The organism is Ramlibacter lithotrophicus (assembly GCF_012184415.1).
In the GTDB taxonomy this organism is placed as follows: Bacteria; Pseudomonadota; Gammaproteobacteria; order Burkholderiales; family Burkholderiaceae_C; genus Ramlibacter; species Ramlibacter lithotrophicus.
On the sequence record NZ_VTOX01000006.1, the window covers coordinates 220,597 to 275,173 of the forward strand.

Annotated in this window: 56 protein-coding genes, 1 tRNA gene and 1 pseudogene (1 of these 58 cut by a window edge); 37 read left to right on the top strand and 21 right to left on the bottom strand. The window is 65.8% G+C overall.

Going from position 1 to position 54,577, the window contains the following annotated elements; genetic code table 11:
- Together RAMLITH_RS17185 and RAMLITH_RS17190 are read right to left on the bottom strand one after the other, a co-directional pair.
- Window positions 1–183 carry the 5' portion of a S41 family peptidase gene (locus tag RAMLITH_RS17185; protein WP_168108659.1) on the bottom strand. Its footprint begins 1,128 nt before the window's first position, so the window shows 183 of its 1,311 coding nt (coding positions 1–183); it begins with the start codon at window positions 181–183; its stop codon lies off the left edge, out of view.
- 4 nt (window positions 184–187) lie between these two features.
- A complete protein-coding gene (locus tag RAMLITH_RS17190; protein ID WP_168108660.1) occupies window positions 188–1,048 on the bottom strand; it encodes an alpha/beta hydrolase in 861 nt (286 codons plus the stop codon).
- A gap of 110 nt (window positions 1,049–1,158) precedes the next feature.
- Here RAMLITH_RS17190 and RAMLITH_RS17195 point away from each other — a divergent pair, with 110 nt between their 5' ends.
- From RAMLITH_RS17195 to RAMLITH_RS17205, 3 genes are all read left to right on the top strand, one after another.
- On the top strand, window positions 1,159–2,517 hold the full coding sequence (locus tag RAMLITH_RS17195) for an NAD(P)H-dependent oxidoreductase (RefSeq protein ID WP_168108661.1): 1,359 nt from the start codon (window positions 1,159–1,161) through the stop codon (window positions 2,515–2,517).
- Between the two features lie 103 nt (window positions 2,518–2,620).
- A tRNA-Ala gene (locus tag RAMLITH_RS17200) sits at window positions 2,621–2,696 on the top strand.
- A gap of 16 nt (window positions 2,697–2,712) precedes the next feature.
- Window positions 2,713–4,845, top strand: coding sequence for a site-specific integrase (locus RAMLITH_RS17205; RefSeq protein ID WP_168108662.1), 2,133 nt, complete (start codon window positions 2,713–2,715; stop codon window positions 4,843–4,845).
- Window positions 4,846–4,883: 38 nt separating this feature from the next.
- Here RAMLITH_RS17205 and RAMLITH_RS25830 read toward each other — a convergent pair whose 3' ends face one another.
- Genes RAMLITH_RS25830 through RAMLITH_RS25840 form a run of 3 tightly spaced genes read right to left on the bottom strand, consistent with a single transcriptional unit; the run spans window position 4,884 to window position 5,687 of the window.
- Window positions 4,884–5,243: a hypothetical protein gene (locus RAMLITH_RS25830; protein WP_238344240.1), complete on the bottom strand. Its 360-nt coding sequence runs from the start codon at window positions 5,241–5,243 to the stop codon at window positions 4,884–4,886.
- Window positions 5,243–5,497: an FTR1 family protein gene (locus RAMLITH_RS25835; RefSeq protein ID WP_238344268.1), complete on the bottom strand. Its 255-nt coding sequence runs from the start codon at window positions 5,495–5,497 to the stop codon at window positions 5,243–5,245. Before RAMLITH_RS25835 ends, RAMLITH_RS25830 begins: the two co-directional genes overlap by 1 nt.
- Window positions 5,391–5,687 carry an FTR1 family protein gene (locus RAMLITH_RS25840; RefSeq protein WP_337786171.1) on the bottom strand — a complete coding sequence of 99 codons (297 nt, stop codon included), beginning with the start codon at window positions 5,685–5,687 and terminating at the stop codon, window positions 5,391–5,393. The genes RAMLITH_RS25835 and RAMLITH_RS25840 overlap by 107 nt, the downstream gene beginning before the upstream one ends.
- 348 nt (window positions 5,688–6,035) lie before the next feature.
- Between RAMLITH_RS25840 and RAMLITH_RS17215 the strand changes: the two genes are divergently transcribed.
- Window positions 6,036–6,449 (top strand): hypothetical protein, encoded by a 414-nt coding sequence (locus RAMLITH_RS17215; RefSeq protein WP_168108663.1) that lies wholly within the window; start codon window positions 6,036–6,038, stop codon window positions 6,447–6,449.
- 426 nt (window positions 6,450–6,875) lie between these two features.
- Here the strand turns inward: RAMLITH_RS17215 and RAMLITH_RS17220 are convergent.
- A pseudogene (locus RAMLITH_RS17220) lies at window positions 6,876–7,064 on the bottom strand (ferritin-like domain-containing protein); the annotation flags it as partial.
- Between the two features lie 670 nt (window positions 7,065–7,734).
- Here RAMLITH_RS17220 and RAMLITH_RS17225 point away from each other — a divergent pair.
- The 9 genes from RAMLITH_RS17225 (at window position 7,735) to RAMLITH_RS17265 (ending at window position 15,229) form a co-directional block, all read left to right on the top strand.
- A complete protein-coding gene (locus tag RAMLITH_RS17225; RefSeq protein ID WP_168108664.1) occupies window positions 7,735–8,079 on the top strand; it encodes a hypothetical protein in 345 nt (114 codons plus the stop codon).
- Between the two features lie 9 nt (window positions 8,080–8,088).
- The gene (locus RAMLITH_RS17230) at window positions 8,089–9,498 is read left to right on the top strand and encodes a TolC family protein (RefSeq protein ID WP_168108665.1); all 1,410 of its coding nucleotides are present in this window, start codon (window positions 8,089–8,091) and stop codon (window positions 9,496–9,498) included.
- 2 nt (window positions 9,499–9,500) lie between these two features.
- Window positions 9,501–10,883, top strand: coding sequence for a multicopper oxidase family protein (locus tag RAMLITH_RS17235; RefSeq protein WP_168108666.1), 1,383 nt, complete (start codon window positions 9,501–9,503; stop codon window positions 10,881–10,883).
- Between the two features lie 14 nt (window positions 10,884–10,897).
- Complete coding sequence (locus RAMLITH_RS17240) at window positions 10,898–11,416, top strand: cupredoxin domain-containing protein (protein ID WP_168108667.1); 519 nt, start codon at window positions 10,898–10,900, stop codon at window positions 11,414–11,416.
- Window positions 11,413–11,907, top strand: a complete 495-nt coding sequence (locus RAMLITH_RS17245) for a DUF411 domain-containing protein (RefSeq protein ID WP_168108668.1) — start codon at window positions 11,413–11,415, stop codon at window positions 11,905–11,907. The genes RAMLITH_RS17240 and RAMLITH_RS17245 overlap by 4 nt, the downstream gene beginning before the upstream one ends.
- Complete coding sequence (locus RAMLITH_RS25845) at window positions 11,904–12,263, top strand: copper-binding protein (protein ID WP_337786172.1); 360 nt, start codon at window positions 11,904–11,906, stop codon at window positions 12,261–12,263. The genes RAMLITH_RS17245 and RAMLITH_RS25845 overlap by 4 nt, the downstream gene beginning before the upstream one ends.
- A 110-nt stretch (window positions 12,264–12,373) precedes the next feature.
- Window positions 12,374–13,054, top strand: coding sequence for a heavy metal response regulator transcription factor (locus tag RAMLITH_RS17255; protein WP_168108669.1), 681 nt, complete (start codon window positions 12,374–12,376; stop codon window positions 13,052–13,054).
- A 318-nt stretch (window positions 13,055–13,372) separates the two neighbouring features.
- Window positions 13,373–13,708 (top strand): four-helix bundle copper-binding protein, encoded by a 336-nt coding sequence (locus RAMLITH_RS17260; protein WP_168108670.1) that lies wholly within the window; start codon window positions 13,373–13,375, stop codon window positions 13,706–13,708.
- 21 nt (window positions 13,709–13,729) lie between these two features.
- Window positions 13,730–15,229, top strand: coding sequence for a calcium-binding protein (locus RAMLITH_RS17265; RefSeq protein WP_168108671.1), 1,500 nt, complete (start codon window positions 13,730–13,732; stop codon window positions 15,227–15,229).
- A 298-nt stretch (window positions 15,230–15,527) separates the two neighbouring features.
- On the opposite strand, the gene RAMLITH_RS17270 is transcribed toward RAMLITH_RS17265, so the two are convergent.
- Together RAMLITH_RS17270 and RAMLITH_RS17275 are read right to left on the bottom strand one after the other, a co-directional pair.
- Window positions 15,528–16,469: a hypothetical protein gene (locus RAMLITH_RS17270; protein ID WP_168108672.1), complete on the bottom strand. Its 942-nt coding sequence runs from the start codon at window positions 16,467–16,469 to the stop codon at window positions 15,528–15,530.
- On the bottom strand, window positions 16,432–17,292 hold the full coding sequence (locus RAMLITH_RS17275) for a DUF6502 family protein (protein WP_168108673.1): 861 nt from the start codon (window positions 17,290–17,292) through the stop codon (window positions 16,432–16,434). The genes RAMLITH_RS17270 and RAMLITH_RS17275 overlap by 38 nt, the downstream gene beginning before the upstream one ends.
- A 281-nt stretch (window positions 17,293–17,573) precedes the next feature.
- Between RAMLITH_RS17275 and RAMLITH_RS17280 the strand changes: the two genes are divergently transcribed.
- The 6 genes from RAMLITH_RS17280 (at window position 17,574) to RAMLITH_RS17305 (ending at window position 24,702) form a co-directional block, all read left to right on the top strand.
- Entirely contained in the window at window positions 17,574–17,972 is a 399-nt protein-coding gene (locus RAMLITH_RS17280; protein ID WP_168108674.1) for a hypothetical protein, read from the top strand.
- 266 nt (window positions 17,973–18,238) lie between these two features.
- A complete protein-coding gene (locus tag RAMLITH_RS17285; RefSeq protein WP_168108675.1) occupies window positions 18,239–18,583 on the top strand; it encodes a hypothetical protein in 345 nt (114 codons plus the stop codon).
- A gap of 133 nt (window positions 18,584–18,716) precedes the next feature.
- Window positions 18,717–19,922 (top strand): TolC family protein, encoded by a 1,206-nt coding sequence (locus tag RAMLITH_RS17290; protein ID WP_168108676.1) that lies wholly within the window; start codon window positions 18,717–18,719, stop codon window positions 19,920–19,922.
- Between the two features lie 13 nt (window positions 19,923–19,935).
- A complete protein-coding gene (locus tag RAMLITH_RS17295; protein WP_168108677.1) occupies window positions 19,936–20,472 on the top strand; it encodes a hypothetical protein in 537 nt (178 codons plus the stop codon).
- Entirely contained in the window at window positions 20,469–21,569 is a 1,101-nt protein-coding gene (locus RAMLITH_RS17300) for an efflux RND transporter periplasmic adaptor subunit (RefSeq protein ID WP_168108678.1), read from the top strand. The genes RAMLITH_RS17295 and RAMLITH_RS17300 overlap by 4 nt, the downstream gene beginning before the upstream one ends.
- Window positions 21,570–21,582: 13 nt before the next feature.
- The gene (locus RAMLITH_RS17305; protein WP_168108679.1) at window positions 21,583–24,702 is read left to right on the top strand and encodes an efflux RND transporter permease subunit; all 3,120 of its coding nucleotides are present in this window, start codon (window positions 21,583–21,585) and stop codon (window positions 24,700–24,702) included.
- Window positions 24,703–24,865: 163 nt separating this feature from the next.
- Here the strand turns inward: RAMLITH_RS17305 and RAMLITH_RS17310 are convergent, their stop codons facing one another.
- Window positions 24,866–25,276, bottom strand: coding sequence for a MerR family transcriptional regulator (locus RAMLITH_RS17310; protein WP_202883284.1), 411 nt, complete (start codon window positions 25,274–25,276; stop codon window positions 24,866–24,868).
- 44 nt (window positions 25,277–25,320) lie between these two features.
- Here RAMLITH_RS17310 and RAMLITH_RS17315 point away from each other — a divergent pair, with 44 nt between their 5' ends.
- From RAMLITH_RS17315 to RAMLITH_RS25850, 3 genes are read left to right on the top strand one after another with little or no spacing between them, the layout of a single operon-like run.
- A complete protein-coding gene (locus tag RAMLITH_RS17315) occupies window positions 25,321–25,689 on the top strand; it encodes a mercuric transporter MerT family protein (RefSeq protein ID WP_168108680.1) in 369 nt (122 codons plus the stop codon).
- Between the two features lie 4 nt (window positions 25,690–25,693).
- Entirely contained in the window at window positions 25,694–25,975 is a 282-nt protein-coding gene (gene merP / locus RAMLITH_RS17320; RefSeq protein ID WP_168108681.1) for a mercury resistance system periplasmic binding protein MerP, read from the top strand.
- Window position 25,976: 1 nt separating this feature from the next.
- Complete coding sequence (locus tag RAMLITH_RS25850; protein WP_168108682.1) at window positions 25,977–26,195, top strand: GDCCVxC domain-containing (seleno)protein; 219 nt, start codon at window positions 25,977–25,979, stop codon at window positions 26,193–26,195.
- A gap of 20 nt (window positions 26,196–26,215) precedes the next feature.
- Here RAMLITH_RS25850 and RAMLITH_RS17330 read toward each other — a convergent pair whose 3' ends face one another.
- Window positions 26,216–27,637, bottom strand: a complete 1,422-nt coding sequence (locus RAMLITH_RS17330) for a heavy metal sensor histidine kinase (protein ID WP_238344242.1) — start codon at window positions 27,635–27,637, stop codon at window positions 26,216–26,218.
- Window positions 27,638–27,840: 203 nt separating this feature from the next.
- Here RAMLITH_RS17330 and copK point away from each other — a divergent pair, with 203 nt between their 5' ends.
- From copK to RAMLITH_RS17365, 7 genes are all read left to right on the top strand, one after another.
- The gene (gene copK / locus RAMLITH_RS17335) at window positions 27,841–28,122 is read left to right on the top strand and encodes a periplasmic Cu(I)/Cu(II)-binding protein CopK (protein WP_168108683.1); all 282 of its coding nucleotides are present in this window, start codon (window positions 27,841–27,843) and stop codon (window positions 28,120–28,122) included.
- Between the two features lie 266 nt (window positions 28,123–28,388).
- Window positions 28,389–28,706, top strand: coding sequence for a DUF4148 domain-containing protein (locus RAMLITH_RS17340; RefSeq protein WP_168108684.1), 318 nt, complete (start codon window positions 28,389–28,391; stop codon window positions 28,704–28,706).
- A gap of 59 nt (window positions 28,707–28,765) precedes the next feature.
- Entirely contained in the window at window positions 28,766–29,296 is a 531-nt protein-coding gene (locus tag RAMLITH_RS17345) for a hypothetical protein (protein ID WP_168108685.1), read from the top strand.
- A 22-nt stretch (window positions 29,297–29,318) separates the two neighbouring features.
- Complete coding sequence (locus RAMLITH_RS17350; RefSeq protein ID WP_337786173.1) at window positions 29,319–30,572, top strand: TolC family protein; 1,254 nt, start codon at window positions 29,319–29,321, stop codon at window positions 30,570–30,572.
- On the top strand, window positions 30,569–32,209 hold the full coding sequence (locus tag RAMLITH_RS17355) for an efflux RND transporter periplasmic adaptor subunit (RefSeq protein WP_168108686.1): 1,641 nt from the start codon (window positions 30,569–30,571) through the stop codon (window positions 32,207–32,209). The genes RAMLITH_RS17350 and RAMLITH_RS17355 overlap by 4 nt, the downstream gene beginning before the upstream one ends.
- 12 nt (window positions 32,210–32,221) lie before the next feature.
- A complete protein-coding gene (locus RAMLITH_RS17360) occupies window positions 32,222–35,410 on the top strand; it encodes an efflux RND transporter permease subunit (RefSeq protein WP_168108687.1) in 3,189 nt (1,062 codons plus the stop codon).
- A 30-nt stretch (window positions 35,411–35,440) separates the two neighbouring features.
- The gene (locus RAMLITH_RS17365; protein ID WP_168108688.1) at window positions 35,441–35,647 is read left to right on the top strand and encodes a hypothetical protein; all 207 of its coding nucleotides are present in this window, start codon (window positions 35,441–35,443) and stop codon (window positions 35,645–35,647) included.
- Window positions 35,648–36,012: 365 nt separating this feature from the next.
- Here RAMLITH_RS17365 and RAMLITH_RS17370 read toward each other — a convergent pair whose 3' ends face one another.
- Window positions 36,013–37,557, bottom strand: coding sequence for a bifunctional (p)ppGpp synthetase/guanosine-3',5'-bis(diphosphate) 3'-pyrophosphohydrolase (locus RAMLITH_RS17370; protein WP_168108689.1), 1,545 nt, complete (start codon window positions 37,555–37,557; stop codon window positions 36,013–36,015).
- Window positions 37,558–38,180: 623 nt separating this feature from the next.
- Between RAMLITH_RS17370 and RAMLITH_RS17375 the strand changes: the two genes are divergently transcribed.
- The 3 genes from RAMLITH_RS17375 (at window position 38,181) to RAMLITH_RS17385 (ending at window position 40,943) form a co-directional block, all read left to right on the top strand.
- The gene (locus tag RAMLITH_RS17375) at window positions 38,181–40,115 is read left to right on the top strand and encodes a DUF3141 domain-containing protein (RefSeq protein WP_168108690.1); all 1,935 of its coding nucleotides are present in this window, start codon (window positions 38,181–38,183) and stop codon (window positions 40,113–40,115) included.
- A gap of 169 nt (window positions 40,116–40,284) precedes the next feature.
- Window positions 40,285–40,569 carry a CopK family periplasmic copper-binding protein gene (locus tag RAMLITH_RS17380; protein WP_168108691.1) on the top strand — a complete coding sequence of 95 codons (285 nt, stop codon included), beginning with the start codon at window positions 40,285–40,287 and terminating at the stop codon, window positions 40,567–40,569.
- Between the two features lie 80 nt (window positions 40,570–40,649).
- Complete coding sequence (locus RAMLITH_RS17385) at window positions 40,650–40,943, top strand: hypothetical protein (protein WP_168108692.1); 294 nt, start codon at window positions 40,650–40,652, stop codon at window positions 40,941–40,943.
- Window positions 40,944–41,037: 94 nt separating this feature from the next.
- Here RAMLITH_RS17385 and RAMLITH_RS17390 read toward each other — a convergent pair whose 3' ends face one another.
- The 3 genes from RAMLITH_RS17390 to RAMLITH_RS17400 all read right to left on the bottom strand — a co-directional run bounded on the left by RAMLITH_RS17390 (window position 41,038) and on the right by RAMLITH_RS17400 (window position 42,522).
- Window positions 41,038–41,367 (bottom strand): copper-binding protein, encoded by a 330-nt coding sequence (locus RAMLITH_RS17390; protein WP_181017794.1) that lies wholly within the window; start codon window positions 41,365–41,367, stop codon window positions 41,038–41,040.
- A gap of 34 nt (window positions 41,368–41,401) precedes the next feature.
- Window positions 41,402–41,929 carry a cupredoxin domain-containing protein gene (locus RAMLITH_RS17395; protein ID WP_168108694.1) on the bottom strand — a complete coding sequence of 176 codons (528 nt, stop codon included), beginning with the start codon at window positions 41,927–41,929 and terminating at the stop codon, window positions 41,402–41,404.
- 305 nt (window positions 41,930–42,234) lie between these two features.
- Entirely contained in the window at window positions 42,235–42,522 is a 288-nt protein-coding gene (locus RAMLITH_RS17400; RefSeq protein WP_168108695.1) for a hypothetical protein, read from the bottom strand.
- Window positions 42,523–42,910: 388 nt separating this feature from the next.
- On the opposite strand from RAMLITH_RS17400, the gene RAMLITH_RS17405 reads away from it, so the two are divergent.
- The 3 genes from RAMLITH_RS17405 to RAMLITH_RS17415 are packed head-to-tail and all read left to right on the top strand — an operon-like array spanning window position 42,911 to window position 44,568.
- Complete coding sequence (locus RAMLITH_RS17405; protein ID WP_168108696.1) at window positions 42,911–43,441, top strand: DsbE family thiol:disulfide interchange protein; 531 nt, start codon at window positions 42,911–42,913, stop codon at window positions 43,439–43,441.
- A gap of 3 nt (window positions 43,442–43,444) precedes the next feature.
- Window positions 43,445–43,906: a disulfide bond formation protein B gene (locus RAMLITH_RS17410; RefSeq protein WP_181956414.1), complete on the top strand. Its 462-nt coding sequence runs from the start codon at window positions 43,445–43,447 to the stop codon at window positions 43,904–43,906.
- On the top strand, window positions 43,903–44,568 hold the full coding sequence (locus RAMLITH_RS17415) for a DsbA family protein (RefSeq protein WP_168108697.1): 666 nt from the start codon (window positions 43,903–43,905) through the stop codon (window positions 44,566–44,568). The genes RAMLITH_RS17410 and RAMLITH_RS17415 overlap by 4 nt, the downstream gene beginning before the upstream one ends.
- Before the next feature lie 339 nt (window positions 44,569–44,907).
- Here RAMLITH_RS17415 and dsbD read toward each other — a convergent pair whose 3' ends face one another.
- The 5 genes from dsbD to RAMLITH_RS17440 form a co-directional block, all read right to left on the bottom strand.
- Window positions 44,908–46,845 (bottom strand): protein-disulfide reductase DsbD, encoded by a 1,938-nt coding sequence (dsbD, locus tag RAMLITH_RS17420; RefSeq protein ID WP_168108698.1) that lies wholly within the window; start codon window positions 46,843–46,845, stop codon window positions 44,908–44,910.
- Window positions 46,846–46,854: 9 nt separating this feature from the next.
- On the bottom strand, window positions 46,855–48,441 hold the full coding sequence (locus RAMLITH_RS17425) for a multicopper oxidase family protein (protein ID WP_168108699.1): 1,587 nt from the start codon (window positions 48,439–48,441) through the stop codon (window positions 46,855–46,857).
- A gap of 148 nt (window positions 48,442–48,589) precedes the next feature.
- A complete protein-coding gene (locus tag RAMLITH_RS17430) occupies window positions 48,590–49,492 on the bottom strand; it encodes a F510_1955 family glycosylhydrolase (protein WP_168108700.1) in 903 nt (300 codons plus the stop codon).
- 38 nt (window positions 49,493–49,530) lie between these two features.
- The gene (locus RAMLITH_RS17435; RefSeq protein WP_337786174.1) at window positions 49,531–50,157 is read right to left on the bottom strand and encodes an SCO family protein; all 627 of its coding nucleotides are present in this window, start codon (window positions 50,155–50,157) and stop codon (window positions 49,531–49,533) included.
- A 389-nt stretch (window positions 50,158–50,546) separates the two neighbouring features.
- The gene (locus RAMLITH_RS17440) at window positions 50,547–51,017 is read right to left on the bottom strand and encodes a hypothetical protein (RefSeq protein WP_168108701.1); all 471 of its coding nucleotides are present in this window, start codon (window positions 51,015–51,017) and stop codon (window positions 50,547–50,549) included.
- Between the two features lie 478 nt (window positions 51,018–51,495).
- Between RAMLITH_RS17440 and RAMLITH_RS17445 the strand changes: the two genes are divergently transcribed.
- Window positions 51,496–51,855, top strand: coding sequence for a DUF4148 domain-containing protein (locus RAMLITH_RS17445; RefSeq protein ID WP_168108702.1), 360 nt, complete (start codon window positions 51,496–51,498; stop codon window positions 51,853–51,855).
- A 169-nt stretch (window positions 51,856–52,024) separates the two neighbouring features.
- Here RAMLITH_RS17445 and RAMLITH_RS17450 read toward each other — a convergent pair whose 3' ends face one another.
- Window positions 52,025–52,291 carry a hypothetical protein gene (locus RAMLITH_RS17450; RefSeq protein ID WP_168108703.1) on the bottom strand — a complete coding sequence of 89 codons (267 nt, stop codon included), beginning with the start codon at window positions 52,289–52,291 and terminating at the stop codon, window positions 52,025–52,027.
- Between the two features lie 336 nt (window positions 52,292–52,627).
- Between RAMLITH_RS17450 and RAMLITH_RS17455 the strand changes: the two genes are divergently transcribed.
- On the top strand, window positions 52,628–52,909 hold the full coding sequence (locus RAMLITH_RS17455; protein ID WP_168108704.1) for a CopK family periplasmic copper-binding protein: 282 nt from the start codon (window positions 52,628–52,630) through the stop codon (window positions 52,907–52,909).
- A gap of 207 nt (window positions 52,910–53,116) precedes the next feature.
- On the opposite strand, the gene RAMLITH_RS17460 is transcribed toward RAMLITH_RS17455, so the two are convergent.
- Window positions 53,117–54,196, bottom strand: a complete 1,080-nt coding sequence (locus RAMLITH_RS17460) for a porin (RefSeq protein ID WP_337786175.1) — start codon at window positions 54,194–54,196, stop codon at window positions 53,117–53,119.
- Window positions 54,197–54,577 lie beyond the last annotated feature (381 nt).

Consider the following 54,577-nt stretch of genomic DNA (forward strand, 5'->3'; position numbering starts at 1 on the left):
CCGTTCGTCGGGCACCGGCATGTCGGCGTACCAGTAGTACTGCTCCTGCATGAAGTCGCGCAGGCTCTGGCGCTGGTTGGCGACGGTGCAGGCCTCGGCCGTCGGCGGCGGCGCCGTATCGCCTCCGCCGCCGCCGCAGGCCTGCAACAACGCGGCCAGGAGCAGGATCGCAAGCCGCTTCATCGGCTCACTCACTTCGCAGCAGCTCCAGCGCGAGCTGCTGCAGGCGGTGGCCCGGTTCGACCAGCGCCTCCAGCACGCTGAAGTGGTTGAGGCCCGGCAGTTCCTCGCACACCGGCACCACGCGTTCGCCCCACGCGTCGCGGATCAGCCGGTTCTGGCGCGCGAACTCCTCGCTCTCGGCGCCGCCGCAGACCGTGGCGAGCGTGCCCTGCGCCGGCGGCGGCAGCAGCGCGGGGCTTGCCAGCCGCACGTGCTCGGGGGTGAGCTGCAGATCCGGTTGCAGGAACGGCGTGTGCATGATCGGCTCCAGGTCGAACAGGCCCGAGATCGACAGCGCCCGCCGCACCAGCGCCGGCGGCAGGTCGCGTGCATGCGCCTGCCAGTCGCACGCCAGCAGCATCGCGGCCAGGTGGCCGCCGGCCGAATGGCCCACGACGGTGATGCGCCCCGGGTCGCCGCCGAACTTGTGGATGTTGCGCCAGGTCCAGGCCAGCGCGTGCACCATCTGCAGCACGATCTGCGGCACGGTGACGGCGGGGCACAGCGCGTAATTCGGGATGACGACACACGCGCCTTCGCGCGTGAACGGCGGCGCCACGAAAGCGTGGTCGCGCTTGTCCAGGCTGCGCCAGTAGCCGCCGTGGATGAACACCAGCACCGGGGCGCCCGACTGCTGCGCCGCCGGGAAGATGTCCAGGTGCTCGTTGGGCCCGCCGCCATAGCGCACGTCGAGCTCGCGCTGCTCGCTGCGCATGGCGTCGGCCGACCAGGCGGCCCAGCGCCTGAAATGCTCCGCATGCTCGGGCACCAGTGCTCGGTTGTTGTACATGCGGTCAAGCCATTGCGGCTCGTGCTGGCTGCTCATGAATAAGCTCCTGGAATGGCCTTATCTTGGCACACGGTCCGGGGCGGCGGGGCCGCGCGACGCGGTTTAAGGTATGTTTCCGGCTCACCCAGCCAACAGGACGAAGCACCATGAGCCTCCATTCGAAACTCCAGCAGCGTGCCGCGCAAGGCAAGCCCGTGCGCGTCGGCCTGATCGGCGCCGGCAAGTTCGGCTCGATGTACCTGGCGCAGGTCCCGCGCACGCCGGGCGTGCATCTCGTGGGCATCGCCGACCTGGCTCCCGATGCCGCACGGACCAACCTGGCGCGCGTTGGATGGAAGGCCGAGCAATCGGCGGCCCGTTCGCTGGACGCCGCCATCACGGAAGGCACGACCCACGTCGGCGAGGACTGGCAGGCGCTGGTTCGGCATCCGGCGATCGACGTCATCGTGGAGTGCACCGGCCATCCGATTGCGGCCGTCGACCACTGCCTGGAGGCATTCGCGAACGGCAAGCACGTGGTCAACGTCACGGTGGAGGCCGACGCGTTCTGCGGTCCGCTGCTGGCGCGCAAGGCGGCCCAGGCCGGCGTCGTCTATTCGCTGGCCTTCGGTGACCAGCCGGCGCTGATCTGCGACCTGGTCGACTGGGCGCGCACCTGCGGCTTTCCGGTGGTGGCGGCCGGACGCGGCCACAAGTGGCTGCCGCATTTCAGCGAGTCGACGCCCGACACGGTGTGGAACAACTGGGGGCTGACGCCGGAGCAGGCCAGGCGCGGCGGCCTCAACCCGAAGATGTTCAACAGCTTCCTGGACGGCTCCAAACCGTCGATCGAGAGCACGGCGGTCGCCAACGCCACCGGCCTCGAGGTGCCGAGCAACGGCCTGCTTTACCCGCCGGCCAGCATCGAGGACATCCCGTACGTGACGCGCCCCGTGAGCGAAGGCGGCGTGCTGGAGCGCAAGGGCATGGTCGAAGTGATCTCCTCGCTGGAGGCCGACGGCCGCGCCATCCCCTACGAGATCCGCATGGGCGTATGGGTGACCGTCGAGGGCGAGACCGAATACATCCGCAACTGCTTCGAGGAATACAAGGCGCACACCGACCCGAGCGGGCGCTACTTCACGCTGTACAAGCGCTGGCACCTGATCGGCCTGGAAGTGGGCGTCTCGGTGGCCAGCGTGGCCCTGCGCGGCGAGGCGACGGGCGTCGCCACCTGCTGGAACGCCGACGTCGTGGCGACCGCCAAGCGCGACCTGCAGCCCGGCGAGGTGCTCGACGGCGAAGGCGGCTACACCGTGTGGGGCAAGTTGCTGCCGGCCGCCACGTCGCTGAAGATGGGCGGCGTGCCGCTGGGCCTGGCGCACGACGTGAAGCTGGTGCGTCCGGTGAAGAAAGGCCAGAGCCTGACGTGGGCCGACGTGGCGATGGACACGAGCACGCGGGCGTGGAAGGTCCGCAACGAGATGGAGACCCTGTTCGGCGAGCCGTCGCGCAAGGCGGCGTGACCCGCTCAACGGTGGCCACGCCGCACGCGGCGCGGTTTTTTGGCGGAAATCGGAGCGCCGCCGCGGCGGTGCGGCAGACTTGGGCTAAAATAGCGAACTTCGTGGGGGGGTAGCTCAGCTGGGAGAGCGCCGCGTTCGCAATGCGGAGGTCGGGAGTTCGATCCTCCTCCTCTCCACCACAATGCTCCTAAGGCCTTGTTCTACAAGGCCTTTTTTCTTTTCCGGCTGCCACTTCGACGAGATGTCCAACTTTTCGTCCAAGTCGCACCAGAAATGTATCCAGAACAGGCCCCTTGTTGGACATTGCCCGCCCAACTGAGCGCCGGCGGCGAGCCAGCAGCCTCCACTTACCCTGGGGCGCCCGGCAGCGTCCCGCCCCCCTCGCTGCCCACGACGAGCGCCGGCGGGCCCGCCGAACTCACGCAAGCACTGCGCTGGCGCCCCCGCCCCGGCGCCGCTCACCTGTCCCGAGGCGCCAACGGCGTCTACTACGTGCGCCTGGTGATTCCTGAGCGCGTGCGCGCGCTGCGCCCGGACCTTCCGCGAGAGGTGAAACGCTCAACAAAAACGAGTCAAAGAGCCCTCGCTATTCCCAAAGCGCGAAAAATGCTCGCAGAATTGGTAACCAGCTTGAACACGAAAAACGACATGCTGGCACCCTCCACTTCCTCCATTAGCTCCCGCAATCAGGGGTTCCTCATCGAGTTCGCCGATGGCGCGCTGCGTACAGAGCTCTATCCGGGGGCGGACGATCGAACGCTGAACCTGTTCGGGCGCTTGGTGCCCCTGGTGATGCTGCATTTGCAGCAGGGGCCGCAATCGTTGACGCTGCATCCTGCCGCAGCCGCAGCCGCAGCCGCAGCCGCAGCCGCGGCCGAAGCCGCAACCATCGTGCAGCGCCACGACGACGCCCCGGCTGAGACCTCTTCGTTCGCCGATGCCGCTCGCGCCCCGGTTTTCGTGAGCCGTACCACGGCGACGGCGGCCGAGACACTCTCGGTCGGGGCAAACGAGCCGACCGCTTCGCAGGGCGCTCAGGACAAAGCGCTCGATGCAGTGCCGCGGCCGCAGTGGCTGTCAGAGGCCATTGAAAACTGGAGGACCACCTCGGGGGTGCGCTTTTCGGCTCAGACCTGGCTGGACGCCTATGCGCCGACTTTCCGTATCTTCCGTGAGCTGCTGGGAACTGCTCGCCGCGACATAGGCGCGGCGCCATCACAGTTGGACATTCGCCTGACCGACCTCCAGCGCGCCCATATGGAGCTGTTGCACGATCTTCTGAAAAAGTATCCGGCGCGACAGGGCAAGCGCAACGATGGCCTCGAGGCGCCGGAAGTTCTGAAGCGCGCCGCAGAAGGCCGACAGCGCCCGCAAGGCCCGGGGAATGTCGCGAAGAAGCTGCGCCAGCTGTGGCCTTTCATTCAGTTCGCGAAGCAGAAAGCCTGGATCAGCGCTGATTTGCTCGATGAGTTCTCGCTGACGTTGAAGGCTGCCGAGGCGCGCGCGACCAAGTGCAAAAGCGCTGGTCCTAAGAAAGGGGCGGTCGCTCTGAGCGTCGAGGAGCTTTGCAGAACCTACGAGTCCGAAGCCTGGCTTGAAGGGGCGCTGAAGGCTCCGTGGAAATACTGGGTGGATCCCATGCGCCTGTACACCGGCGCGCGCGTCAGCGAAATCAGCCAGCTCTACACCAACGACATCGTCGAGGTAGACGGCATCCCGTGCATTTCCTTCGTGAACGACACTGCGCCGGATAACGAGGACGACGAGGCCGCCGGGTCGGTGAGCAAGGCCGCCACGCCGGACGAATTCAGGCGGCTGAAAAATCGCGCCTCCCGTCGGATCATCCCCGTGCACCCGCAGTTGATCCAGCTTGGGTTTCTCGAGTGGGTCAGAGAACGGCAGGAGCTCGCCGGACGCACCCCTTGCCTGCTGTTCTTCGGCCTGACCTGGGAGCCGAAGTCGGGCTACGGGCGCAAGCCATCGCGCCACACACTCTTGCTGCTCAAGGCGGCACGCGTGTGGCAAAAACGTAGGAAAGTTGGACACAGCTTGAGGTCGAACTGTTCGCAGGCGCTCGAGAACGTGGGCATGCCGACTGACATGGTGCAGCGTTACGTCGGCCATTCGACAGGCACCGAACTCCAGACTTCCTACGGCGAAGCGGATCAGGGCCCTGCCTTTCCCATGAAGCGGGCGCTGGAGTACCTCGAGAAAACCGACTTCGGGGTGACCTTTCCTCCGTACTCGCAAATTCGCGATATGCAAGTGGCCAAAGCCAAGGCGAAGCAGATCTCGCGAAAGCGCGTTCAGAGCGAACAGCCCGCTTGAGCGCCCAACGATCCGGAACATCCAGGCAGCCTGCCTCGTCACAGTGAGCACCAAAAATGAGCCAAGCAATCGCTACCAAGGAAGCCGTCGAATCGGCATGCCAGAAGATTCTTTCGAGAGCGCAGCGGGTCCCCGCCCGGAAAGCCGAGCCGGGGTGAGGCGCGCGTCAACCGGGCCGCGGCGCCTGCTGCGCCTGCGCCTGCTGCCTTCGCCACAGGTACGCGGCAACGATCAGGGTCTGCGTCAGCCCCTGCCAGGCGAGCCCTCCGCGCCGTGGCGTGGATCCCCAGCAGCGGCAATTCGACCAAGCCGACGGCCGTCGCCTTCACAACGCCCGCCTCCTGCAGCGCCGCGACGCCATGGCCGACGAACACCGGGGCCGCCAGCAGCGCGGACATCACCGAAAAGGCGCTTGGTAGAACAGGATGATCTCGACCAGCTCGCGGTAGACGGCCCAGGAAGGACACGTCGGCCATGGTCCAAGCGTGCGCTTGCCCAGCGCCGACGTGAGTTGGTCCTTGATGAACGACTGCCAGCCTGCGCGTTCAGCCAAGTAGCCGACGTACAGCAGCATCGCGGCCGCCAGCAGCGCCGCCACGCCCTCGGTCAGTTCGCGGTTGGCGCCGGAGATCTCCAGCACCTGCATCGCCACCAGCCGTCGCGCCGCCCAGCGCCACCGCCGCGATCCAGCCGGCGTGGATGTACGGCAGCGCGTCGCGGCGTCCGGTTTTGACAACGAAGGCGATGATGACCGCAAGCGCCAGGATCCCCTCCAGCCCTTCGCGCAGCAGGATCAGCAGCGAACTGGCGAAGCCGCCCGCCGGCGACAGGGAACCGTGCACAGCAGTGATGAAAGGCCCAGCAGGCGACCTGTAGCCCCATCATCTTCCCTGAAGCTGACCCGGTGCCAGGCACGTGAATGAACTTTCCGTGCAAATTGTGCAGCGCCAACGCTCACAACTTGCGTTTGCCGAAATAAAATCCGAAGAGCCAGCGCACACACGATTACGGCCTTGCTTCGGCGAGGAGGGACCCATGGCCTGCAGGCACTTGGGGAGCCCGTGCTGGTGACACGGTAACGGCCGCCGTGAACACCCGCCCCACGCATGTGGGGTTTACGAACGTTCGTTCGTGGGAGTTCACGCGCGCGTGCCGCTCTCCCATGACGAACACCCGACGAGAGGTCTGTCATGGAAAATCAATGCACACACTCGATCCAACTCGCACCACTGGACAAGCGTTGCCGCTACTGGGCGAAAGTTGTGCGTCGCGGTTCACCCTTGCCGCTGCCATCATCTGTACTCGGGGCGGAGTCCATTCCCGGCTTGTATCTGCCGCGCGGTGACGAAGAGCTTTTTCCGGGCGACGTGCTGTTGGAAGGGGAATCCAATCATCACCGACACCAGCGTGGCTGGACTTATTGGGTCACGTATGTGCAGGAGGACGGAGAACTCGTTCGCTTCGTCTCCGGCTTCAGCGAGCAGAAGGCGGCCGCGAAGAGGCAGGGACTGCCGCCGGAACTGCTCGCCGGGTCGGGAGACTTGGCCGGGGCCGTCCGCGTGGGCCACGCACTGCGGCTCGGTCTCGATCTCTGCGGCGCCTAAAGATCGTTGGACCATTCAAATTGCCTCGCGGCGCTCGATGCCGCCGATCACCTCATGACCGACCAGCTCGAGGCGCGTCCGCCTGCGCCGAGCGGCCACGCATGACCGACGGCGGGGCGCGCCTCACTCGGGTCGACGGCGTCGCGCCGCGCCGCGCCCTGCCATAGACGCACCAATGGCTTGCCACCAGGATCTTGAGCGGCCGCGGCGGCGACGTGGAGGCTGTCGATAAGCGGACATTTCACCTGCCCTTCGATTGCGCAGCACTTTTGGCGACGAATGCCGTGAGCGCGTCGGCCATGGCCTGCAGGTCAGCGAGCCGGTCGGACTTCAGTGCAGTCCTGATTCGGCCAGAGCGCGCGCTTCGTCTTCGTAGCAGTGCGTGCCATCCGTGGCGCCCCGCTTCGTGGTGAGTCGGTTGCCCAGGATGCGGTCCATCAGCCGGTCGGCATGCTTCATCTCGCCGAGCGACTCCTCATACTCCTTCTTGGCGAGCTTGCCCAATCCCCAGTGTTTCAGGATGCGGTAGTGCAGAAAATACTGGTTGATCGCAGTGAGCTCATTTCGGAGCTGGGCTTGCAGATGCTGCCCTGATATGAGCACCTTGGCTCTCATCCTACTGCTTCATTGAATACCGATTGCGGGGCGGAAAGCAGGAGAGGTAGTGCGTCTTGGCTCAGTTAAGAAGTATGTCCACGGCGAGGACTTGGTCGTCGCGGGCCGCGCGAAGCCGGCCCTCAGGGCCGCCGGCCCGGCCGAACCTCCCAGACCACAGCGCGTGCGCGAGCAGGGCCGACGCGAACCTCGTATCATCGCGCGATGCTTCGCTGGCTCCTCATCGTAACGATGGCCTTGCTGCCCTGGCACGGGTGGGCTGGCGCGAGCCTTGCGGCACCAGTGCCGCAGCCGGCGGTGCCGGCCAGCGCCGTGTTGGCCTCCGCGGCCGACCACGGGACGCATTATCCAGGGCAGCCCAGCGCCGACTGCTTGGACGACGAAACCGTGGCCGCCGATCACCACGCGGCCGGAGCAGCCGACGGTGGCTGCCCCGGCTGCTCCATGTGCCACTCGTGCTCCCCGGTCGGACTGCCAGCCATGGCTGGCATCCCGCCAGCCGATGCGGCATCGGCGCAACGCCCTGCTACGGGCGAGAGCCGCTTTGCGAGCGCCGACGGCGCCGCCGGCCTGAAGCCGCCCATTTCCTGATCTTCCACACCCGAAGTGCGTCCGCGGTCGGCTACAGCCGGACTGCGAACGCCGTGTTCGTTGCTCCAGGGAGATCAGCTTGAAAAAAATCGCCTTCTTGGCGGCAGTCGCCGCCGTGTTTCCGGGAATCGCCGCGGCCCAGCCCGGGGTCGGTCCCGCCGATCCTGCCGCCGCTGCGTCACCGCCGGCCTACCGCTCCATCTTCGACGACCTTGCGAAAGGTGTCGAGGAAGGCCAGGTCGACTGGCGCAAGGCCAATGCCGACGTCGCGCAGTTTCCGCGCGGCCACGCCGACTACGTGAGGTGGGAAGAGCAGCAGCCGGGTGCCAATCCCGCAGCCAGCGCTGCGCCGGCCTCTTCCGCCGCGCCCGCAGCCGCACGGCCGCCGGCCGCCCCGCGCCCACAGGGCCACCAGCACCACTAGGAGGTAGCCATGAAAACTCATACGAGGGCCGTGGCGCCGCTCGCGTTGGCGATCCTGGCCGGCTGCACCACGGTGTCGCCCGACGCCTTGCGCGCGGACGTCGACCGGCTGGCGCAAGTACGGGTGGGCGAAGTCGCGCCTGCACGCCCCGGACAGAGCCGGAGCGAGGCCGTGCAGGCCCTGCTATCCGAGGGGCCGCTCGACGCCCCGACCGCCGTGCGCGTGGCGCTGCTGAACAGCCAGTCGCTGCAGGCGAGCCTGACCACCCTGGAGATCAGCGAGGCCGAGCGCGTGCAGGCCGGCATCCCGGCCAATCCGCTGCTCGCGGTGAGTCGCCTGCGCGAGGACCAGTTCGTGGAGATCGAGCGGCTGATCAGCTTCAACGTGCTGAACCTGCTGACGCTGCCCTGGCGCACCCGCTTCGCCGGCCAGCAGACCGAGCTCGCCAAGCTGCAGGCGGCGCAAGCCTTGATCCAGCACGCCGCCAACACCCGCAAGGCCTGGTTCAACGCCGTCGCCGCGCAGCAGACCGCCAACTACCTGCGCGACGCAAAGGAAGCCGCCGAAGCCGGCGGGGAACTGGCGCGGCGCATGGCCAAGGTCGGCAACTGGAGCCGCCTGCAGCAGGCGCGCGAGCAGGCGACGCTCGCCGACATCGCCGCGCAGCTCGCCCGGGCGCAGCAGTCGGCGGTCGCCGAACGCGAGAAGCTCACCCGGCTGATGGGGCTGTGGGGTGCGCAGGCCCAGTACACCTTGCCCGAACGCCTGCCCGACCTGCCCGGGGAGCTGCCGCAACGCGCCGACATCGAAGCGCAGGCGCTGCGCGAGCGGCTCGACGTCCGCGCGGCAAAGGACGAAGCGCGCTACGTGGCGGATTCGCTGGGGTTCACCCGCGTCACCGGCGCCATCAACGTGCTGGAACTTGGCTACCAGCGAAACACGACGTTCGACCACGCGAGTGGCCACAAGGAAACGGCGCGCGGGCCCGAAGTCGAGATCACGCTGCCGCTCTTCGACTGGGGCCAAGGACGCGCCGCCCGCGCCGAGGCCACTTACCGGCAGGCGCTGTACAAGGTTGGCGCAGTCGCCGTGCAGGCACGCAGCGAAGTGCGCGAGTCCTGGCACGGCTGGCGCACGAGCTACGACGTGGCGCGGCACTACCGAGACGAGATCGTGCCGCTGCGTAAGTTCATCAACGACGAAACGGTGCTGCGCTACAACGGCATGCTCTCCAGCGTCTGGGAACTGCTGGCCGAGGCGCGTAACCACATCGCGGCCGTCAACAACTCGATCGCCGCGCAGCGCGACTTCTGGATCGCCGACACCGACCTCACCACCGCCCTCACCGGCACCTCGCCCGGCACGCTGGCCACGCTCGGCGCCGCCGCCCAACCGGCGGCGGCCGCACAAGGACACTGAATATGGATCGCAGAAAATTCTTCGGCGGCGCCGCAATCGGCGCGATCGCCGCCGCCTCGGTCAGCAAGGTAGCGATGGCCGCCTTGCCCGAGCCGGTGACCACCGACAGCGCCGACACCGCGCCGCCGCTGGAGCCTCCGAGCGGCCGCCCGTACCGCCCGGTGCTGACCCTCAACGGCTGGACCCTGCCCTGGCGCATGAACAACGGCGTCAAGGAATTCCATGTCGTCGCCGAGCCCGTGGTGCGCGAGCTCGCGCCCGGCATGAAGGCCAACCTGTGGGGCTACAACGGACAGAGCCCGGGTCCGACCATTGAAGTGGTGGAAGGCGACCGGGTCCGCATCTTCGTGACCAACAAGCTGCCGGAGCACACCAGCATCCATTGGCACGGGCAGCGGCTGCCCAATGGCATGGATGGCGTCGGCGGCATCACGCAGCCGCACATCCCGCCCGGCAAGACCTTCGTCTACGAGTTCGTCGCCAGCCGGCCCGGCAACTTCATGTACCACCCGCACGCGGACGAGATGGTGCAGATGGCCATGGGAATGATGGGGTTCTGGGTGACGCACCCGAAGGGCCGCCATCCGCTGATCGACCAGGTCGACCGCGACTTCTGCTTCCTGATGGCGTCCTACGACATCGAGCCGGGCAGCGCCACGCCGCGCGTGAACACGATGCTGGATTTCAACCTGTTCACGTTCAACAGCCGCGTCTTTCCCGGCATCGCGTCGATGAACGTCCGCCAGGGCGACAAGGTGCGCATCCGCATGGGCAACCTGACGATGACCAGCCACCCGATCCACCTGCACGGGCACGAGTTCATGGTGACCGGCACCGACGGCGGCCCGACCCCCAGGCCGGCGCGCTGGCACGAGGTGACGACCGACGTCGCGGTGGGCCAGATGCGCCAGGTGGAGTTCGTGGCCGACGCGCCGGGGGACTGGGCCTTCCACTGCCACAAGAGCCACCACACGATGAACGCGATGGGCCACGACGTGCCGACGATGATCGGCGTCGAGCACCGGGGCCTGGTCGGCAAGATCCAGAAGCTGGTGCCCGACTACATGGTGATGGGGGAGCGCGGCATGGCCGACATGGGCGGTGAGATGGAGATGCCGCTGCCGGACAACACCCTGCCCATGATGAGCGGGCGGGGACAGTTCGGCCCCGCCGAGATGGGCGGCATGTTCACCCTGGTCAAGGTGCGGCGCGAGCAGCGCCCGGGCGACTTCAGCGACCCCGGCGACTACAAGCATCCACCTGGCACCGTCGCCTACGAGTTCACCGGCGCCCTACCGGAGCCCGCGCGCGCGCGGCCGGCCGCCGGAAAGGAGCCGGCGCAGTTCAACGTCCGCAAACCGTCCGGCCAGGCCGGCCATCACTGACAAAGGATGATTCGATGAAGTACCGACTCTTCACCCTTGCGGCGGCCGCGTTCGCCGCGGGGGGCGCTTTCGCGCACGGCGACGACGGCAAGGGCAAGGCCTCGCACGCGCCAGTCGTCAAGGAGCAGAAGCCCTGGGGCATTGCCGGCGACACCAGGGGCGCCCGCACCATCGAAGTCGGCATGACCGACAACATGCGTTTCACCCCCGCCCGGATCGAGGTACGCCAGGGAGAGACCATCCGCTTCGTCGTGCGCAACAAGGGAAAGACGCTGCACGAGATGGTGTTGGGGACCAAGGCCTCGCTCGACGAGCACGCCGGCATGATGGTGAAGTTCCCGGGCATGGAGCACGAGGAACCGTACATGACCCATGTCAAGGCCGCGCGTACCGGGGAGATTGTCTGGAACTTCAATCGTGCCGGAGAATTCAGATTCGCATGCCTGATTCCCGGTCACTACGAGGCGGGCATGGTCGGCACCATCGTCGTGGCGCCGGTTGACCAGCCCGCACAGAGGAAATCCCGTCCATGAGCTCAGTCCCTGCAAGGAACACCCGGCGCCAGCTGCTGCTGGCCCTCGGTGCACTCCCCCTCGCCGGCCTCGCCCAGGCCGCCCCGCCGTCCGCGGCCCTGCCGCCGGTGGAAGTCTGGAAGGAGCCGACCTGCGGCTGCTGCAAGGACTGGATCGCGCACATGGAGGCCAACGGCTTCAAGGTGTTCGTCAACACCGGCGGCACGCAGGCCGCCAAGCAGCGCCTGGGCATCCCGCAGAACATGGCCTCCTGCCACACCGCGAAGGTCGGCGGTTACTCCCTGGAGGGCCATGTGCCGGCCAAGGACATCAAGCGCCTGCTGCGCGAGAAGCCCGACGCGATCGGCTTGGCCGCCCCTGGCATGCCGATCGGCTCGCCGGGCATGGACACGCCGGCGTACAACGGCAAGACGAACCCCTACAACGTCATGCTGATCGCGAAGAACGGCAAGCACACCATCTATCAGAAATACGAAGGAGACAACCTGTGAACCACTTCCAACACATCTTGATCGCCGCGGCCACGGCCGCCATCGGGGCCGCGTCGCTGCCGCTCCATGCCCAGAGCCACTCGCACGGGCACGACGCGCAGCCGAAGGCCGTCAAGGTAGCCGACACCGTTGGCGAAATGAGCGAGGGCGAGGTGCGCAAGGTCGACAAGGCGGGAAAGAAGATCACGCTGCGCCACGGCCCGCTGAAGAACCTGGACATGCCGCCGATGACCATGGCGTTTCAGGTCAGCGAGCCGGAGCTGCTGGACAAGGTCAAGGTTGGCGACAAAGTGCGATTCGCCGCCTCGAACCCGGGCGGAAAGCTGACGGTGACGCAGATCGAGCTGGCGAATTGAGCCGCGGGCCCAGCAGTCTGTCGATGCTTCCATCGCGGTGAGCGCAGCGCCACGCCGGTCCGTGCGAGCACAGCCGCCGGTTGATCCGCCCACAAACGAGCGAGAAGAACATGAAGATCCTGGTAATCGAAGATGAAGTGAAGGCGGCCGCGTATATCCGCCAGGGTTTGGCCGAGAGCGGCTATACCGTCGACGTGGCACACACCGGCACCGACGGACTGCACGCAGCGGCCACGGGCGACCACGATCTGATAATCCTGGACGTGATGCTGCCCGGCATCGATGGCTTTGCCGTACTGTCGGCCCTGCGCACCTCGAAACAGGTGCCGGTCCTGATGCTCACCGCGCGCGGCAAAACCGACGACAAGGTGCGCGGCTTCGACCTCGGCGCGGACGATTACCTGGTCAAGCCGTTCCAGTTCCCCGAGCTCCTGGCGCGCGTGCGGGTCCTGCTCAAACGCGGCCAGACGGCACAGCCCGACCCGGTGGTCCGCGTCGCCGATCTCGAAATCGACGCGGTGCGCCATCGTGCCACGCGCGCCGGCCAGCGCGTTGACCTCACGGCCAAGGAATTCGCCTTGCTGACGCTGCTGACGCAGCGCGCCGGTGAGGTCCTGTCGCGCACGCAGATCGCCTCGCTGGTGTGGGACATCCACTTCGACTCCGACAGCAACGTGGTCGAGGTCGCGATGCGCCGGCTGCGTGCCAAGATCGATGATCCGTTTCCCGAGAAGCTGATCCACACCGTGCGCGGCGTCGGCTACGTCCTGGAGCGCCGCAGCGAAAGCTGACACGCGGCGGTACCCGACCGGGCAACGGGGACGACTTTCCGGATCGATCCGTGGCTCCCTTCGGGGTATTCTGCTTCGTCCGCTCCCGGCCGGAAGGCCGACACACGCTCCTGCGGATTGCATCGCGCCCCCGTGGATACAAGGGTACTCGCCTGTTACCCATGGCCGGGCACACATGCGGCGCGCGCATTGCTACAAATGCATCGACGGGCGGCGCGCCCTTCCTTGTTCGCAAGTACGGAATCCGTGCCGTTCTGCCTGCATCGTTCCTTTGCAGGCCGTCGCGCCACCTTCCCAACGTTTCATTTTGGAGTCTTCATGCCTCACCAGAACTATCAATCGTGCATCGATGCCTGCAACGCCTGTGCCGTCGCCTGCAACCACTGCGCCATCTCCTGCCTGATGGAGCCGGACGTCAAGATGATGGCCCGCTGCATCGCCCTCGACATCGACTGCGCTGAGATCTGCCAGTTCGCCGCCGCGGCGATGTCGCGCGCCAGCGAGAGCTCGCGCCTGGTCTGCCAGGCGTGCGCCGAGATCTGCCGCCTGTGCGGCGAGGAATGCGCAAAGCACAGGATGGAGCACTGCCAGCAGTGCGCCCAGGCCTGCATGCGCTGCGCCGACGAGTGCAGCAAGATGGCGGCTATGGCCTGACGGCCGGGGAGGAACACCACGATGACACGACGCGAACACGAAGGGCGCGGCTCGAAGCAGAACGCCATCGACAACGTCACCGGGCACTTCCTCGCGCGCGGCGGACTGAGCTTCGACTTCGACGCCGGTCGCGCGCCTTATGACTATCAGGTGGCGATCGGCTCCACCAGGGCCGACACGCTGGTCGGCGACGAGCACCGCGACTGGTTCTGGGGCCGGGCCGGCAACGACCGGCTGTGGACCGGCGCGGGCGACGACGCGTTGTTCGGCGACTCGGGCGCCGACGTGCTGGTGGCCGGCGACGGCGCCGACCGGATGTACGGCGGCAAGGGCGCCGACCAGCTGTACGGCGGCGCCATGGGCGACGCGCTGATGGGTGGCGACGGCGCCGACTTCCTCGACGAAGGCGCCGGCCACGGCGACCTCAACGGCGGTGCCGGCAACGACACCTTGGTCGGCGGGCTGGGCGCCGACGCCTTCGCGGTGCGTCCGGGCAGCGGCGACGACGTGATCAAGGACTTCACCGCCGGGCCCGGCATGTTCGACCACCTGGCGCTGCAAGGGCTGCGCTGGGAGGACCTGAGCTTCGAGGACTCGGCGGCCGGCGTGGTCGTACGCTGGGACGGCGGCTCGGTGCTGCTGGAAGGCGTGCGGCAGGCCGACTTGGCGCAGGACGACTTCATGTTCGCCGAGTCGCCCGACCTGCCGCCCGGCACGCGCGAGCCCGTGGGCCCGACGGCGGAACGCGCCACCACGAGCACCGAAGGTCCGCAGTTCGAGGACCGCGGGCTGCCGCGCGAAATGCTGGACCGCTTCGTCGACGCCAAGCTGCGGCACAGCACCGACTTCCGCTTTTCCTTCGAGGGCGACGAGCGCTACCAGATCGTCGTGGGCGGCATGGAAGGCGACGTGCTCGCCGGCGGCGAGACCTGGGACCAGCTGTTCGGCCGCGACGGCAACGACCGCCTGCTCGGCGCCGGCGGCGACGACATCCTGCAAGGCGACGCCGGTGACGACCAGCTGGACGGCGGCGACGGCTCAGACCAGCTGGACGGCGGCATGGGCGCCGACCGCCTGCAAGGGGGCGCCATGGCGGACGGCTTGATGGGCGGGGACGGCGACGATGTGCTAGACGCGGGCGCGAACCACGACATGCTCGAGGGCGGCCGAGGCGCCGACACGCTCACCGGCGGCAGCGGCGCCGACGCTTTCATCGTCGACCCCGAGAGCGGCAACGACATGGTGCTCGATTTCGAGGCGACCGGCGAGGCTCAGGGAGCGTTCGACCACATCGCGCTGGTCGACATCCTGCCGGGCCAGGTGACCGTGGTGGACACCGCGCGCGGGGCGCTGGTGAGCTGGGACACCGACGGCGACGCGACGGCCAACGGATCCATCCTGCTGCAAGGCGTCGCCAAGGCCGACCTGCGCCAGAGCGACTTCATGTTCAACACGGAGCCGGGCTTCGTCGAAGGCATCAGCACCGTAGGCTCTTGGTACATCTTCCCGGAGACGCCGTAGATGAGCGTCAGCGCGCCTTGCACTGTCGCTTGATGCCGTCCCTCTCGCCTGCCCCCGCTTCAGTTGTCGATGCAGGGATGCTGCGCGGCGGCGCGTGACCGAATGGCCGCCGTTGCTTACCGCTCAGGAAGGCCGAGCGAGCCACGGGCTTCCTGGTCACCGCCAGCAAGCACTCGCCGCAGGCAGTCCTGCAACAGCGGGAACGGGGCCAGCACGACGCGCGGACGCACAAACTGATGTGGGCGGATGCCCTGCGCCACGCCAGCGCGGGCACCCGCCCACCAGCGATGACGCACATTCAGATCCTCCCGGTCGACGTCGTCAGCCGCTGGATGAGGGCCGCCACATCGCTCGGATTCAAGCCGGACATGTTGGCGCCAGAGTTCATGTAGCTGGTCAGTGCGGCGGCCAGTCCGCTGCTGCCGGCTGTGGCCGGCATCATCGACGAACCACCCATCATGCCTCCCATGCCCATCTGAATCTGCGCGCCGGCGGCCGAGCCATCCATCACGCCGTCGGACGCATCCTTCATCATGGCCGTGACCAAGGCGGACGACGCCGACATGCCGGCGGTCCTCGCATACTGCGACATGGCCGCCAGTGTCATGCCGTAATTGCGCGAGTCCTGAGTCGCCGTCGCCCCAGAGCCGACCACGAGCGGATTCATCGGCTGTACCCGCAGGATGTCGTTGATGCCGAAATAAGCGCCCATCGCCGCGTTCGCCGCCGTGATGTTCGCTTCGGTCATGCCGCCGCCCATCCGCTGCGCCATCGCCTGTGCCATCGCCGTGACAGGCGTGACCTGCACGGTAGTGGTCGATCCCGCGCCGACGGAGGGAATCGTCGCCGTCATGATCTCAGCGCCCATTGACATGACCTGTCCGGTGGCTTCATCTTTGTAGCTGCCGCCGCTGGCGCGCAGCATCAGGGCGCCGGCATAGCTGCCGATATCCATCATGAAGCGACCGCTGGTGTCGGTCGCCGCGGTGCCGAGCTGCGCACCAACCTGCCCGCCCGAAACAGCAAAAGCAGTGACCGCGGCGTTGGCGACGGGCCCTTTGACGACCTCCCCGCTGATCACGCCGGTGCCACCGGTACCGACGATGTCGCCACCGCCGCCGCCGCATGCGGCGAGGGCCAGCACGGCAGTGAACGCTGCGACGAGAGAGGTCAATCGAATCATGGAAAGGGAATTGCTCATGTCAAGCTCCTGGATGAGGCTGTCTGCGAACACGTTCATCCGCTGCGCCTTGCGGCGCGCGGTAGAAGTACATGCCGACGCGAACCCGCTGGTGCGCGTCCCGCCGCTGCGCGTCCTGGGCGCTCGCCGCTGCGGCTTGCCGCACGAGATCGCGCACGGCCTTTTCCCAGATCTCGCGCGCCAGCGCACCGATCGCGGCTGCCGACTTCGGCGTGAGTTCGTCGGCGAACATGCTCTGTTCGAGCATCGGCGCTTCCGCCGCGACGATGTTGTGGACCGCGGCTGCCAGATGGTCGCCGACGTTGTCGGACAGCAGCTGCAGCATGTCGGCCGCGCTCTTGGAGGGCACGAACGCGTCCACGCAGAGCTCAACCCGGTCGCCACTCCCAGGCGACCGCGGTTCGACTCGCCTCACCACGCCAAGGCGCATCAGTTCCTGCAGCAGCGTATGCGAGTGCACGTCATTGGAAACGGCCGCCGCGAGCGATTCAAATGAGCCAACACTTCCCTGCCGATCCAGGACCCGGGGCCTGCCGCGCCTGTCGCGGTAGGCCGGATCGTTCATCCAGCGGGTGAATACGGCCATCGCGACGCTGAGCGTGCGCGTCTGCGAGGGCGCCTCGCTGTCAGTGCGCCAGGCGCGAACGTCCTTGCGATGGACACCGGTCAGTGTGCTGATGCTCGAATCGGTGATACGAGCGCCGCTCGATTGCAGGACATCCAGCCCCGCGTCAAGAAACGTCGTCTTCAGGGCCGTCGCAAAGTGCCCGTACGTCACGCCTTCGCGCAGCAGCAACGTGACCAGCGGCGCGATCACGCGCAGCGCCGCCGACAACGTCAGGTCCGCGCGCGACGTGACCACAGGTGGATTTTGCATATCTGGGAATATATCCCAGATTCCATGCACTCAGACGCAATTGCGTTTGCGCCAGATCAACAAGCGCGCGAGCGCACCGAAAGTGATCGTTCGGACGCCCATGTTGACCGCGGCCGCAGAGGCCGTTGACCTCGTCGTGATCTCGCCCCAGAGAACCCGGCCGATTGCCTTGTCCAGCCATTCGAGGAGCGCGGTGAAGATCTCGCCATCCCGTCCGACCTCAGCCCCGCCCTGATCGGAGGAAGGTGCTGCGCCTGTGAACCGGGATGCAAGAGTTGCGTCGCTTCGGGACGTGCAAGGCCGGCACGCGGGTTCTTCAAGGAGCGCATCATGTCCATCCCATCAACGCCAACGTCCTGGCCCTCGTTACCGTCGCCGCTCCCGCGTTTGCCCAGTCCGTGTTCGTCGGCGGCGCGCAGGGCTGGGTCGACCACCCAGTGCAAAGCCGCGTCATCAGCGAATACCTCGCGTTCCGCAAGAACCAGGTGGCGCTTGACGGTGGGCAGTATGTCGGCGGCGAAGCGGGCTACGGGTTCCCGCAACACACCTATGCCTACCAGAACGGCGAATGGGTGTGCACCGACACGATCGCCCACAATCCGGCCCCCGCCTCCATCAAGACGACTGCTGAGCGCGTCGCCTTCAAGGTCCGATATCCCGCCTGAGTCGGCCACTGGCCGCCGGCTCATCGGTTGCCGTGCGAAGTGCTCGCGGCGCCGACGGAATCGAGCCGTCCTCCTTGGCGGGCGGACGGCTCGCCATCGCATACACCTGCCATGTCCACGCTCGCATTGCGCGCGCGGTCCCCTCCTGCGCAGGCAGCGCCGCGATGCGGCGACCGAGGCGCCGCTGTGGTGACCTCAGACGGCATTCAATCGAAGGTTGCCCGGCGCCATCGGAGGAAGGACGTACCCTCTATAATCGCGCCCTTATGTCCCGCTGGTTCGCCATCCTCCTGCTCGTTCTGTTGCCCCTGCAAACGGTCTGGGCTGCAGCCGCGCCATATTGCGCGCATGAGGAAAGCCCTGCCAGCCTGCACATCGGGCACCACGATCACGAACACCAGGGCCCCGAACAGGACCCGGACCGCTTCGACGGGCTTGCAGCCAGCCACACGGATTGTCATGTTTGCCATGGAGCAGCCTGTGCGTTTTCTGCGCCGCTGAGCGCGTCGGGCCAAGGTGCGTACTTCGGCCCCCAGCCGGCGTGGAGCATCGCATTACCGACGGCTCCGATCTTTCTGCCTGAACGGCCCAATTGGGCACGCCTCGCCTGACGGCGGGGCGGGTTTGGCACCCCTTCACTGACGCTGGGCGCAGCTGCGCCTTCTGCGTGCCTTGCCGATTCCCGAATGAAAACCTTTGGAGAATCGGATGCTTGCATTCAGGAGCACGACCGCGCCATGGCTGATGACCGCCATCGCGGTGTGTATTTCGCCTGCGGCCGTTGCGCAATCCCTAAATAGCGGGACTGCAACCACGCTGCGCGACGTTTATGAAGCGGCCTGGGTGCGTCAACCTGACGCACGGGCGGCGACCGCCAGACGACAGGCCGCGGAAGCCGGAAGGGAGGCCGCACAGCGGCTGACTGCCGAACCGGGTGCGCTGGAGGTGCAGACCAAGGCCGGCAGGTCTGCTGCCGGAGGGCGGGAGTACGAGGCCGCGCTCGCCTTCCCACTCTGGCGCCCGGATGAGAGGTCGCGTGCTTTCAGCCTGGCTGACGCGCGGCTCGAGGCCGTGGACCTTCGCACGCGTGCTGCCCGGTTGGACCTTGCCGGTGCCGTCCGCAACGCGTGGTGGGCCCTCCAGCGTGCCGAGGTCGAAGTGATGGCCGCCCGCGACAGGCTCAAGAGCGCGCAGCAGCTTGCGGCGGATGTCGCCCGACGCGTGCGCGCTGGGGATTTGGCCCGGGCAGACCAGCACCAGGCTGAGTCGGCGGTCGCGCAGGCCGAAGCGGCAGTTGCGGAGGCGGAATCTGCCCGCGCATCGGCCGCAGGCGCGGTTCGCGCCATCGCCTTGGTCGCTCCGGCATCTGGTGCTTTCTCAATCTCCGAGCCAATGCCTCCGACGACTGAGGCCGTCGGAGAGCACCCGGCGGTCGCGGAGGCCCTGAATCGGGCCTTGGTTGCCCGCCGGACGATGGAGCTAACGGCGACGCAGCGTCGGGCAAACCCCGAACTGACACTGGGTGCATCCCGCGAAACCGGTGGGGCGGGTGAGTCGTCGGTCCGATCGCTCATCGTGGGCATCCGCATCCCTTTCGGTGGCGGCCCTCGCCACGCGGCCCGCTTCGCGGGGGCGCAGGCCGAAGCCCTGGAAGCGGAAGCAGTCGCCGAGGTAGCCCGCGCCCGCGTTGCCATCGAAGCGGTCAGCGCCCGCGCGCGCTTGCAGGCCTTGGAGGTGCAGCTCCAGGCCGCGGAGCGCCGGGCCCGGCTCGCGGCAGAGACCCGTGGCTTCTACGACAAGTCCTTCCGCGTAGGTGAAAGCGACTTGCCTACCCGCCTGCGGGTGGAACTCGAGGCCGCCGAAGCCCAGCGCGCGCTCGCCAAGACCCGGATTGAAGTTGCGGCTGCAGTCTCGCAGCTGCGCCAGGCCCTCGGCCTGCTCCCCCAATGAATCAGAACGACCGATGAAATCAATTCTCCTCACGCTGGCGCTGGTTTCGGTGCTGCTGTCGCCGGCCATGGCAGGCGAAGGCCATGACCACGGCGATGAAGCCCCTGCGGGAGCCGCAGGGCCTGCGCTCCCGCGCTTCGCCGCCGTCTCGGAAGCCTTCGAACTGGTCGGCATCGTCAATGGCAAGCACCTGGCCATCTACCTGGGCCGCTTCGAAGACAACAGCCCGGTGCCCGACGCCAAGCTTGAACTTGAAGTCGGCGGAAAGAAGGTACCTGTCGCTGTGCATGCGCCTGGCGAGTACGAGGCCACCCTTCCGGAGGAACTCAAGCCCGGTGTGACGCCGGTGACGGTGATGCTGGAGGTCAAGGGCGACACCGACCTGCTTGCAGGAGAAATCGACATCCACGAACAGGAAGAGCACGCGGAGGCTTCTGTGGACAGATGGCTGCCTTATGCGGGTGGAACGGCCGCCGTACTGGCCGCCCTGGCAGCCGTGGTCGCCGTGCTGCGGAAAAGAGGGCGTTGCGCCCATGGAGGTGCAGCATGAAGGCACGAGCATTCCTAGCGGCAGCGCTGCTTGCCTTGGCGGCGCCCGTGTGGCCAGGCGAAGGTCACGACCACGGAGACGCGCCGGCCCAGACGAACGGGAACGGGCCGCAGCGCCTGCCGGACGGCCGTGTGTTCCTGCCCAAGCCGGCGCAGCACCAGCTGTCGGTGCGGACGACCGTCGCGAGAGCAGGGGAACTCGGGCGAACCGTCGAACTTGCGGGCCGCATCGCCATGGACCCGAATGCCGGCGGCAAGGTGCAGTCCACCATCGCCGGCCGTATCGAAGCAGCCGGCAGCGGTCTGCCAGCCCCAGGCCAGAGTGTCCGCAAGGGCCAGGTGCTCGCTTACGTGGTCGCTTCCGCTGCCCCGATGGAGCGAGCCAGCCAAGCGGCGCAACTCGCCGAGTTGCAGGCCGCGCGAGCCTTGGCAGCCAAGCGGCTGGCGCGCTTGCGCGAGCTCAGTGACACGGTTCCGCGCAAGGAAATCGAGGCAGCCGAGTCCGAAGTTGCGAGCCTGGCCGCCCGTGCCACCGCCGTGTCCGGCGGCCTGCGTGCGCGCGAAGCACTGACCGCACCGCTGACCGGCGTCATCGCCTCCTCGAACGTGGTCCTCGGACAGGTGGTGGATGCCCGTGAATTGGCCTTCGAAATCGTGGACCCCACGAAGCTGGCGGTGGAGGCGACCACCTTCGACCCGGAGCTGGCGGCCAACATCGGGAATGCGTCCCTGGCCGTGGGCGGAGAGACGGTGCAACTTCGGTTCACCGGAGCCGCACGCAGCCTTCGTGACCAGGCATTGCCCCTGAACTTTCGGGCACAGGGGGCGGCCCTGTCCCGCTTGGCGGTGGGTCAGCCGGTCAAGGTGTTCGTTCACACCCGCTCGTTCGTCCGCGGCGTCCCGCTGCCGTCTTCCGCGGTGATGAGAAGCGCCTCCAACCAGAGCATCGTCTGGGTCAAGACGGCGCCCGAGAAGTTCGAGGCGCGCGTGGTCACGGTGGAGCCGCTCGATGGCGTGAATGTCGCGGTCACCCAGGGTCTTTCGGTGGGCGACCGCGTCGCCACCCAAGGCGCAACCCTCATCAACCAAGTGCGCTGAAGGGACCGACAGAATGTTCAAGTGGCTTTTGGCCAGCAGCCTGTCCAACCGGCTGCTGGTACTCATCGCGAGCGCCGTCGTCATGGTCTACGGCGCCTGGACACTCGCCCAGACGCCGGTGGACGTGTTCCCGGACCTGAACAAACCCACCGTCACCATCATGACGGAGGCGGGAGGAATGGCCGCCGAGGAAGTGGAGCAGCTCATCACGTTTCCGCTGGAGACGACGATGAACGGACTCCCGGGCGTCGAGACCGTGCGCTCCGTGTCGTCGTCGGGCCTCTCGTTCCTGTACGTGACGTTCGACTGGAATACGGAAATTTTCCGGGCCCGCCAGATGGTGTCGGAGCGACTCTCCTCCATGGAGGAATCCATTCCGGAGGGGACCGTGCCGCGCATGGGCCCCATCAGCTCCATCATGGGCGAAATCATGCAAATCGCCATTCCGGTCGACACCGGCAAGATTTCGCTGATGGACGTGCGGGAGTACGCGGACTGGACGCTCAGGCCGCGGCTCATGGCCATACCGGGGGTGGCCCAAGTCATCCCCATCGGCGGCGAGGTGCGCCAGTTCCAGGTACAGCCCAACACCACCAGGATGTCGGAGCTGGGAATCACCCACGAGCAGCTGGAAGAAGCCCTCAAGGGTTTCTCGGCCAACACGTCCGGAGGGTTCCTGGAGCTCAGTGGCCGCGAGTTCCTCATCCGGCACATTGGCAGGACTTCACGACTGGAAGACTTGCGGAACCTGGCGCTGACCGCCAGGAATGGGCAGCCGATTGTTCTGCGGCAAATCGCCGAAGTCACCTTCGCGCCCGCGCTCAAGCGCGGCGACGCAGGACTCGAGGGCAAGCCGGCCGTCATCCTGGGTATCCAGAAACAGCCGACGGCGGACACCATCGGACTGACGCGAGCCGTGGAGGACGCACTCGAGGGGATGAGAACTTCGCTTCCGCCAGGCATGGAAGCGCCGCGGGTGACCTTCCGGCAGGCGAGTTTCATCGAAGCTTCTATCAGCAACCTGCAGATGAAGCTGATTGGCGCCTCCGTGTTCGTGGCGGCCACCCTGTTCTTCTTCCTGGGAACGCTGCGGCCGACTGTCGTAGCGCTTACGGCCATCCCCGTGTCCATCCTGATGACGGCCCTGGTCTTCAAGTACTTCGGCCTGTCCATCAACACGATGACGCTGGGCGGCCTGGCCATCGCCATCGGCGGCCTGGTGGACGACGCCGTGGTCGGGGTGGAGAACGTGCTGCGCAGGCTGAAGGAGGACCGGGCAAAGCACCCGGACCATCGTTTGAGTCCGGTGGAACTGGTCGCCAAGGCCACGATGGAGGTGCGCTCGGCCATCCTGTACGCCACGGTCATCATCGTGCTCGTTTTCGTGCCGCTCTTCGCGCTGCCGGGCATGGAAGGGCGGCTTTTCGTGCCACTGGGCATCGCGTTCATCGTTTCCACGCTGGCCAGCCTGGTGGTCTCCGTCACCGTGACACCGGTGCTCTCGTACTACCTGTTGCCCAGGATGAAATCGCTGGAGCACGGAGACACGAAGCTGCTGGCGTGGATGAAGACCCGCTACCGCTCGGCGCTTCAGAAGGTGCTGGACCGGCCCAAGGTCGCACTCGGTGCCGGCGCAGTCGCCGTGGTGGTCGCGCTAGTTGCTGTCCCGTTCTTCCCGACCACATTCCTGCCTCCATTCAACGAGGGCACTCTTCTCATCGGCATGCGCCTGAATCCGGGCGTGACGCTCAGTGAATCAGCGGCGCTCGCCAGGCAAGCGGAAGTGCTCGTGAAGCAGGTGCCGGAGGTCACGCACGTGGGTCGGCGCAGCGGCCGAGCGGAGCTGGACGAACATGCCGAGGGTGTTCACGTCAGCGAACTGGACGTAGGCCTCAAGCCGACGCACGAGTTGGAGCGCACAATGGGCGAAATCGCGGCCGACATCCGGTCACGGCTGGTCAACCTGCCTGCCGCCATCGCCATCGGGCAGCCCATCTCCCACCGGATTGACCACATGCTTTCGGGCGTGCGGTCACAGATCGCCATCAAGATTTTCGGCGAAGACCTCGACGTACTGCGGGCGCAAGCGGACCTCCTGCGCCGGAAGCTGGCGAGCATCCCGGGAGTTGCCGACCTCGAAATCGAGAAGCAGGTCCTGGCACCGCAAATCAAGGTCACGCTGGACTATGCCGCGGCCGCCCAGTATGGGGTTCCGGCACCGCAGGTCCTGCGTACGCTCGGCAGCCTGGTGGAAGGCGAGCGCGTCACGCAAATCGTGGAGGGCGGCCGGCGGTTTGCGCTGGTGGTGAAGTTGCCGGAGACAGCGCGTTCGGCGCACGGCCTCGGACAAGTCCTCATCGAGACCCCCAACGGGCGGATTCCGCTTTCGAAGATTGCGACCATCGAGGAGAGCGACGGGCCGAATCAAATCAGTCGTGACGACGGCAAGCGGCGCATCGTGCTTTCCGCCAACGCCCAAGGCCGGGCGCTGTCCGAAATCGTGACCGACATGCGCGAGGTGATCGCCCAGGTCAAGCTGCCCGAAGGCTACTTCGTGACCTTGGGCGGCCAGTTCGAGGCGCAGGAGCAGGCTTCGCGGCTGGTCGGGCTGCTGTCGCTGGTGTCGCTCACACTGATGTTCGTGGTGCTCTACACGCGCTACCAGTCCACCCGGCTTTCGCTCCTCATCATGGCGAACATTCCGCTCGCCCTGGTGGGTGCGGTAGTGGGCCTGTGGCTGTCCGGGCAGCCGCTCTCCGTTGCTGCACTGGTCGGGTTCATCACGCTGGCCGGCATCTCGGTGCGCAACGGCATCCTGAAGGTCAGCCACTACATCAACCTGATGCGGTTCGAAGGCGAAGAATTCGACCAGAAGATGATTGTTCGAGGGTCGCTGGAGCGGCTGGCGCCCGTGCTGATGACAGCTCTCGTCACGGCCTTCGCCCTGGCTCCCCTTCTTTTCGAGGCGGAGCAGCCCGGCACCGAAGTGCTGCACCCCGTGGCCGTCGTCATCTTCTCGGGCCTCATCAGCTCGACCCTGCTCGACACCTTCCTGACGCCTGCGATGTTCTGGCTGTTTGGGCGCGAGGATGCCCAGCGCCTGATGAGCGACAAGGACGCTGAAGCGCTCTGACCAACCATTTCAAGGAACATCTAACGAAAGCAAAGCTCGTTTCAGTCCGACTGCGCCACTCCCCTTACGCCACGCCGCTCGCCTGCAGGCTGGCTTGGCAAGTTAGCCCCAGGGGTGACTGCGAGAGAGCCGGCGCACTCTTCGGCGCCTGGAGCTGCGCACCTTATACAAGCGCCCGGTCCGCGCGCATCAGCGCCTCGATCAGCGGGCAATTCACCTTGCGCCTAGTCGTCGAGCAGCTGGCGACCAGGCGTTGAAGAGCCTCCTCGAGCGCTCGCAGACTGCTGATTCGCTCGCGCACAGCCGCGAGCTTGCGTTCACCCAGTTCGCGCGCGGACGAACACGCTTGGCCGTCCTCCAGCGATAACAGAACTTGCACGTCGTCGAGGGAAAAGCCCAGCGACTGCGCCCGCTTGATGAAGCGCAACCGGGTCAACGCGCTCTCCGGGTATCTGGCGATGCTGCCCGGCTCGCGCCTGGGAACAGCAAGCAGTGCGCGGCGCTGGTAATAGCGCACCGTTTCGACGTTCACGCCGGCCGCTGCGGCCAGTTGCCCAATCGTCATTGATTCCATGGCATCTTGACTCCGTACCCAGGTACGTCCATAGACTACCCGACATGACTTCAAGACGCTCTGATCCGAAGCCATGGACCCTCGGCGCATCGGTCTTGGCGGGAGCCGCCGCTGCGGTGGGCGCGTCCGCCTGCTGCGCGGGGCCGTTGCTGCTCGTCCTGCTCGGCTTGGGTGGCGCGTGGGGTTCGCAACTGGCGGCCATGGAGGCTTACCAGCCGTGGTTCATCGCGGCCATGGTGGTGTTCTTCGGCTACGCCTTCTATCGCCTGTACCTCGCGCCAGCGGAGTGCGCGCCCGGCCACGCCTGCGCCCTGCCCGCCACCCGTGCACGGCAGAAGGCGCTGTTCTGGGTCGTCTCCGCGCTCGCAGCCGCCTTGGCGGCGCTGCCGATCTACGCACCTGCGTTCTACTGACGCCATGAAACCTGTCATCCTGCTGGCTGGGCTGGTCATCGCCGCCTGCACCGACGCGGCGGCCGACCGCCGCGTTACACTTGAGGTCAACAACATGACCTGTGCCACCTGCCCTGTTGCAGTCCGTGTGGCACTCGAGAAGGTCCCCGGCGTTGCTGCTGCCACGGTCGACTTCAAGTCCAAGCTCGCCGTGGTCGCGTTCGATTCGGCGAAGACCACCCCGGCGGCACTGACGAAAGCCACCGCGGACGCGGGGTTCCCGTCGACCCTGAAGCAGGACCAGTGACATGACGGGCGTCGTTTTGCAATCGATGCTCACCTGCCCGGAATGCGGACATGCCAAGTGGGAAATCATGCCCACGGATGCTTGCCAGTGGTTCCATGAGTGCGGGCACTGCAAGGCGGTCCTGCGGCCGTTGCCGGGCGACTGCTGCGTCTTCTGCTCGTATGGCACCGTGAAGTGCCCGCCGATGCAGCACGGCGCTGGCTCGTGCTGCGCTGGCTGACTCGCTCCTTCACCGCCGCGTCAGGGACGGGCCGGATCCTCAACGGGAAGAGAAAGGGTGAAGGTGGTCCGTCCCCCTGCGCTGGCCGCGCCGATGGTCCCGCCATGCAGCGTCGCAATGGAGCGCACGATAGCAAGGCCAAGGCCGCTGCCGCCCTGACCACGCGCGCGCCCTTGGTCCACGCGGTAGAAGCGCTCGAAGATCCGCTCCTGGTCGGCAGGCGAGATGCCTTCGCCGACGTTGCTCACCGTCAGCGTGGCCACTTTGCCGGCGCTGCCGACCTCTACGTCGACCGTCGACCCCCTCTCAGCGTGCCGGATGGCATTCGACAGCAGGTTGGTGATCGCGCGCTGGATCATCAGGCGATCCGCCTGCAGACTTGGGGCGCTTCCGCGCACGTCGAGATTGAGCGCCTTTTCCTCGGCGATGGCCGAAAGGTAGTCCGTCACCCGTCTGGCCTCCTGCGCCAAGTCCACCGCCGCCCGTTCGATCGGCGCCACGTTGTGTTCCGCGCGCGCAATGAACAACATATCGCTGATAAGCGTCGACAGCCGCTCGAGCTCTTCGACGTTGCCTTCAAGTACCGCCCGGAGCTCGTCGCCGCTGCGATGCCTGGACAACGCCACCTGCGTTCGGCCCAGCAGCGTGGCGACGGGGGTCCGCATCTCGTGGGCGAGGTCGCCAGCGAAGTCTTCGAGCTTGCGGTAGCCCTCATCGATGCGCTCCAGCATCGAGTTGAACTCGGCGGCCGTGCTCGCCAGTTCAACCGGCAGACCCGCCATGGAAAGTCTGCGATTCAGCGACTTCGTGCCGATGGAGGCAGCCAGCTGATTGAACCGCCGCAGCGGCGCCAGACCGGTGCGGGTGATCACGCCGGCACCGGCCGCGACGACGATCAGCAGCAATGGCAGCGCGATCAAGGTGGCCTGCAAAAAGCCGCCAAGCAAGCGCGAGTCCCGGGCCCGGTCGACCGAAAGATAGAAGTCCACTTTGCTGCCGTCGGCAAGGCCGGCGGCACCGTGGATGCCGCTGAAGCGCTCGCCGCTGGCCCGGCGCCAGGTGTGCAGCCCGCTGGATCGCGCTGCCACTCGGCGAAGTGCGGCGACGGACTCTGCCCCGATGTCCGAGAATCCGGTGATGAGAGTGCCTCCGTCGGGCTCCAGGATCGCCAGGTGCAAGTCGTCGTGGCCATAGAACAGTTCCGCGAAACGGTCGTTCGACTCACCGATGGCTTGGCGGTTCGGAACCTCCAGCAGGATGTGGATCAGGAGACGCCGGCGGCCCTCCATCTCGGCCTCGGCACGTTCGTCGAGCTGGTTCGAGAGAGTCCAGAAGCCGACGGCCGTGGCCCCCCCGACCACGACCAAGCCGAACAAAGCACTTGCGAACGCGAGGCGCAGCGCCAGAGAGCGCTGTTTGAGGAAGTTCAATAACTGTTTCATTGGTTTTGTGCTGGCGCAGCCGCCAGAGCATACGACGTACACCCCAACCACGCACCCGAGACAGCGCGCCCCGCGTTTTCCTAGCCGATGCTTGATGACAGATTTGTCATCGCGACGTTAGCCTGCCGTCATGTCGTTGCGCGCAGACTCCCGGCCGCAGGCCCACAAGAAGCGCCTGCATTACGCAACTTCCGGAGTTCACCATGTTGAAAGTGATTGCAACCGCCGCCGCGGTTCTCTTCAGCGCAAACGTTGCGCTGGCCGCCGACAAGGCGAATGTCGACAAGTCCATTCCGCTCAAGGACGGCTCGACGGTGTACATCTTCAAGGACGGCAAGATGGCCATGGAAGACAAGCTCGGGCGGGTCGTGCCGATGAAGCCAGGGCACGTGATGCAGACCAAGGACGGCCAGAGCATCCTGATGGTCGGCAATGAACTCGCACGCCTCGACTGGATCAGGAAGTCCGACCTCGGCGGCAAGTAGTCCGGCCCTGGCCTGCCTCCCTCGGGCACCCCCTCCTCATGGAGAGGCAGGTGCCGCTCGGCGCAGCGCATGCCCGCAGCACCGATCGCGATCTCCCGCTGTTGCGACGAAAGACCAAGGCCGCGTGTACATGACGCATTTGTCATCCTGACGTCAGCGTGCTGTGGCCGTCTCCTTTCTACAGTGGCAACCGTGATGCACGACTTGCATCCAGCTGGTTCCTCAGGAACAGCAACGTTGAACCATTCAAGAAAGGAACATTCATCGTGTCAGTTCGAAATACCGCGATCGCCATCGCTCTCGCCGCCTCGGCGCTCCCGGCTGCTTTCGCCCAAAGCGGCAGCGTCTTTGTCGGGGGGGAAGCCGGGTGGATCGACCTTCCGGTGCAAAGCAATCTCACGCGCGAGCAGGTTCGCGAAGAGTTCCTGCAATTCCGCAAGAATCCAGTCGGACCGGACGGTGGCCGCTTCGTTGGCGGGGAGGCTGGATACATCATGCCGCCGCCAAAGCCGGACTCGCCGAAACCGGATCCGGTCATGACCCCGGCGGAACGCAAGCGGTTCCAGGAGCTGTACCCCGCCTAGAGCTACCGCCGTTCACCCAGTTCGGCAGCGCAGGAATTGCTTGCTCACTCGAGATGCACATGAAAGCCTCTTCCGCACTCACGCTGCCGCTCTTGCTGGGAGCGGTGCCTCTTCTTTCCGCCTGTACCACTTTGCTGGACGGGCGCTACGACTACCGCGACGGGTGGCGACGGGGCAAGGTCGTCGCCGTCATCCCGGGTGCAGCGGTCGAGCGGCCAGGTTACTGGTCCTGCCTGAGGCAAGTGCCTGCGGCCCAGAGGGCGGCGACCAACTACGTGCTCGTCCTCTACCCCGTCACCGGACGGGCGTCCCGTACCCGCCTCGTCCCACGGATGCCTGGGGTCGATGTCGCGCCCGGGGACAGCGTACTTGTCAATCTGGCGCGATGCGACGATGCAGTCGTGCTGCGTGGGAATCCGGACGCGGCAAACCTGCAGCCGAGACTCGACGAACGCACGGTGTTGACGGATGTCAATCGACCGGAAGCGCCTGTGACTAACCTTCACCGCTCGGCGGGTGACGTGAACGCAGAATCTCCGCCACCGTTTTTCCCCAGCGATGACCACAATGATCTTCCGGCCCACACTTGACCATCCACCCCGGCAATCGCATGTGCTGCGCACGGCAGCGCTTGCCGCCGCCCTCCTCGTTTCCGCAAGCTTGCAGGCGGCCGAACTTGGCGAGGACGTGCAGGGCCTCCTGGACATCGCCCGCACGCAAAACCCCGAACTTGCCCTGATGCGTGCGGAAGCCGAAGCCGCCGGCCAGCGCGTGCAGCCCGCGGGCGCCCTGCCCGATCCGTTGCTGCGCGTCGAGCTCATGAATGTGAACAACTACGGCAACGACGCCGGGTTCAACCTGCTCCCGAACAAGGTCGGCGAGACGCGCTACACGCTGATGCAGATGCTGCCGTGGCCCGGCAAGCTGGAACTGCGGCGCGGCGTCGCCCAAGCCGACGCGCGCCAGGCGCAGGCTCGCACGGAGGCCGCCTGGAACGAACTGGCGATGCGGATCAAGACTGCCTATGCCCGCTATTACCTGGCGGCGGGAAATGAACGGCTGGTTCTCGAGATCCTGGACCTGATGAAGCGCATCGAGCAGATCGCCCAGGTGCGCTACGCCGGGGGACTGGTGGTCCAGCAGGACGCGATCCGCGCTCAGCTGGAACAGACTACCATGCGCGCCGAGCTGATCATGCTGGAGAGCGAAAAGCGCCAGCAGCGGGCACGGCTGAACGCACTGCTCTCGCGCGAACCGGGAGCACCGCTCGGCGAGCCCAGGGCCCTGCGGCCGCTGCCGCCCCCCGCGGCCCTGGACGTACCCGACCTCGCGCAACGGGCGCGCGCCAGCAATCCGCAGCTGGTTGCCGAGGAGGCGCGCCTGGCGAGCGCCGAAAAGAGCCGCGAACTGACCTTGCGCAACCGGTATCCCGATTTCTCGGTCGGCCTGCAGCCCACCCAGATGGGGTCCCGGATCACCAGCTGGGGCGTGATGTTCGAGATGAACATTCCGCTGCAGCAGACTACGCGCCGCTCGCAGGAAGCTGAGGCGCAGGCGATGGTGACCGCGGCGCGCGCGCGCTGGCAGAACGTCGCCAACCAGCTGGTGGGCGAGCTGGGCGAGACGGTGGCCATGCTGCAAGCCGCTCGCCAGACCGAGGCACTCGTGAGCAACCAGACGCTGGCGCAAAGCGAGCTGAGCCTGCGCTCGGCCATCGCCGCCTACGAGAACGGGCGCCTGGACTTCACCGCCTTGCTCGAGGCGCAGCGCGAGATCAGGAAGGCGCGCCAGGAGCAACTGAAGGCACAAGCCGAAGCCCAGGTCCGCCTGGCCGAAATCGAACGCATCGTCGGAGAAGCACTGTGAAAGCAACGAACGTGATCGCGGGCCTCGTGCTCCTGGGCATCGCCAGTGCCGGGGGGTACTGGCTGGGTGGACAACGGCAAGCGACGGATGCGGCGGCGGGTGCAGCGCCGGCGGGCAGTGCCTCGGCCGCGGCGCCGAAGGCCCGAAAGGTACTCTATTACCGTAACCCGATGGGCCTGCCGGACACCTCGCCGACGCCCAAGAAGGATCCGATGGGAATGGACTACATACCGGTGTACGAGGGCGAGGACGAGGACGCCGGCAAGCCGGGGACCGGTAACCAGATCCGCATCAGCACCGAGAAGATCCAGAAGCTGGGCGTGCGCGTGGAGCCCGCCAGTTTGCGGGCGCTCGGCAAGACGGTGCGGGCCGCCGGCCGAGTGGAGCCCGACGAGCGCCGCGTCCACGTCATCTCGCCCAAGTTCGAGGGCTATGTAGAGCGGCTGCACGTAAACGTCACGGGGCAGTCAGTGGCCAAGGGCCAGCCGCTGTTCGAGGTCTACAGCCCGGAGCTGGTCTCGGCGCAACGCGAGTACGCCATCGCCGCGCAAGGCGTCCAGGCCATGGCATCCGCCGCCACTGAGGCACAAGCCGGCATGAAACAACTGGCGGACTCGAGCCTCGCGCGCCTGCGCAACTGGGACCTGTCGTCCGAGCAGGTGGCAGCGCTGGTGAAGACTGGCGAAGCGCGGCGCACGGTGACCTTCCGCTCGCCGGTGGCGGGAATCGTCACCGAGAAGAAGGCCGTCCAAGGCATGCGCTTCATGCCCGGCGAAATGTTGTACCAAGTGACTGACCTGTCCTCGGTCTGGGTGATCGCCGACGTCTTCGAGCAGGACATCGGCCTGGTGCGCAACGGCTCGCAGGCGACCGTCCAGATCAACGCCTACCCGGACAAAGCCTTCCGCGGCCGCATCACCTATGTCTACCCCACGATGAATGCGGACACCCGGACAGTGCCGGTGCGGGTGGAGTTGGCCAATCCGGGCCACCTGCTCAAGCCGGCGATGTTCACCCAGGTGGAAGTGCAAGTCGGCGGCAAGACCCCGGTGATCGCGGTTCCCGACTCGGCCGTCATCGACAGCGGCACCCGGCAAATCGTGCTGGTGCAGGCCGGCGAAGGCCGTTTCCAGCCACGCGAAGTCAAGCTCGGTGCTCGCAGCGACAACTATGTCGAAGTGCGCGAAGGGGTGAAGGAAGGCGAGCGGGTCGTGGTCGCCGCCAACTTTCTGATCGATGCCGAGAGCAACCTGAAGGCGGCTGTCGGCGGGCTCGGCGGACATTCGGGCCATGGCAGTGACCCGAACGCCAGCGGTGCCGCGGCGACGCAGGCCAAAGGCACAAGCGCTGCGGCGGTCGGCCATCAGGGCCAGGGAACAGTTGACACCGTGGACGCCAAGGCCGGCACTGTCAGCCTGAACCACGGCCCGATCGCCACCTTGAAGTGGCCGGCCATGACGATGGAGTTCAAGGCCGCCAATCCGTCGTTGCTGAAGGACCTCAAACCTGGCATGGCGGTCTCGTTCGAGTTCGTCGAACGCCAGCCGGGCGAGTGGGTCGTGACGTCGATCGTGCCGACCGGGGCCAGGCCCGCGGCGAATACCGCGGCCGCCGCCAAGAGCCACTCCGGCCACTGACACGGAGCCGACATGCTCAACAAGATCATCGAGTGGTCGGGACGCAACCCGTTCCTGATCCTCCTCGCGACTGCGTTCATCGTCATCGCCGGCGTCATCGCCGTGCTGCGGACACCGCTTGATGCATTGCCCGACCTGTCCGACGTCCAGGTGATCGTCTACACCGAGTATCCGGGCCAGGCGCCGCAGGTGGTCGAAGACCAGGTGACGTATCCGCTGACCACGGCGATGCTGGCGGTGCCGAAGTCGAAGGTCGTGCGCGGCTTCTCGTTCTTCGGCGCCTCCTTCGTGTACGTCATCTTCGAGGACGGCACCGACATCTACTGGGCGCGCACCCGCGTGCTGGAGTACCTCAACTTCGCCGCGGGCCGGCTGCCCAAGGGCGTGACGCCTGCGCTCGGCCCCGACGCAACGGGCGTGGGCTGGGTCTACCAGTACGTTCTGCTGGCCAAGGACCGGACGCTTGCTGAGTTGCGCACGGTCCAGGACTGGTACGTGCGCTACCAGCTGACCAAGGCGCCGGGCGTGGCCGAGGTTGCTTCGATCGGCGGCTTCGTACAGACCTACCAGGTCACCGTCGACCCTGTGAAACTGCGCAGCTATGGCATCCCGCTCTCGAAGGTCTCGCAGGTCATCCGTGACTCCAACCGCGACGTCGGCGGCCGGGTCGTGGAAATGGCCGAGACCGAGTACATGGTGCGCGGCAAGGGTTACCTGCGCGGCAAGAGCGACATCGAACTGCTGGTGGTCAAGAGCGAGGGCGGCACGCCGGTCCTGGTACGCGACATTGCCCGGGTCGAACTGGCGCCGGACGAGCGCCGCGGCCTCACCGAGCTGAACGGCGAAGGCGAGGTCGTCTCCGGCATCGCCATGGCGCGCTACGGCCAGAACGCGCTGGAGGTGATCCACAACCTCAAGGCGAAAGTCGAAGAGATCTCCGGCGGGTTGCCGCAAGGCATGACGATCCAGGCGGTCTATGACCGCTCCGATCTGATACATCGGGCGATCGACACCCTGACGCGCACCTTGATCGAGGAAAGCCTGATCGTGGCCGCCGTCTGCATCGTGTTTCTGTTGCACGTGCGCTCGGCCCTGGTGGCGATCTTCATGCTGCCGGTTGGCGTGCTGATCGCGTTCATCGTGATGCGGCTGCTCGGCATGAACTCGAACATCATGAGCCTGGGTGGCATCGCCATCGCCATCGGCGCCATGGTGGATGCGGCCATCGTGATGATCGAGAACGCCCACAAACACCTGGAGCGGCTGCCGCCGGGACATACCGTGAAGGAGCGGGGCGACGCCATGATAGCCGCCTGCAAGGAGGTGGGGCCCGCCCTCTTCTTCTCGCTGCTGATCATCACCGTGTCGTTCCTGCCGGTGTTCACGCTGGAGTCGCAGGAGGGGCGGCTGTTCTCCCCGCTCGCCTACACCAAGACCTTCTCGATGGCCGGGGCGGCGCTGCTCTCGGTCACGCTCGTGCCGGTGCTGATGATGCTGTTCATCCGCGGCCGGATCATGCCGGAGGCGAAGAATCCAGTGAACCGATTCCTGATCTGGGTCTACCGGCCGATCATCGCGTGGGTGATGCGCTGGAAGAAGCTGACGATCTTGCTGGCAGTCGTCACGATGGTGGTATCGATCTATCCGGCCTCGAAGCTGGGCAGTGAGTTCATGCCGACGCTGAACGAAGGCACCTTGCTGTACATGCCGGCGTCGCTGCCGGGCATGTCGATCACCAAGGCAGCCGAGGTGATGCAGACCCAGGACAAGATCATCAAGAGCTTCCCCGAGGTCGAATCGGTCTACGGCAAGGCGGGGCGCGCCAACACCGCCACCGACCCGGCACCGGTGGAGATGTTCGAAACCGTGATCAACCTGAAGCCCGAGGAGCAGTGGCGTCCCGGCATGACCACCGACAAGTTGATCGCCGAGATGGACAAGGCGCTCCAGTTCCCGGGCATCTCCAATGCCTGGACCATGCCGATCAAGGCCCGCACCGACATGCTGTCCACGGGGATCCGCACGCCCATCGGGATCAAGGTGTTCGGCAAGGACTTGGCCGAGATGGAACGGCTGGCCAAGGAGATCGAAGCGGTCGTGAAGAACGTTCCAGGCACCACCTCCGCTTTTGCGGAGCGCATCACCGGTGGCTTCTACTTCGACATCGAACCGAACCGCGAGCAGCTAGCCCGCTATGGTCTGAGCATTGGCGAACTGCAGGAGGTGATCGGCACGGCCCTCGGCGGCGAGATGGTGACCACCACCGTGGAAGGCCGCGAGCGCTTCAGCGTCACGGTGCGCTATCCACGCGAGTTGCGCAGCAATCCGCAACAGATCGAACGAGAAGTGCTGGTGCCGACGATGAGCGGGGCGCAAGTGCCTCTCGGGCAGGTCGCCCGCATCAAGGTGGTGCGCGGCACGCCGGGCATCCGGACCGAAAACGCCCTGCTGTCGGCCTACATCTTCGTGGACATCCGCGACCGGGATATCGGCTCGTACGTCAAGGACGCGCGCCAAGCGGTCGTCGACCAGGTCAAGTTCCCACCCGGCTACTACATCACTTGGAGTGGCCAGTTCGAGTACATGGAGCGGGCGATCCAGAAGATGAAGATCGTCATCCCCGTCACCCTGCTGACGATCTTCCTGTTGCTGTACCTGAATTTCCGGCGGATCGCTGAAACCGTGATCGTCATGCTGTCGGTGCCGTTCGCCCTCATCGGCGGCATCTGGCTCATGTGGTGGCTCGGCTACAACCTCTCGGTTGCGGTGGCGGTCGGCTTCATCGCGCTCGCCGGGGTGGCCGCGGAGACCGGCGTCGTGATGCTGATCTACCTGGACCAGGCGTGGCAGGAGGCGAAAGAGCGCTGCCGCCATGAGCGGCGGGACCCCGACGTGGCCGACCTGTATGGCGCCGTCATGGAAGGCGCGGTGGAGCGGGTTCGACCGAAGATGATGACCGTAGTGGCGATCATGGCCGGCCTGCTGCCGATCATGTGGGGCACCGGGACCGGCTCCGAAGTCATGAGCCGCATCGCGGCACCAATGGTCGGGGGCATGATTTCCTCGACGGTGCTCACCCTGGCGGTGATCCCCGCGCTCTACGCCCTCGTGAAGCAGTGGGAGATGCGGCGTGATCGGCGCGCCGCCGCACAGGCGACCCCATCCGGCCTGGCGGCGCTGGCCGCAGCCAGCGGGGAGTAACCGCTTGCCTGGCGGGTGCAGATCGGCTCAATGGCGCACGAGTTCTTCGGCCTGCCCAGCGAGTCGCACGAGGTCCTCTCGCTCGCGGTGCTGAACGGTGCGTTGATGTTTCTCCTGCCGGTGGGGCTCATCGCCTACCTGTGCTGGCGCGACAAGCGCAAGGCACGTGCGGGCGTCGCCAAGCCGCGTCGCCGCCGGCGCCGCCGGGCTAGACCAGGCAGGCAGCCGGGGGTGTAGCCGCGCACGTCTCACATCTTCTGAAGGTACGTCATGCCCGGCGCCGACGCCGCTCTCGCACGCCGTTCGACGGCATGACATGACCAATCGGTAATCTCGCCGTCCGCTTCCGGTCAGGACAGCGGAAGGAAGATGCAATCCGCAGGTTCTGCGGGGCCTGTGATCTGACGCGGAATTCTCCACTGAAAGAAAGGAACCACCCATGAAGACTGTCGCAGCACTGGCGATCGCGGCGCTCCTCGCCGCCTGCTCGTCGCTTGGTACCTCTACCGGGCAGTACACACCGGACAGATCGGATCGGTCGCAGAACGGCGGCCCGATGGGGGCATCCACCGGCGGACCTTGAAGGGAGGGCGACCCAGGACTCAGGATCGCGCCGTTGCTTCCACGGCGCGTTCAAGGCCTTGACGAAGCGTTTGGACCGACTTTCGTGACGCGTCCTCGCCAGGGACGGGAAGCCGCTTTCCATCCTTGTAGTTCGCATGCGCAGCGGCCCCTTCTTCTGCGAACTGGTGCATCGCGGCCGATCTGATCTGGATCTCGAACACTGCCTGATCCCGATCGCGCGCGGAGGTGTGCAAACCGCGATATCCGTTTTCCTTCGGGGCAGCGATATAGTCCTTGAAGCGGCCGATCACCGGCGGATACAGATCGTGAACCACGCCCAAGGCGTGGTAACAATCCGACTCAGTCGGCACCACGACCCGCATGGCAAGAAGATCGTGCACCTGGTCGAAGCTCAGGTTCTTTTCTCTCATCTTCTTCCAGATCCCGGCGGCGTGCTTGATCCGGCACCCGATGCGAAGTACCGGAACGCCTCTGGTTGCCAGGCTATGGCGGATCTCGCCGGTCCGCTGTCGGACCTGTGCGTCGAGCTGCGACCGCCGCGCGTGCAGCTGCCGGCTCACATCGTGGAACCCGTCCGGGTCAAGCACCTGGAAGGCCGCATCTTCGAGCTCGATGCGCAGGTCTGGCCGGCCGAGCCTTTCTGCCCGGGGCGCGAGCCGATCCCAGGCCAGCCGGGCCAGTGCTCGACGGTCCACTTCCGCCTCGCCGCGATCTTCCAGTCGGCGCAGCGACGTTTGCAGCGCACAAATGGCCTCACCCGCGTCGTCTCGTGGAAGTTCTGGAGAGGCGAATTCGGCAGGTGCCGCACCGGCAACGCGAGCATGCGTGTCAGCCGCTGCCGCATAGGCTCGTCGCTGCGCGGCGATGAGGTGTGCCGCCGTACGACTCAACTCGTTGGCCAGCGCGCGGAAGCGCCAGCCGAGCCAGCGCACCTCCCAGGCGCCGCCCGGGTCCGGCATGGCGTCCCAGTAGCCCAGCTCCATCATCTGAACGCCGGTCAGGAGACGCTCGATCGGTCCTGTCACCTCGCGCCGGATCACCACATGGAGCAATGCCAGGGTCGCCGCGGCGGTAAGAGCGACATGAAGCGCCCACCCCCACCACCGCCGCGCACGAGCGGCCAAGTAGTCCGTACCGTCCTGTGCCACCACCAGGGTCACCGGCTCGGCGCCGAGGGCGGCAGATGTCAAGGACATGTTGGCGCTCAGCAGCGGAGCTTGGGTCGTCGCGGGACGCTCTCCTTCCTCCACCACCAGCTGGCCGGAAGCATCGATGATCGCCAGGTAGTGTCGTTCGCGGCCACGCACCACGAACGACGAATGGAATCTGGTCACGGCGGCCTGCGCCTCCTCGCGGTTCGTCGCACCATGCAGCTCCGCCGCCAAAGGGCTGAGGGACTCGCTCAGGAGCGATTGCCTGTCACGCAACTCGGTGTGCAGGTCCCATGCGAGTTGGCCCCCCGTGACGAGCGCCATGACGCCCGACACGACCAGGGTCGTGAGAAATCCGAGCCGCAACCCCAGGCCCATGCCGCGCGCGACCGGCGTGTTCGCCAGTGCCACGGCGTCAGCTGCCGACCCCTGCGGGCCTGAACCAATGCACTGCCCGCGCGAGTGCCTGCGCTGGAGCCAGAACATACTCCCCAACCATCGGCCGATGCGCATTGCGATTGGGTTCATGTGCGCCAAGGAATCACGGCCGTACGTACCAGCTTGAGGAGTTTCAGTGTCAACGGGAGGGCGTGACCAGACGGTGACGGCTGCATTACCTTCCTGTAAGAAGGTTTCCTCGACCGACAGGCGCCGCTTGCCTCACGAACAGCGGGCCGGACCTCGCAGATAACAAACTTGTCATCTGGGCGACCAGCAGTGGTCATGGGCGCGGGCGCACATTGGCAATATGGCCACGCACAGGCGGGACACTCCTCCAATCGTCATCGTCCATGGTACGCATTGCGACTGCGTGCAGCTCGCGGCGGCGCTTGGGCTTGCGCCAAGTGCCATCCCATTCTTCTATTGCAGGAACATCCTTCAGCGGCGGTGGACGATGACCTGCAGGCACGGTGACGTTCAGGAGCCGCAAACGCCGGCCGGCCCCAGCGAGAAATGGAAGGAGCCGACGTACATGAACCCGGTCATGACCATCCTGGTGCAGAACGCGTGAGCGACACAAGCAAGCGAAGAACATGAGCACACTTCCCAGGCCAAAGGCGTCGCCCGGCTCCGCCGGTACGCGCTCCCGGGCATACGCCAAGGCGCAACCATCCGGCGCCATCGCTGCAAGGCACGACCCAGCCGAGCACAGGAGAGAGCCTTCGCGCCCCGAGTTGCCGTGGCTCCAGGCGTGGAGGTATCAGGTGGACTTCCTGCAACGCAGCGTGCTGTTCCTGGACACGCTGCGCGAGCGTGGCGAAAACCTGCTGGCACACGAAAAGAGGGGACTGCCGCCGCTGCTGGCTTTCGAGTACGAGACAGTCCTCGACGCCCGGCGCTTCGAACACCCCGCGAACTATGCATTGTTCAGAGTCATCGGCCACCGCGACGGTGACTCGGCCCAGCCAACCCGGCCGTGTCGGCCGGTCATCATCTTTGATCCGCGCGCCGGGCACGGGCCAGGCATCGGCGGCTTCAAGGGCGAGTCGGAAGTAGGGATGGCGCTGGAGCAAGGCTACCCAGTCTATTTCGTTGCCTTCTTTCCTGACCCATGCCCAGGCCAGTCGCTCGCCGACGTGCACCATGCGTTGCGCCGCTTCGTCGCCGAGGTTGCAAGGAGGCATGCCGGGCAGCCCCCCGTGCTGTACGGCAACTGCCAAGCGGGCTGGGCGGTCGTGCTGCTCTCCGCCGATTGCGTAGGGACCGCAGGGCTCGCCGTGTTGAACGGCTCGCCACTTTCATACTGGGCAGGGGCGCCCGAAGTCAACCCGATGCGCCTGGCCGGTGGCTTGTCTGGCGGCGCGTGGGCGGCACACATGGCCGCCGATGCGGGCGATGGTTACTTTGACGGCGCTTGGTTGGCACTGAACTTCGAGCTACTCAATCCGGCGCACACGCTGTGGGAGAAGAACTACCAGCTGTTCGCCAACGTCGACACCGAACGCGAGCGCTTCCTGCAGTTCGAACGTTGGTGGAGCGGCTATTACCGGCTCTCCCGGGAAGAGATCGTGGCCATCGTGGAGAACCTGTTCATCGGCAACAAGCTGGAACAGGGCCTCATGAGAATCTGCGAACACTGCGTCGCGGACTTGAAGCGCATTCGCAATCCCATCCTGGTCTTCGCCTCCAGCGCAGACAACATCACGCCGCCGCACCAGGCCCTGAACTGGGTTCCGGTAATCTATCCCACGACGCAGGCGCTCAAGGCTGCCGGACAGCGCGTCGTCTATCTGCTCAACCCCCATGTCGGCCATCTCGGCATCTTCGTCTCGGCGGACGTGGCGCGGCGCGAGCACCGTGCGATCCTTGGACACGTGGACGAACTCGAGGCGCTAGCCCCGGGGCTCTACGAGATGAAAATCGTCGACGGCGCTGCAGCCACGGGTCCGTCAACGGCCCCGCGGGTCGAGTTTCATCCCCGCCGTGTCGAGGATCTGCGCTACGACTACCCGCGCAAGGCGTTCGAGCGAGCGCGCGACCTGTCCGAGCTCAACGAATTGCTGTACCGGGCGTTTCTCAGCCCATTGGTCAGGGCCACGTCGAGCCCATGGTCTGCAGAGCTGTTGAAGTGGCTGCATCCCATGCGGTGGAGCCGCTATCTGTGTGCAGAGCGCTTCTCCCCCTGGATGGCGTCGATCAGAATGCTCGCGCCACTGGTCGAGAAGAACAGAATTCCCGTGGAGATTGACAACCCGTACCTGGCGCTCGAGCGGGTCGCCAGCGGGGACACGTTGCGCGCACTGGAGACATACAGGAAGGCCCGCGACTCGGCATATGAGGCCGTCTTTACTGTCTTGTTCGAGCAAGCGCCGGCCGGCTTCAAGCAAGTCGCGGCGGCCTCCACGACGAGCAGCCCGCTGCGGCGCGCCAAGCGCAACCGCATCCCGCGGCGGCTGATGGAAACAGACGACCCCGGGACGAACTGCCTTTGTGCAGGCATGCCGACACGCACCGGCGTCATCAGCTGAGCTAGCCATGCGCGGCGCAGTGCCCTGCCGCGCAAGATCTCGCCTGCGTTCGACGCCCAGATTGCAGATTTGTCACCTCGCCGTCCGCGCACCGTCATCACGATCGCCGCAAAGTGGTGATGCTGGCGCATAGGCGCCGGCGCCCCCACCAACTTCGCAGGAGAGGAACATGTTGAAGATGCTCACCATGGCCGCCGCCCTCACGCTCGCAGCGACCGGCGCAACCGCAGCGGAAACCACCAATGTCGACAAGTCCTTTGTGCTCAAGGACGGCACCACCGTGTACGTGTTCAAGGATGGGAAGATGGCCATGGAAGACAAGCTGGGTCGAACCGTGACGATGAAGCCCGGCCAAGTGATGCAGACCACGGACGGCCAGAGCCTCGTGATGATCGGAAACGAGGTGGCGCGGCTCGACTGGATTCGCAAGACCAGGCTGGGCGGCGGAAACTGACGCCCGGAGCGCCTGGCCTGTAGCCGCCGCGCGAGGCGATTCGATACCCGCAAATGCGCGGTGTTTACCTGGAGAATGGAATGAGAACCGTGACCCTCTTGATTTCAGCCGTCATCGGCCTGCTGCCCGTGGCCGCGTACGCGCAAGGCGCCGTCACGCAGCCGCAGCTTTCGACCCCGGCTGCCGCTTACGCAGAGTGCGCCGCCCGCGTCCGAAAGACGTTGCATGACCACGGCCTTGAACGTGGATATGGGCCGATGCCGATCAAGGCGTGCCTGCGCACGACCCTCGCAGATGCCGGCGGAACTTCGGCCGTCACCGCCGAAACGCCGCCGGCCCGTCATGACCACAGCAGGTTCCACAAGAACCAGTGAGCATGGGCGGCGCGCCGGGCGAGCGGATGCCACCGAGGTATCCGCTCGCGAGGGCTGCGGCAGGCACAGCTTGGAATTGCCTGCTTCGGCGCTGCTACTGCGCAGGTTGCAGCTGCGTCACGGTGAGCTTTCCAGCAGCGTTGCTCGCGGCGAACCGCACCTTGTCGCCGACTCGGACTCTGTCGAGCAGTGCGACGTCCGGAACCTGGAAAACCATCGTCATGCCGGGCATGTCGAGCTGCTTGATGGGCCCGTGCCTGAGCGTGATCTTGCCGTTTTCCTTGTCGATCTTGCGCACCTCCCCCTCCGCCATGTCGGCCGCCACCGCCTGGGTCGGCACCGGCGGCGTCTGGGCCTTGACGGAGAGTCCGGCTGCGCCGAGAGCGAGCAACGCAACGGCTGCGTGAAAGGCAATGGATTTCATGGTCGTCTCCCTCGATTGCATATCCGGTGGAGCATCAGCCGCGGCTGAGCCCCGGAGCCGCGGAATGCCTGTTGCTTGAAGCGGGCACTACCTTGATCGTGCCGACCATTCCGGCCTGGAAGTGGCCGGCAATCAGGCACGCGAAGTCAAAGTCGCCCGGACGATTGAACGTCCAGGTCACTTCGCCAGAGGCTCCGGACTTCACGTGCGTCATGTAAGGCTCGTCGTGTTCCATCCCCGGGAACTTCATCATCAGTGCTGCGTGTTCGTCCAGCGTCTTCTTCGTGCCCATGACGAACTCGTGCATGATGGCGCCGCTGTTCCTGACGACGAGCCTGACCGTCTGCCCCTGCTCCACTTCAATGCGATTCGGCGTGAACCGCATGTCGTCCGTCATCGACACCACGATCGTCTTCACCGATGCTCTGGCATCACCGGCGATTCCCCACGGCATCTGCTCCTTCTTGGCCGATGCTGCCGGGTGCTGCTGTCCTTCGTGCGCGTTCGCACCCAGGGCAAGGGGCAAGAGCAGCATGGGCAGCGTTGCATTCCACAGTCTCATCTTTCTTTCCTCTCTTGTGCCAACCGTCCCCGGAGGCGCGTTCTTGAACCGGTCTCGAGCCAGCTGTTCGCGGCCCTCGTCGGTCCGCGCAAACTCGACTCAAAGCCGCTGAAGTGCGCGAGTATCGCGGATTGGCAGTGTCCCGTACGCACGTGAACGGCAGATGACTGATTTGTAATCGGCTTGTCATCTGCGCTCGCCCGATCGGTGGAAGTGGCCCAGTGCAGCGCAGGAAGAAAAATGCCCGCCAGGCACAAGCCTCCGCGGGCACGGGCAGGCGGCGCAGGCACTGCGCCGGCGCAGCGTCAGTGATTCGGGTGGTCCTTCTCGAGGCGTTTGTCCGCCGAGTCGTTGATCTTCCCGTGTGTCTTCTTCAGGTGCTTGGCTTCCGCTTTTGCCTGTGCGCCTGCGTCGCCGGCCATCTGCGCCTGCGGCTGCTTGACAGGTTGAAGCCCGTGCTTCTTGGCCAGATGCTTCTTCTCGGCGACGGCCTTGGGCGCAGCGCTGCCGGGGGTTTCAGGCGGGGCCACGTCGGCGGCGTAGGCGCTCGTGGCGAGCAGGGCCGCGAGCACTGTGGTGATCATCTTGCGCATGGAGAGAGTCCTTTGTGGAAGTTGAATTCGATCCCCTCTCGGGGAGGAGTGAATGTAGGTTTCGCCAGGGCGTGCTCCGTTGACAAAAATCAAGGTGCGCCACGGCAGCGGTGCACACGATGCCCGCCGCATTCCCGGCCCGCGCTGCCTCTCCTGCGGCCGATACGTGCGATGCGCGCCTGCGACCGAAGTCGGGTGCAGGAGGTAAACGATGTTGGCCACCGCAGGGCCAAGACCCTTGATGGGTCCACGGCCAAGCGTAACCGGAAAAATTACAGAACTGTAATGAGCACGTCAGGCGACGAACGGGAGGTCCAGATCATCATCGGTGCGTCAGGCTGCCGCCGTGCACCTGCCAACGATCCTTGCGACTCCCGCTTCTTAGCCCGTGAAAGCCCGTTTTCTCGTTCCCCTGGCGCTGTTCTTCGTCCTCGTCGGCTTCCTCGGCGCGGGGTTGCTGCGCGACCCGCGCGAGATCCCGTCGCCGCTGATCGAGAAGGCCGCACCCGACTTCAAGCTGCCGCAACTGATTCTTGCGGACAAGACATTCTCGCCCACGGAGATGAAAGGCCAGGTCTGGCTGTTCAACGTCTGGGCTTCATGGTGCGTCGCCTGCAAGGTGGAACACCCAGTCCTGATGGACCTGAAAAGGATGAACCTCGTGCCGATCGTCGGCCTCGACTACAAGGACAAGCGACCTGATGCCCTGAAGTTCCTGGCCCAAGGCGGCGATCCCTATGAGCTTTCGGTCATGGATGTCGACGGGCGGGTCGGCATCGACTGGGGGGTCTACGGAGTCCCGGAGACGTTCGTCATCGACCAGAACGGAATCATCCGCTACAAGCACATTGGCCCGATCACGCCGGAATCGCTGCGTGCGACGATTCTCCCGATGATCAACAAGCTGAAGGATCATTGAGCATTGAGTGACCAGTCGTCCGCATGTCCTGTGCGCTCCGTTGAATCTTGCGATGCCGCTTGGGGACCGCTTTTCGCAGCCTGGCTCGCGGCAACGGCATCTGCGCTCGGTGCGTTGTTCCTCAGCGAGGTGACAGGGGTGGCGCCCTGTGTCCTGTGCTGGTACCAGCGCGTGTTCATGTTCCCCCTGGCAGTTGTGCTGACAGTCGCGCTCTTTCCGCTTGACCTGAAAGTGATTCGGTATGCAGCGCCCCTCGCCGCTGCCGGTTGGCTGGTGGCGCTGTTCCACGTGCTGCTGACCCATGGCTATATCCCCGAGAGGGTTACCCCATGCACACAGGGCATTCCCTGCTCGCAGATTGATGCGCAGTGGTTTGGGTTTCTCACCATCCCGATTCTCTCCCTGCTGTCCTTTTCCGCCATCGGCCTCGCCCTTGGGGCCGCCTACCACAAGGCCCGTCAATGAAGCGAAACACGATTTTCGTCACCGCGCTCGTCCTGCTTGCCATTCTGTTCACCGGCGGCGCATATCTCTACCGAAGCCAGCAAGCCGAAGCCGCAGTGCGGCTCGCGGCCAAGAACAGGGAATCACTTGTCCGGTTTCATTCGCCGTCTCTGGGACGCATCGATGCTCCTGTCCACATTGTCGAATTCTTCGACCCCGCTTGTGAAACCTGTGCCGCCTTTTTCCCATTGGTCAAACAGATCATGGCGGCCAACCGTGATGACATCCGGCTGACGGTTCGCTACGCCCCATTCCATCAGGGCTCTGACGAGGTCGTGAAGGCGCTGGAGGCCAGCCGCAAGCAAGGCCGGTATTGGCAAGCCTTCGAAGCCCTGGTGGCCTCCCAGCCGGCCTGGGTGCAGCACCACCAGGCAAGGCCAGACCTTGTGTGGCCGTATCTTGCCAGGGCAGGCCTGGACACGGCGCGGCTCCAGACCGACATGCAATCACCAGAGATCGCCCGCGCAGTCGCACAGGACGTCGCCGACGCCCAGTCGTTGGATGTGAGAAAAACGCCTGAATTCTTCGTCAATGGCCGTCCACTGCCTTCGTTCGGGATCGAACAACTGCGCACGCTGGTCGACGAGGAACTGGCCGCCGCGCGCAAGGCGAAGGCGGGATAGGCATGCAGTCGCTTCAACCGGTGCCGGGGCTTTGCCTGATTACAGTTCATCCCCGGCAGCGACGACGGCGAGCTCGGTTTCCGAATGGGCCAATTCCTCCAGCGACAACAACTTCAACATGAGCACCACCGAAGCCGACATCCGCACAGCGCGGTTGCCGATGCGATAGCCGGTCGGACTGATCGGGTCGCGATCGGCTGGCGCACGACGTTACCCGCATCCCCGCGAGGAGCGGCCCTGGAATTGAAGGTCTTGAAGCCGCATTTGCAGATAACGATTGCGACGCTGCTGGCCGCCGGCCGCAGCCAGCGCGAGGATCTCTGCCGCAGCTGCATTGCGCTATGTGGCAGACGCGCGCGTGGATGTCGTGGAAACAGGCCCTCGTCTTAGCCGTTCGAGATTTTTCAGGAACTGCGCTGGCGGCTGATATCCGATCACCCGAATGGGCAGCTCCTTTCCATCCGTGTCGAAGAAGACGATACCTGGGGGGCCGAACAGTGAAAAACGGCGCAGCAGCGCTCGGTGCTCCGCGGTGTTCGCCGTCACGTCTGCACGCAGGAGCACCACTTCCCTCAGATGCGCCTGCACGCGCGGATCGCTGAAAGTGTAGCGGTCCATTTCAAGACACGAGACACACCATTCAGCCCAGAAATCGAGCATCACCGGCCGCCCGCCGGCAGTTTCAATGCGCTGCTCCAACTCCGGCAGGCTCCTGATCTGCTGAAACTTCAGTTCCTCGCCCCGCATTGCCTCGGCAGTGCGCACCGCAGCCAGCGGCTGCAGCAGGTCACGGTTGCCGGACATGCCGCCAACCAACAGCGCCAATCCCAGCCCCAACGCCAACACCCCGATACCCTTGACGAACCGACGGTGGCCCGCTGCGTCGGCGGGTAAGGGATCGATAGCGTGGAGATACATTGCCAAGATCACCAGCAGGCTTCCCCACAGCAGGTGCTGTACGGATACAGGCACCACCGGAGAGATCGTATAGACGGCGAGTGCCAGCATTGTCACGCCGAATACCCGCTTGACTCCTTGCATCCACGGGCCGGCTTTGGGCAACAGCGTACCCGCCGTGGCACCGACTACCAGCAGCGGCACGCCCATTCCGACGGCCATGGCGGACAGAGCCGTGCCGCCGAGCACCACGTCGCGAGTCTGGCTGATGTACAGCAGGGCGCCCGCGAGAGGTGCTGCGACGCAGGGGCCGACGATGACGGCTGAGAGCACGCCCATGCCGAACACGCCCGCGGCGCGGCCTCCTTTCAGTCCTGTTCCGGCGCTGGCCAATCGGCTTTGCAGCGCCGTCGGCAGTTGCAGTTCGTACATTCCGAACATCGACAGGGCGAATAGAACGAACATGGCAGCGAATGCCCCGAGAACCCACGGGTTTTGCAGGTAGGCGGAGAGCAGGGTGCCGGCTAAGCCTGCAGTAACGCCGGCGGCCGCGTAGGTGATCGCCATGCCTAGCACGTAGGCGGACGACAGGACGAGCAGTTCGCGCCGACTGGCACGCCGTTCGGCTCCGACGATGATGCCGGTCAGAATGGGGATCATCGGCAGCATGCAAGGAGTGAACGCCAGCAGCAGGCCGAAGCCGAAGAAGGCGGCGATGATCGCCCAGGTGCTACCGCTCGTGAACAGCTCCCGGACCTGGAGGTCGTCGGGTGCGGTGGCGCCCTGCGATGGCGCCGCGGCGGCCGCGAGGCGGCCCGTCCCCATTGCAGACGCGTCCGCCGACAGCGCGACGACAACTGTCTTTTCGGTGGGGGGATAGCAGACACCCAGGGGTTCGTTACAGCCCTGGTAGCTCGCACGCAGGTGCACATCCCGGTCACTGCCCGAACCAGAATGCTTGAGGGCGATCACGGCTTCAACAGGTCCATGAAACACCTCTACGGTTCCGAACGTAGGGTCGGGCTTGGGCTTGCCTGGAGGCAGCCACACATCGGAGATCGCGATGGTTGGCGGCTGCACCATGGCAAAGCTGATGCGGTCCCGGTACAGGTAATACTGGGGCGCGGGCGTCAGCGTAGCGACGAGGGTATTCGCATCCGCGGCGCGAACCTGGATCTGAAAAGCCTGATCCGGCTCGAGCAATGTCGGCTGGGTGCCGGCACCGAACCAAGCCCTGATGCTATCCAGGGCGGATCCCGCGAGCCGTTGCGGTCCTTCCAAAGGCGCCGGGGTGAAGCCCTGGGCTTGCGCGGCCGCCGCAAGGACGACCAGGAAAAGGGCAATGAGGCCGCGCCAGCGGTAGTGGCTGCTGATGATCATGACTGGCTGCTATGCCTTCACGAGATAGTTGCGCATCAGCCCCGAGTCCTCGTGCTCCAGCATGTGGCAGTGGTAGATGAACAGGCCCGGATAATCGTGGAAGCCGACCAGTACCCGCACACGCTCGCCGGGCATCACCAGCACCGTATCCTTCCAGCCGTCGTCCACCAGGCCCGCCTGCACTGCGCGATAAGCGGGGGCAAAGCGACTGGACACTTCCCGTTCGAGCACGCGAAACTGCAGCCCGTGGATGTGCATCGAGTGCGGCATCACCATGCCCATCATGGCCCCCCGGCCCTCGTTGCGGAATTCCCAGACCTCGTGCGTTCCCAGCTTCACCGTCTCCTCCGAGCTCGCCTCGAGCATCTCGAAGGAGCGGCCGTTGACGCCCCAGGTCATCATTCCCATGGTCAGGTCGAACACCTTGGGACGATCGGCGTTGACCGCCATCCCGGGTTGCGGCGCGGGCAGCTGTGAAAGCTGGCGCGGTGGCTGCACCGCCCCTGCAGCGCCGGCGCTGCGCAGGTCGAACGCGAGCACTGGAAATCGCGCGCCGTCAGGCAGGGCCAGACCTCCCATGCTCATTCCGGGATCGAACTCCAGGCTGTGCAAGGCAAGCTCGCCGCTGGCGGGCCAGCGGGCGAAATCCACCCAGACCTCGACGCGCTCCGCCGGTCCGAGCATGACGTACGGGCGCTCCTGGGAAGCTGCAAGCAGACCGCCGTCCGTCGCGAGTACGGTGAGCGGCGAGCCGTCGCTCCAGGCCAGCTTGTAACTGCGCGTATTGGAGCCATTGACGAGGCGCAGCCGGTAGGGGCGACGTTCCACCCCCAGCGACGGCAGCTGCCGACCATTGACCAGGATCTTCTCACCGAGCACGCCCATCATGCGCGCCATACCGCCGCCCATGCCCGAGCCGGTGCCGTCGCGGCCCATCATGCCGCGGCCCATCATCCCGCCGCCACCCATTCCGCCGGAGGGGTAGACGAACCGGTTGTCGCGGTCGAAGTTGCGGTCTTGCAGCACCAGGGCGACGTCCTGCGCACCACCCGGGAGCGAGAGGGCCTGTTCCTCGTCGTCGGAGATCAGGAGCAGCCCCGCGAGCCCGTGATACACCTGAAATCCGGTGCGCCCGTGTGGGTGTGCGTGGTACCAGTAAGTGCCAGCGCGATTGACGACCGGGAACTCGTACACGAACCGCTGCCCGGGCGCCACGGCGTGGCGCGGGTGACCGTCCATGTCGTCCGGCACGTGAAGACCGTGCCAGTGGATCGTGGTCGGCTCGGGCAGGTCGTTGGTGAACTCGACGCGCAAGCGTTGTCCGCGGCGCACACGAATGGTGGGCCCGAGATAGCCATCGCCCGCCTGCAGCGACTCGGCCTCGCCCTGCAGCAACTTGCCCTCGTAACGCCACACGGCGGTGGTGTTTCCCGGCCGCAGGCTCGCGCGGCCGCGCACCGCCCGCAGTTCGACATGCACGCCGGCCGTGGGGCCGGCGGCCTTCGCTGCCGGCGCCGCAATCCCGAGCTGCGCGAACCCCAGTCCCGCGAGCGCACCCGTGGAGTGCAAGAGAACGCGCCGCCTGTTCTTGTCCATCACCTTGCCTCCCGTGGACTCGCCTGCTAACAGCCGAATCCACCCATGATCGAGTAGTGCATGACAGCCATGCCCGTTGCCCCGACCAGCGAAATCGCGCCGACGACGGCGAGCACCCCGACGGCCACCTTGAGTACTGGGTTCATCTTCAATGGTCCTGGCCGGTGCCCTGGGCTGCGATCTGCTTCCAAGTACGCCCTCGGTCGGGACTGACGAACACGCTGCGCTTGAAGGTGGCCACCGCGACCTCGTGATGGCGCGCCGGGTTCTGCGCGATGTAGGAGATCGCGTCCTCCGACAAGGCGGGCAGGGGCACTTCCTCGGGCTTGGCTCCTGGCTTGAGCGCGATGCGTGCGAAGCCGGGCCTGCCGGCATGGCTGCTGAACCAGAGGGAGTGCCCGTCCAGGTCGAAATGCGTACCGAGCACGCCCTGGACGGCTGTGATGCGCTCGAAGCTCTGGCCGGCGTCACGCGACAGGAACAGGCCTTCCGCGGTGCCAGCCGCGACGACCCGCGCATCGGACGGGTGCACGGCCAACGTGGCGAGCCGTCCGCGCAGCCCCTTGGCCGCCGCGGCCTGCCACTTCATGCCGTCGTTGAGAGTGAAGTGGATCCCGGTCTGACGCATGCGCGAGTTCGTCGCCGGGTTGAACACGTAGATGGTGTTGGTGCCGTGGCTCGCCGTCATCAGATGGAAGTCGGACTCGCCTTCGAGCCCCAGCTTCCGCCAGGTTCTGCCTCCATCGCGGCTCTTGATCAGCCCGAAGGGGTTGACGAAGCCGGAGCCCGGCGCCGGATGGCCGCTGCTGTACAGCGCGTCGCGCGTGGCCGCGAAGCCCATGTAGTCGTGCGCGGGCCCCGGCGCCTTGGACCAGCGCCCCTCGGCGTAGATGGCCAGGCCGTGGTGACTGGGGATCATCAGCTGCTTGCCGTCGGCCGAGTAGGCCAACCCGTGCACGTGCAGGAGGGTCACGGGGTCGGCCTGCACGGCGCCGGCGGGGAGCAGCACGAAGATGAGGAGGGCCTGGAGGAGTCGTGTGATGGAGAGCATGTGAATCCTTTGATCAGAGAGCCGCCACAGGGTGGGCGTTATTCCTTCAGGAGCAGGGCAAGGTCGGCGGCCATTTGGTCGACGGTGCGCCCGCTGGTCATGAGCAGCCGCAGTTTTCCGCGGCGGTCGAAGACATAGATCGCACGGGTGTGGTCCACCATGTAATCGTCGTGAGCGTGTCCGGCTTCAGGCTGGCGCGCCGCGTAGAACGCCTTGAATTCCGCAGCCAGCGCTTTCATCGCGGCGGCGTCGCCACGCAGGCCCAGGAATGCGGGGTGGAACGCAGTGACATACCGGCCGAGAACCTCGGGGGTGTCGCGTGACGGGTCCACGGTTACGAGGAGCCCCTGGACACGCTCGCCTTCCTCGCCGAGCTTGCGGATGACCTGAGCCATGTCGGCCATCGTGGTCGGGCAGATGTCCGGGCAGTTGGTGAAACCGAAGAACATCATGACCACCTTGCCGCGGAAGTCCGTCAGGCTCCTGGGCTGGCCCTTGTGATCGGTGAGATCGAAGTCACGGCCCCACTCCACGGCACTGATGTCGACCGAGTGGAACGGTGCGGCAGGCGCCTCGGATCGCTGGCCGCAGCCGGCGAGCGCCAGCGCGACGGCCCCGAGCGCCCCCGCCCGTCGCACCACCGCAATATGCCTTTGCCGATTCACCTTACCGGTACCTCTTCGGAGTGCGCCACTTCGGGCCGGCCGGTCGGTTCCGCCGCCCGGCCAGCGCGGCGATTCAGCTGGGGCGCAGGATCCGCTCCCGTCAGGCTTTTGCGTCATGACCATCATGAGGACCATGCGCGCGCTTCGGGAAACGCCAGATACGCGATGGCAAGGATGCTGCCGAGAGCGGCAGCGGTCTTGACCATAATTCTTGGGCTGCAGGACATCGATTTGCCTCTGGGAATGGATACACACACGTTCGGCGTTGCGGCCGATCGGAAGATGACAAAAAGCTCGCAGAGCTGCTGCGCCTGTGATGGGCGCGCCACGGAAGGGGCTGCCCACTGCGCCACTCGCTCGAGAGCCCGCGCGGCGGGGCCCCCGCCAGGTCAATCCCGGAAGCAGCAGTGAAGAATCGCGTGCGGCGGCTCGCTCGCGCCCGGTTGGCCGCCGAGGAGCAAGCTCGTCCGGGGTGCTGCCACGGCTTCTTCGGCAGGAGGAAGCGTGTACATCACCGTCATCAGCGCCGGTGAAACGGTAGGCGCCGGCGTGTAGTCGACAGATTGATTGCCAGCCTGACAGTGCCCCATACACAGGTTCGGCGATCCCGGATCCATGCCCACGTACCTGTGCTCGCCGCTCGTGTGCAGCCCGTGCGCGGGTCCGTCCGCACCGGTGGTGTCGGACACCATCTCTACGCTAGCCGAGGGTTCGTTGTCCGAGTGGTGGGCGCCTGATCGAGACAGGTCCGGACAGGCGTAGGCCGCTACGGAAAGCTGGGCGAACACAAACAGTCCGATCAGCACTCGGCAGATCAGTCGTTTAAAGGATTGTGTCGCTGAGATCACGTCTTGGTTCATCCAGCCCTCGCGGCCGGTCTGGGTAGTCTACCCCGCGAAAAATCTCCACACCTCAATACTGGTTGCGTCCCGACTGAGTCAGCCGTTCGACTGGAGTTCCCGCACCTGAAGCTCGTCTGTGCTGTCGCGTTACCAACCGTTGGAACGGCGGTGAGCGTCGCCGCGAGGCTGCTACCCACGGTGACGCTGAACTGCCATCGAGCCCACGGTCAAGCACCACGTCTGCTAGCCCGATCCGGGTTCGCTTGTAGCGATCAATGAGGGAAGGCAGCGGTGCTGGATCCAATGCTCCATGAGTGAGGCCCGTCCGAGTCGGCGACGGTCGAAGGTCGGGCGCCCGCGGTCATGACGTATTGGTAATGCGCGGGTCAGCGTCCTGCGGGGGTGCGGTTCCTACAGTAGGAACCGTGATGCAAGGGCTTGCATCGCGCCCAAGCCCCACAAGGGCCGGCACCGCAAATCGACCAAGGAGTCCACCATGTCCGTTCGCACCAGCACCATCGTCCTGGCCCTCGCCGCCCTGGCGCTTCCCTCGGCCTTCGCCCAGACCGTCAGCGTCTTCGTAGGCGGCGAGCGCGGCTGGGTCGACCAGCCTGTGCAAAGCAGCCTCACGCGCGAGCAGGTCACCAACGAGTACCTGGCGTTCCGCGCCAACCCGGTCGCGCCCGACGGCGGCCAGTTCGTCGGCGGCGAGATGGGCTATGTCTTCCCCGCGCACACGTATGCGCGAGTCAACGGGCAGTGGGTGTGCACCGACAAGATCGCGCACAACCCGCCGCCCGCGGCCGTGAAGAGCCCGGCCGAGCAGCGTGCCTTCCAGGCGCAGTACCCCGCCTGACCGCCAGCCTGCCTCGCCACGGAGAAGGGCCACCGCCCTTCTCCGCAGGACTGCGCAGCGTCGGCCAACCCGCGGTGCCGACACCGTGCATCGCACCGGCCTCTGACGCACGCGGACCGCCACGGTCGCGGGAGCAGTTGGCGTGAGGGAACCGCCGGGCAGCAGGGACCTATCGGCAGCGCGCGTGCATTTCCTGCATGCGCTGGCGCATCTCCGGTGACATGGACTTCATGTGCTCCTGCATGAGCGCCTGCTGCTCCGCGGCGGTTTTGCCCGCCATTTCCTTCTTGTGCATGTCGCACATCGCGGCCGCATCCATGTCGTGCGAACTCCCATGATCCATGTGTCCGTGGTGGCCTGGCATCGCGCAGCCGGCCAACGCCGCGGCCAGGAACAAGGGTGCGCCGAACGTCAACAAGAAACGAGGCTTCTTCATGGTGATCCTTCCAGATGTTGGGTGGTGGTAGCCAAAAAAGGAGAGTCGCCGCACTGTACCCGTCAGGAGAGGCTTGCTTCATTCGGTGTCAGCGCGGGGCTGGCTATCACAATAGTTGCGCCGGCTTCGCTGACCTGGCGGCTAGACGACATGGTACGCCGGCGAGGCTCGGCGCGGGCAGGTCACCGCAGGCCATTTCATGGCTAAGCCGGCGCTCCCCAGTTCCACATTTCAGAAATGTCATTCATCCGTCCGCGTGCTGTCACCGCCCGTGTCGATACTTCACCATGCAGGCATGGATGACCTGCTCCTCGTAACACTCTATTGGAGAGAAAGATGCTCAGCAAGTTGGTGATCACCGCAGCGATTCTCGGTGCCGGGACCGCAGCCCTCGCGCACGATCTGTCGAACGTCGCAAAAACGGTGCCGCTGCAGGACGGCACGTCCGTCTACATCTTCCAGGACGGAAAGATGGCCATGCAGGACAAGTTCGGCCGCAGCGTCTCCATGACGGAGGGCCAGACGATGGTGACGCGTGACGGGCAACTGATCCGGATGGCGGGCAATGAAACCGCGCGACTCGACTGCATCCGCCGAATGGAAATCGGTGGTGCGTGAGTCGCACCCGAGCGCCTGTTCCGGCTCTCGCTTGCGCGAGACTTACAGACGTTCGCAACGGCCTGCAAGGCACGCCCCGAAAACAATGGGGCGTGCAATGCCAGCCAATTGGACAAGCGCCCCATTTCAGCGTGCGCTCACACCTGCCCACGGCGAGGGCGCAGGTACCGAAAAGGGCGGCAGCCTTGATCGCCGCCCGATGCGTGGTCAGAAGCTGTGGCGTATGCCCAGATCCAGTCCGCTTGAGGAAGCGTTCGCCGCCGTGCTCGAACCGTTCAGCGAGGCAGCTGCGCCTCCACTGTTCTCGACGCGGGCCCACGTCGTGTAGAGCGCGGTACGTTTGCTAAGGTGCTGCACGTAGCCTAGCGCAACCTTCTTGGATTCTGGGTTGCCGGCGGCATCAGTGCTGTAGTCGGAGAGCGCCAGCTTGAACTCACCGCGGCCGAGCGGTACGACGCCCGCCACTTCCCAACTGCGCCCGCGCAGGGCGCCGCGGCGGTCGCGCCCAATGACGAGGAAGACCTTCGCCACCTTGAAGTTCCAGGACCCGCCGATATTCGTCTGGCGTGTGTCGCCACTGGCGTACTCGGTGCGGCCGGTCGCCACGGCCATGTCAAGCGGGCCGCTCGCATATCCGATCCGCACGCCGCCGCCATTGCCGTCGTCCTCCGTGGCCGCGCCGTCACGGGAGTTCTCGCCCAAGTAGTACCGCGCGGTGCCGTAAAAGCCTCCGAGACCGGCTGGCAGGAAATACGCAACGCCGTTGGAAGCGCGCGTAGACGTCACGCCCGTGATGATGGACGAGAGCGTCAACGGCACTCCCACACCGACGTTGCCGAAGGGATCGAACAGCAGGTTCAGGTACTGCGGCACATATTCGCGTCCGAGGCGCAGTTCGCCCCAGTTCCTGCCCGTGAGACTCACCGTGGAGCGCCGCGCGAACGTGAGGCCCTGCGAACCGCTGCTACCCGTCCCCGCTCCACTCGCCTGGTTGTTGGTGTTGGTAGGTCCACCTGCACCGCTGTCGTTGCTCAGCGCTGCCTCAAGCCAGAACGACGCCGCGAGGCCCCCGCCGAGATCCTCGGAGCCCCGAAAGCCCAGACGCGAGGTGTTCAGTCCTGCGCTGGTGAGTTGGACGGCGTCGGCGAGGCTGCCACGGCCGATTGCCACTCGCGCGTCCACCACGCCGAACAGCGTGATGGACGGCTGTGCGGACACTGTAACGGCGCTCGCCAGCAGTGCCGCAGCGAAAAGAGTCTTCTTCATCGAAAATTTCTTGTTCAACATATTGATTGGGTATTCATGCAGTGCCAACGCCGAGCCGGCGCGTGAAATAGCTGAGGATGATGTATGTGTGAGGTGAGTCTCCTTCTCAATGTTGTCCCGGCTGCAAATCCAGGGACAAGAGCCACCGTAGGAAGCGCTCCCTCTCTGGAAACCGACAGGAACATTACAAAAATGAAATCTTCGGCTGCGCGCCGCTGCGCCTTGACGTGCGTCAAGCATTCAAGCGCCGACTCGCTGGCGGCGAGTGGCGCTTCAGCAACAGCGGCTGCGCCGCGCACTCCGACGAGCAGGGACCGCCGCGGTGCTTGCTTTGTGTAATGGCTGACGGTCATGACGTACTTGTAATGCGTTGGTCAGCGTCCTGCGGGGGCGCGCTTCCTA

What these genes read in the sequence shown, in the direction of transcription:
- RAMLITH_RS17260 (WP_168108670.1), top strand. Translation starts at nt 13,373, where the DNA reads ATGCCTCACCAGAACTATCAATCGTGCATCGATGCCTGCAACGCCTGT.
- RAMLITH_RS17270 (WP_168108672.1), bottom strand. Translation starts at nt 16,469, where the DNA reads ATGAACGTGTTCGCAGACAGCCTCATCCAGGAGCTTGACATGAGCAAT.
- RAMLITH_RS17195 (WP_168108661.1), top strand. Translation starts at nt 1,159, where the DNA reads ATGAGCCTCCATTCGAAACTCCAGCAGCGTGCCGCGCAAGGCAAGCCC.
- RAMLITH_RS17380 (WP_168108691.1), top strand. Translation starts at nt 40,285, where the DNA reads ATGTTGAAGATGCTCACCATGGCCGCCGCCCTCACGCTCGCAGCGACC.
- RAMLITH_RS17245 (WP_168108668.1), top strand. Translation starts at nt 11,413, where the DNA reads ATGAGCTCAGTCCCTGCAAGGAACACCCGGCGCCAGCTGCTGCTGGCC.
- RAMLITH_RS17215 (WP_168108663.1), top strand. Translation starts at nt 6,036, where the DNA reads ATGGAAAATCAATGCACACACTCGATCCAACTCGCACCACTGGACAAG.
- RAMLITH_RS17400 (WP_168108695.1), bottom strand. Translation starts at nt 42,522, where the DNA reads ATGCGCAAGATGATCACCACAGTGCTCGCGGCCCTGCTCGCCACGAGC.
- RAMLITH_RS17440 (WP_168108701.1), bottom strand. Translation starts at nt 51,017, where the DNA reads ATGAACCAAGACGTGATCTCAGCGACACAATCCTTTAAACGACTGATC.
- RAMLITH_RS25850 (WP_168108682.1), top strand. Translation starts at nt 25,977, where the DNA reads ATGACGGGCGTCGTTTTGCAATCGATGCTCACCTGCCCGGAATGCGGA.
- RAMLITH_RS17365 (WP_168108688.1), top strand. Translation starts at nt 35,441, where the DNA reads ATGGCGCACGAGTTCTTCGGCCTGCCCAGCGAGTCGCACGAGGTCCTC.
- RAMLITH_RS17310 (WP_202883284.1), bottom strand. Translation starts at nt 25,276, where the DNA reads ATGGAATCAATGACGATTGGGCAACTGGCCGCAGCGGCCGGCGTGAAC.
- RAMLITH_RS17360 (WP_168108687.1), top strand. Translation starts at nt 32,222, where the DNA reads ATGCTCAACAAGATCATCGAGTGGTCGGGACGCAACCCGTTCCTGATC.
- RAMLITH_RS25830 (WP_238344240.1), bottom strand. Translation starts at nt 5,243, where the DNA reads ATGTCCGCGCTGCTGGCGGCCCCGGTGTTCGTCGGCCATGGCGTCGCG.
- RAMLITH_RS17445 (WP_168108702.1), top strand. Translation starts at nt 51,496, where the DNA reads ATGTCCGTTCGCACCAGCACCATCGTCCTGGCCCTCGCCGCCCTGGCG.
- RAMLITH_RS17265 (WP_168108671.1), top strand. Translation starts at nt 13,730, where the DNA reads ATGACACGACGCGAACACGAAGGGCGCGGCTCGAAGCAGAACGCCATC.
- RAMLITH_RS17330 (WP_238344242.1), bottom strand. Translation starts at nt 27,637, where the DNA reads ATGAAACAGTTATTGAACTTCCTCAAACAGCGCTCTCTGGCGCTGCGC.
- RAMLITH_RS17375 (WP_168108690.1), top strand. Translation starts at nt 38,181, where the DNA reads ATGAGCACACTTCCCAGGCCAAAGGCGTCGCCCGGCTCCGCCGGTACG.
- RAMLITH_RS17425 (WP_168108699.1), bottom strand. Translation starts at nt 48,441, where the DNA reads ATGGACAAGAACAGGCGGCGCGTTCTCTTGCACTCCACGGGTGCGCTC.
- copK (WP_168108683.1), top strand. Translation starts at nt 27,841, where the DNA reads ATGTTGAAAGTGATTGCAACCGCCGCCGCGGTTCTCTTCAGCGCAAAC.
- RAMLITH_RS17450 (WP_168108703.1), bottom strand. Translation starts at nt 52,291, where the DNA reads ATGAAGAAGCCTCGTTTCTTGTTGACGTTCGGCGCACCCTTGTTCCTG.
- RAMLITH_RS17390 (WP_181017794.1), bottom strand. Translation starts at nt 41,367, where the DNA reads ATGAAATCCATTGCCTTTCACGCAGCCGTTGCGTTGCTCGCTCTCGGC.
- RAMLITH_RS17285 (WP_168108675.1), top strand. Translation starts at nt 18,239, where the DNA reads ATGTCCCGCTGGTTCGCCATCCTCCTGCTCGTTCTGTTGCCCCTGCAA.
- RAMLITH_RS17315 (WP_168108680.1), top strand. Translation starts at nt 25,321, where the DNA reads ATGACTTCAAGACGCTCTGATCCGAAGCCATGGACCCTCGGCGCATCG.
- RAMLITH_RS17395 (WP_168108694.1), bottom strand. Translation starts at nt 41,929, where the DNA reads ATGAGACTGTGGAATGCAACGCTGCCCATGCTGCTCTTGCCCCTTGCC.
- RAMLITH_RS17305 (WP_168108679.1), top strand. Translation starts at nt 21,583, where the DNA reads ATGTTCAAGTGGCTTTTGGCCAGCAGCCTGTCCAACCGGCTGCTGGTA.
- RAMLITH_RS17385 (WP_168108692.1), top strand. Translation starts at nt 40,650, where the DNA reads ATGAGAACCGTGACCCTCTTGATTTCAGCCGTCATCGGCCTGCTGCCC.
- RAMLITH_RS17455 (WP_168108704.1), top strand. Translation starts at nt 52,628, where the DNA reads ATGCTCAGCAAGTTGGTGATCACCGCAGCGATTCTCGGTGCCGGGACC.
- RAMLITH_RS17280 (WP_168108674.1), top strand. Translation starts at nt 17,574, where the DNA reads ATGCAAGAGTTGCGTCGCTTCGGGACGTGCAAGGCCGGCACGCGGGTT.
- dsbD (WP_168108698.1), bottom strand. Translation starts at nt 46,845, where the DNA reads ATGATCATCAGCAGCCACTACCGCTGGCGCGGCCTCATTGCCCTTTTC.
- RAMLITH_RS17230 (WP_168108665.1), top strand. Translation starts at nt 8,089, where the DNA reads ATGAAAACTCATACGAGGGCCGTGGCGCCGCTCGCGTTGGCGATCCTG.
- RAMLITH_RS17255 (WP_168108669.1), top strand. Translation starts at nt 12,374, where the DNA reads ATGAAGATCCTGGTAATCGAAGATGAAGTGAAGGCGGCCGCGTATATC.
- RAMLITH_RS17235 (WP_168108666.1), top strand. Translation starts at nt 9,501, where the DNA reads ATGGATCGCAGAAAATTCTTCGGCGGCGCCGCAATCGGCGCGATCGCC.
- RAMLITH_RS17240 (WP_168108667.1), top strand. Translation starts at nt 10,898, where the DNA reads ATGAAGTACCGACTCTTCACCCTTGCGGCGGCCGCGTTCGCCGCGGGG.
- RAMLITH_RS17345 (WP_168108685.1), top strand. Translation starts at nt 28,766, where the DNA reads ATGAAAGCCTCTTCCGCACTCACGCTGCCGCTCTTGCTGGGAGCGGTG.
- merP (WP_168108681.1), top strand. Translation starts at nt 25,694, where the DNA reads ATGAAACCTGTCATCCTGCTGGCTGGGCTGGTCATCGCCGCCTGCACC.
- RAMLITH_RS17290 (WP_168108676.1), top strand. Translation starts at nt 18,717, where the DNA reads ATGACCGCCATCGCGGTGTGTATTTCGCCTGCGGCCGTTGCGCAATCC.
- RAMLITH_RS17190 (WP_168108660.1), bottom strand. Translation starts at nt 1,048, where the DNA reads ATGAGCAGCCAGCACGAGCCGCAATGGCTTGACCGCATGTACAACAAC.
- RAMLITH_RS17430 (WP_168108700.1), bottom strand. Translation starts at nt 49,492, where the DNA reads ATGCTCTCCATCACACGACTCCTCCAGGCCCTCCTCATCTTCGTGCTG.
- RAMLITH_RS17300 (WP_168108678.1), top strand. Translation starts at nt 20,469, where the DNA reads ATGAAGGCACGAGCATTCCTAGCGGCAGCGCTGCTTGCCTTGGCGGCG.
- RAMLITH_RS17295 (WP_168108677.1), top strand. Translation starts at nt 19,936, where the DNA reads ATGAAATCAATTCTCCTCACGCTGGCGCTGGTTTCGGTGCTGCTGTCG.
- RAMLITH_RS17460 (WP_337786175.1), bottom strand. Translation starts at nt 54,196, where the DNA reads ATGTTGAACAAGAAATTTTCGATGAAGAAGACTCTTTTCGCTGCGGCA.
- RAMLITH_RS17415 (WP_168108697.1), top strand. Translation starts at nt 43,903, where the DNA reads ATGAAGCGAAACACGATTTTCGTCACCGCGCTCGTCCTGCTTGCCATT.